This is a genomic window from Caulobacter sp. GW821-FHT10E02 (assembly GCF_059415225.1).
In genome coordinates, this window is the sequence record NZ_JBWKMV010000001.1 from 899,185 (window position 1) to 956,855 (window position 57,671).

Here is a 57,671-nt window from a genome sequence, read left to right on the forward strand (position 1 = left end):
GAACTTCAGCGACTTCGTCACCACGGGCGGGGTCGGCATCGGCGGCGGCGCGGGCGATGACCTGATCTATGGCTCGGAGAACGTCGACATCCTCAAAGGCGACGCCGGGAACGACACCCTCTGGGGCGGCGGCGGCAACGACTCGATCGACGGCGGCGCCGACGCCGACACGATCTACGGCGGCCTCGGTGACGACAACCTGCTGGGCAGCGCCGGTCTCGACACGATCTATGGCCAGGTCGGCAATGACACCATCGACGGCGGCGCCGACGCCGACACCATCGACGGTGGCGAGGGCAACGACATCATCATCGGCGGCGCCGCCAACGATATCCTCTTGGGCGATGCGGGCGACGACATCTTCCTGATGGGCGCCGGCGCCGGCTCGGACAACGTCTCCGGCAGCCTGGGCTACGACACCATCCAGGCCACGGCCAACAATGTCGTCCTCAGCGTCACGTCGGTGAGCGGCGTCGAGGCCTTCTCCAACGGCGGCTTCACGGGCGTCACGATCGGCGGATCCGCCGGCAACGACACCATCGACTTCGGCGACGTCCTGTCCACCGGCGGGATGATCATCAGCCTTGGCGCGGGGAACGACACGGCCTGGGGCACCCGGATCGCGGACACCCTCAAGGGCGACGCCGGCAACGACACGATCTACGGCGGCGGCGGCAACGACATCATCGATGGCGGCGCCGGCTACGACGCCCTGTACGGCGACGACGGCGACGACACCTTCCTGGTGGGCGCGGACCTCGCCACCGTCGCCGACAACTTCGACGGCGGCGCCGGGATCGACACCGTCCAGGCGACGGCGAACAACGTCCAGATCGGCGTGTCCGGGATGAACGGCATCGAAGTGTTCTCCAGCGGCGGTTTCACCGGCGTGACCATCGGCGGCAGCAGCGCCGCCGACACCATGGACTTCACCGACAAGACGCTGATCGGGGTGGTGGTCAACGGCCTTGCCGGCAACGACACCCTGATCGGCGGCTCCAGCCCCGACACCATGCGGGGCGGGGACGGCAACGACACGATCTACGGAAATGGCGGCAATGACCTGCTGTACGGGGACTACGGAACCGACACGCTGAACGGCGGTGACGGCAACGACATCCTCGAGGGTAACGGCGACGCCGACATCCTCAACGGCGACGCGGGTGACGACGTCCTGATCGTCAATGCGGGCGGCGGCTTCGACGCCTATGACGGCGGGGACGGGGTCGACGTGCTCCGCGCCAACGCCAACAACATGAGCATCCAGTGGTCGAGCATCACCGGGATCGAGAAGATCAGCAGCGGCGGCTTCACCGGCGTGGCCATCTCGCCGCAGTACGGCAGCCTGCCCTGGACCTTTGACTTCTCGACGTATCAGCTGGAGGGGATCGCGCTGATCTCCGGCGGCATCACCACCGACAACATCACCGGCAGCAACGGCAACGACAAGTTCTACGGCGCGGCCGGTGCGGACAGCCTCTATGGCGGCGCCGGCGATGACATCTTCATGTACCAGAACGTCAACGGGCACTACGACGTCATCGTCGACGGCGGCTCGGGCTGGGACGTGCTGGTCGCCAACGTGGCGGGCACCGCCATCGAAGTCGCCTCGATGGTCAATATCGAGGAGATCTCGGACGGCGGATATACGGGCGTCAGCTTCGTCAGCTCGACCCTGGCCAACACGATCGACCTTCGCGACGTGAAGGTGACGGGCAACGTCAAGTTCCACCTGAACAACGGCAACGACACGTTCTACGGCACCGCCGGCAACGACGTCGTCAACGGCGGCGGCGGCGACGACGTCATCTGGGCGGGCGACGGCGACGACATCATCCAGGTCGAGTTCGGCAACGGCCTGGACCTGGTCCACGGCGGCGCCGGCTACGACAAGATCGTCTATGCCGGGGGCGGCAACGTCTACATCCCGTTCAATTTCGACGGGATCGAGGAGGTCGTGGGCAGCACGGTGGCGCTCGTCGAGATCCACGGCACGGCCGGCAATGACGACATCGACCTGCGCGGGGTCGTCCTGAAGGACATCCGCTACATCAACAGCGAATACGGCGACGACACGATCCACGCCACGTACGGCAACGACATCATCATGGGGGATCGTGGCTTCGACACGATCTATGGCGAGAGCGGCGATGACCTGTTCTGGTTCACCGCCTATGGCGACACCGACATTGTCGATGGCGGCTCCGGCTACGACACCCTGGCGGCCTGGAACGTCGGCGTGATCATCGGCGTCAGCGCGATGACCAACATCGAGGCCATCACCGGCCATGGCTATGGCAATGTCGGCCTGGCCTTCACGGACGGGAACGACAACTTCAACCTGACCAACATCGCCGTCAGCGACATCGCCTATATCGACCTGAAGGGCGGGGACGACATCTTCGTTGGCTCGACGGGAGCAGACCGGATCATCGGCAACCTGGGCGCCGACACCATGACCGGCGGCGCCGGGGCCGACATCTTCGACTACAACACCGTGTCCGAAGGCGCCTGGGACGTCATCACCGACTTCGTTCGCGGCGTGGACAAGATCGATCTCTCGACGATCGACGCCATTCCGGTCGGCGGTGGTGGCGGCAACGAGGCCTTCATCTGGATCGGCACGGGGGCCTTCACCAACTCCCAGGGCCAGCTTCGCTACTCGGTCACCTCGGAGGGCGTCGTCTTCTCGGGCGACTGGAACGGTGACGGCGTGGCGGACTTCAATGTCACCTTGCAGGGCCTCACCACGCTGAGCGCCTCGGACTTCATCCTCTAGACCCTGTTCGGGCGGCCTTCCTCGAAGGCCGCCCGAGTTCTTTCATCAAGGCGCTACGCTGCTGGCCGGATTGGGCCGCACCAGCTTTCGTCAGAAGTTCGGATCGAAGTTGAAGTAGATCGGGTTCGACAGGCCGACCATGTTCCCGCTCAGCGCCATGGAGCCGGGGACCTCCGGATAGGCCGTCGGCGTACCCTCGACCTGGACGCGGTAGTAGGTGCGGCCGGTCGTGGCGGGGGTGTCGTCGAACTCGACCTTCGGCTCGGGGCCCTGCGCCGGATAACGGCCGAGCACCTCGCCGTCCTTGATCACCGTGACGGTGTAGGCGCCGTCGGCCGGGATCGCCTTGCCGGTCAGCTGGACGCGGAAGTGGACGGGCTTGCCGGTGGGCTTGGCGTTGTCGCCCATCATCATGTCCATCTTCCCGTCGGCGTCCACGTCTGCATAGAGCTCGACGCGCGGCGCGTAGGGATTGGCGCTGACCGCGACCCGGCCGTTGGTCAGGGCGTCGACCACGCCCTGCGGCGTGCGGGTCTTGGCGAAGACCCAGGTGGTCGGGGTGCCGACATAGTTGGCGGTGGCCTGGACGCTGTTGGGCTTGGCGTCGGCCGGGGTATCCGGGACGCCGTGGTGGGCGTCGCTGCCGCCGCGACCGGTCAGCTTGCGACCCGACTTCAGCATGTCGTCCCAGATCATGATGGCGTTGGCGTTCTTGGGCCACATCGCCGAGTTCCAGACCTCGATCGAGTCGACGATGTCGTAGGAGAAGCCGAAATTGTCCTTGCCGATCGGGTGGTTGGCCGACAGGTGAATGCCCAGGCTCTTCTTCACCGCCAGGATCTTGGCGTCACGCTCGTCGCGCACGTCGTACAGGCGCTGGTGCTCGTAGGGCTTGGCCGAGAAGACGTTGCCGTGGCCACGATGGGTGGTCCATTCGGCGCCGTAGAGCAGCAGCACCTTGTCCGACTTCAGCTCCGGATCGACCCAGGTGTTGTGGGCGACGTCGCCGTCGACATGGTTGTCGTGATCGGTGATGGCGATGAAGTCGAAGCCGACCTTCTCGGCGAAGGCGATGATCTTCTTCACCGGGTTGTTGGTGGATTCCTTGCTGTGGCGCGAGTGCAGGTGCAGGTCGCCCTTCAGCCAGGTCCCGTCCTGCAGGCTGGCGACGGGCGGGATCACCGGCGCCTTGGGTGCGGCGTGGGCGAGGGCGGGCGAGGCCGACAGCATCAGGGCGGCCAGAAGCGATCTTACGCGCATGTCCGTGCTTTCTTCGAAAAGGAAGGGGGATCCGGGCGACGAAGGGGAGCGCCGCCCGGATTTTCGGCGCGCTTAGAAGCGGGCGCGCACGCCGAACAGGAAGGTCCGGCCGTAGTTGGTGTAGCCAGCGAAGCGGTCCTTGCGGACGTAGTTCCACTGCACGGCGTCGGTCAGGTTGATGCCCTGGAACGAGACCGAGACCTTCGGCGTCAGGTCGTAGGAGATGTCGTAGTCGAGCGACCCGAACGCCTTGTCGTTGGTCGCCGCCAGACCCGCGCCGCCGACATCGCGCAACACGTTGCCGCGCCACGAATAGGTCAGGCGAATGGCTGCGCCGCCCTTCTCGTAGAACGCCGTGGCGCTGAAGCTGTCCTTGGCCACGTCGACCAGGTCGTCCTTGGTGACGACGCCGGCGGCGGTCGAATAGGTGCCCTGGCTTTCGGTGTGGGTGTAGTTGGCCAGGAAGCCCAGGCCGTCGAACGGCGCGGGCAGGAACTTGAAGGTTTGCTGGTAGGCCAGCTCGGCGCCGTAGACATAGGCCCCGCCGCCGTTCTGCGGCGCGGTCAGCTGATAGCTGACGCCGTCGATCAGGAAGGGCTTGGTCTGGGCGAAGACGAAGGTCGTGATGTCCTTGTAGAACACCCCACCGATCAGCGCGCTGGACGGCGCGAAGTACCATTCGGCGGTGGCGTCGTATTGCCAGGCCTCGAACGGCTTCAGGTCCGGATTGCCGCCCGCCGCGGTCAGCTGGGTGCTGGTGGCCGTGCTGAGGCGCGGGGCGATGTCGGCCAGGGCCGGGCGGGTGATCACCTTCGATGCGGCCAGGTGCATCTGGAAGTCGTTGGTGATTTCCGCCGCCAGGTTGAACGACGGCAGGAGGTTGCCGTAGCTGCGCACGAAGCTGACCGGACGCGCGAACGTGCCGTTGTCCAGATAGCCGTTCGAGGTCTGCCGGGTGTTGGCATAGCGCAGGCCCAGATCGCCACGCAGGGTCACGCCGCCGACCGGGATGCTGAACTCGGCCATGCCGTAACCCGCGCCGATCCGTTCCTTGACCTCGTAGGAGTTGCGCAGGTCGCCCCGGGCCAGGGGGGCGGCCAGTTGCTGCTGCAGGTCGGTCGAGGCGGCCAGGAACTTGTCCGGGCGCGGCTGCAGCCATTCACGCGGCAGGTCGCCGCCCACCGAGCCGAGGAAGCCCTTCACCGGGAAGGGATTGAAGAACTCGATCGGGAATTTGACGCCGACGATGCCGTTGAGCAGCGTCAGGTCGCGACGGTGATAGTCCCGGCCGCGATCCTGAATCTTGGCGCCGAAGCGCACGGCGGTGATGCCGGTGTCGCCGAACTCGCGCGTCACGTCCAGCTTGGCCGCGGCTTCATGGTCTAGGGAGTCGTTGACGCGATATTCGATCCGGCGGCCCGGCAGCAGGTTAGGATCGTTGAGGTTGGCCGCGAAATTCAGATTGGGCAGGCGCTCGCCGGCCAGGGCGTAGTCGAAGGTCACCAGACCGACCGGACCGATCAGGCGCGAACGGGTGATCGGCTTGGGCGTGTTGGAATAGGCGCGGCTATAGGTCAGGTCGGCGTCGACGGTCCATTTGTCCTTCGTCCAGGCGACGTTGCCGCCCAGGATCAGGCTCTGGTAGTCGAGCTTGGAGACCTCGCGGCCGATCTGGGTGTTGGTCTGGACCGTGGCGTGGGTCAGGACCCCGTCGGTGATCACGGCGCTGCCGGGCACGATGGCGCGCGGCGAGGCGGTCTGGAAGTCCGACGAGTAGGTCATCTCGTCATAGTCGATCTGCAGGCGGCTCCACAGCGCGTCCAGATTGACCTGCAGATTGTCGTTCGGCTTCCACTGCAGTCCGCCCGTGAGGCCGACGCGCTGGCGGTGTTCCTGCTCCAGGGTCGGACGGTTGGCCGTGGGGACCAGGATCGTGCCGGGGTCGAGGACGCCGTCGCCGTCCGCGTCGATCCGGCCGTCGATCCAGCCGGTCTGGATGATGCGGTCCTGCCGCACCGTGCGCTCGTCATAGACCGCCGAGGCCAGAAGGCCCAGCGTGCCGGCCTCGTTCTGCCAGGCGGCCAAGCCGGACAGGCGCGGATCGATGCCTTTGTCAGCTAGCTGCGAATAGCTGCCCGTCGCCGACATGGTCACGGTCGGCGCCTTGAAGTCCAGCGGCCGGAAGGTGCGCATGTTGACGATGCCGGCGATGCCGCCTTCGTCCAGCGAGGCCTTGGGGCTCTTGATCACCTCGACGGCCGAGACCAGTTCGGAGGCGAAGGTGTCGAAGCGGAACTGACGGCCGGTGGTGCCGCCGTCGCGGACGTTCTCGTTCACGGCGGCGGTGCGGCCGTTCAGGGTGACGATGTCGAACGAGGGGCCCAGGCCGCGCACGCGGACGAAGACGCCTTCACCGCGGTCACGGACGATCGACACGCCCGGCACGCGTTGCAGCGCCTCGGCGATGTTCTGGGCGGGGAACTTGCCGATGTCCTCGGCCTTGACCACGTCGATGACGTTGGTCGCCTTGCGCTTCTGGTCCAGGGCCTGGGCCAGGCTGTTGGCGATGCCGGTGACGACGATGTCCTCGACCTGGACGGGTTCTTCGGTCAGCGCCGAAGTCTGCTCCGGCGCATCGCTAGGGCGGCGGCGCCGCACGATCAGCGCGCCGGCGCTGTCTTGCGTGACGACCAGGGAAGTGCCCTGCAGCAGGTGGCGCACGGCGGTCTCGGCGTCGTAGTCGCCGCTCAGGCTGGGGGCGCGCAGGCCCTTTACCGCGTCCTGGGTGAACAGGATGTCGGCGCCGCTCTGCTTGGCCAGCTGTTCCAGCGCGCGGTCCATCGGCTGGGCCGGCAGCTGCACGTGCACCAGGCGCGACTGCGCCATGGCCACGCCGCTCCACAGAGCCGCGAGCGCGACGCCCACAGCCAAAGAACGGCGCACCCGCCGTTGTACAACGCTCATGATTATCCCCGAATGGCGCAGCTCCGGAAGTCGGAGCGCCCACTCGACGATCTCGCAGCCGTCTTCCTCACTTCCGAAATCGTGAAACTTTTTAGACGGCGTCGATGCGGATGGCGTCGGGGGTCTGGACCACCTTGACCGGCAGCAGCATGGCCACGGCGTTGGCGAAGGCGGCGGTGTCGCCCACGCGGTAGACGCCGCTCAATCGCAGCGCCGCCACGTTGGGATCGGCGACGACCAGCTTGCGCTCGGTGTAGCGGTTCATCTCCTCGCTGGCCGAGGCCAGGGTGGCGTCGCGGAAGACGGCCCGGCCGCTCTGCCAAGCCAGCAGGTCGTCCAGGTTGGGATGATCGACCGCATCGGCGCCGCCGTCCTGGCCGACCCGCAGCCGCTCGCCCACCGACAGCGCGCGCGGCGCGCCGCCGCCATCGACGTCGACCCGGCCGGCGGAGACGACGATCGCGGCCGCCCCCTTGTCGCAACGCACGTCCAACTGGCCGTTGTGAGCGGTGATCTGGCGCGTGTCGGTCTTGATGAGGAAGGGGCGCGGATCGGCCGCCAGCTCCAGGCAAACGCGGCCGGCATGGATGCGGATCTCGCGACTGTCGTCCTGCATTCGCACGCGCAGCTTGGTGGCGGTGTCCAGCAGCAGCCGGGAGCCATCGGCCAGGGTGACGCGGCGCTGCTCGCCGATCGCGGTCTCGTAGACGCCGGCCCGCGCGACCCGCCAGCTGGCCAAGCCGCCGCCGAACGCCGCCGCGGCCATCCCAGCCAGCACCGCGCGACGCGGCGGCGCGCGCTCGGGCGTGCGCTGGATGCGACCGGCGATGCCGCCGACCGAGGCCCAGACCGCCGAGGCGCGATCGAACGCCTGGGCGTTGGCTGGATCAGCGGCGATCCAGAACCGGAAGGCGGCCTCATCGGCGGCGGAGCGATCCTCGGCGTGCAGCCGCGCGACCCAGGCCGCGGCTTCGCGGACGGGTGTCGAGCGGTCGTCGGGAGCGGGCGCCGTCACCAATTTTCCATCCAATCGGTCAGAACCTCGACGGCCTTGGCCACGTGCTTTTCGACGGCGCTCTGGGTGATGCCCAACTGCGCGGCGATTTCGCGATGCTTACGGCCGTCCAGCCGGTGCATCAAGAACACCTCGCGGGTGCGTGGGCTGAGTTGATCGATACCGGCCAGCAGGCGCTCCAGCCGGTGGCGGGCGATCAGCGCCTCGTCCTGTAGCGGGAGGTCGTCGCGCACGCCGGCGATCTGCAGCTCGCTGACCTGGGAGGAGGGCGGTTGGAGCCGCTCGCGGCGATAGGCGTCGCGGCCGCCGTTCGAGGCGCTGCGGACCAGGAAGGCCTCGGCATTGTCCACGGCCGCCGCGCGCTCGGTCATCCGCACCCAGGCGTCGTGGAGCAAGTCTTCCGCGTCATCACGCCGGGTCACCCGGGAGACTTGCGCGCGCAGATAGCTCCAGCGCGAGCGGAGGTGAGCCAGACTCATCGAGGCGGTCCGAATCCGTGTCAGGAGCCGCCCCGCTAGAGCGGAACCGATACGGTTTCGTGACGGTGGAGCGTCACAGATTCGTAGCCGCACAGCCAAACCGCCGTCATGCGACCGTGACAGCTAGCCCAGCCATTGGTCTGGGGAAAAGTTCATGGCTTCGTATTCGAAATCCTGGTTGCTGGCGGCGACCAGCCTGATGGTGATGACCGCGCAATCGGCCAAGGCGGCCGAAACGGCGCCGGCGGCTGAGCCCGCGGCCGTGACCGAGGTTGACGCGGTTGTCGTCACCGGCACCCGTCAGGCCGGGCGCACCAAGTTCACGACCCTGGCGCCGGTCGACGTGCTGTCGCGTGAGTCGATCGAGGCCTCGGCCTCGCCGTCGCTGGCGGCCAACCTGGCCCAGCAGATTCCGACCTTCATCGTCCAGCGCCTGCCGACCTCGGACGGCCTGCAGTTCATCCGTCCGGCGACGCTGCGCAACCTGTCGCCCGACCAGACGCTGGTGCTGATCAACGGCAAGCGCTTCCACCGCTCGGCGTTCCTGGGCTCGCGCGGCGCGCAGGGCCCTGATCTGGCGCAGATCCCGGACTACGCGGTGGGCCGGATCGAAGTGCTGCGCGACGGCGCCTCGGCCCAGTACGGTTCGGACGCCATCGCCGGCGTCATCAACATCATGCTGGACGACAAGACCGGCTTCTCGACCTTCGGCCAGGCCGGCCAGTTCTATGAGGGCGATGGTACGGCCTATCGTCTGGGAGCCCACGCCGGCGTCGAGATCGGCGACGGCGGTCACCTGACGACCACGGTCCAATGGTCCAAGGCCGACGCCACCTCGCGCAGCCGCCAGCGGCCCGACGCCATCGCCTTCCAGCAGAGCAGCGGCATCAAGGTCGACAACCCGGTGCAGCGCTGGGGCGATCCGGACCTGAAGACCCTGCAGTTCGCCGCCGACGCGGCGCTGCCGTTGGGTCCGGTGGGCGAAGCCTACGCCTTCGGCAGCTACAGCAAGACCGACGGCATCAACGACATCAACTGGCGCAACCCGGCGGCCAACCCGGCGATCTACAAGATCGTCTCGGTGTTCCCTGGTTTCGACCTGAACAAGATCTACCCGGCCGGCTTCACGCCGCGCGAAGGCATCCACGCCCGTGACGGCCAGGCCGTGGCCGGTGTGCGCAACCGCACCAGCGACGTGTTCACCTGGGACCTCAGCGCCTCGTACGGCCAGAACGCGAGCCGCTTCTTCCTCAACAACTCGATCAACGCCTCGATGGGCCCGGCCAGCCCGTTCGACTTCGACCTGGGTCGTCTGGTCCAGCGCGAGATGAACCTGAACGCCGACGCGGTGTGGCGCCTGCCTGTGTCGGGCTTGGCCAACCCGCTGAACGTTGCGTTCGGCGCCGAGACCCGCAAGGAGACCTACCGCATCGAGGCCGGTGATCCGGCGTCCTACGCGGTCGGTCCCGGCGCGGCCCTGGGCCTGGCCCCCAACTCGAACGGCTTCCCGGGCTTCTCGCCCCAGCAGGCCGGCTCGTGGAGCCAGCGCAGCTACGCCGGCTATGTGGACGTCGCCGCCGACCTGACGGAAAAGCTGAACGTGGACGGCGCGCTCCGCTACGAGCACTTCTCCGACTTCGGCGAGACCTGGAACGGCAAGGTCGCCGGCCGCTACGAGTTCACCCCGAACGTGGCGATCCGCGCCTCGTACAACACCGGCTTCCGCGCCCCGACGCCGGGCCAGGTGAACAGCACCAGCACCTCGCAGGGCCTCGACACCGTCACCCTGCAGCTCTTCACGTCCGGTCGTCTGTCGCCGGTCAACCCGGTCGCCGCTTTCCTGGGCGCCAAGCCGCTGAAGCCCGAGAAGTCCAAGACCTTCGCCGGCGGTCTGGTGTGGCGCACGGACGTGGGCCTGTCGGGCTCGGTGGACGGCTACAGCATCGACGTCAACGACCGCTTCTCGAGCTCGCCGACGATCACAGTGACGCCGGCCATCCGGGCCCAGCTGGCCACCCTGGGCCTGCCCGGCGCGACGTCCTTCACCTCGATCAGCTGGTTCACCAACGACTTCGACACCCGCACCCGCGGCATCGACGTGGTGGTCAACTATGACCATGCGGTCGGCCCGGGCGTGCTCGGCCTGACCGGCGCCTACAACTACAATGAAACCAAGGTGACCTCGGGCTCGCTGACCGCCAGCGAGACCTCGCGCCGGACCTTCGAGGAATCCCGCCCGAAGAACAACTTCACCGGTTCGGCCAGCTACACGGTCGGCAAGCTGAAGCTGCTGGCGCGGGCCCGCTACTACGGCAAGTGGACGGACTCGACGGGCAACGCGACCGGCGACATCTTCCAGCAGTTCGGCGCGATCACCTTCATCGACGTCAACGCCGCCTGGAAGTTCAACGACAAGATGACCGTCCGCGTCGGCGCCGAGAACGTCTTCGACACCCACCCTGACGAGGCGGTGTTCCAGGCCAGCCGTGGTCTCGTCTATTCTCGTAACTCGCCGTACGACACCAACGGCGGCCAGTACTACGCGCGCATCGACGTGCGCTTCTAAGGGGTCTTCATGGTCGAGCTCTCGCGCCGTAGCCTTCTCGCAGCCGCGGCGGCCAGCCCGGGCGTCGCCGTCGCGGCGCCTGGACTAGGCCAGGGAGCCGGCCAACCCCAGGACGAGGCCTATTGGGCCAAGGTCGCGGCCCTGTACGACCCGCCGCCAGCCGGCGTGATCCAGCTGGAGAACGGCAACTTCGGCGCCATGGCGCGGTCGGTGCGGGCGGCCTATGCCGTCCACACCGACCGGGTCAACCGCGAGACCACCCTCTATACGCGCGGGACCATCGGCCAGGACCTGAAGGCCGTGCGCGTCAAGGTCGCCGCCCTGCTGGGCGTGGGCGTGGACGAGATCGCCTTCACCCGAGGCGGCACCGAGTCCATGCAGGCCCTGATCGGCGGCTACAACAAACTGAAGCCCGGCGACGGCGTGCTCTATGCCGACCTCGACTACGACAGCATGCAGGTGTCGATGGAGTCGCTGGCCCGGGTGCGGGGCGTGCGGGTCCATCGCATCGACCTGCCCGAGCCCGCCACCCGCGAGAACGTGGTCGTGGCCTATGACCAGGCGCTGGCCCAGCGGCCGGACGTGAAGCTGCTGCTGCTGACCCAGCTCAGCCACCGCACGGGCCTGGTGGTCCCGGTCGCCGAGATCACGGCGGCGGCGCGGGCGCGGGGCGTCGACGTCCTGCTCGATTCCGGCCACGCCCTGGGCCAGTTCGATTTCTCGCTGACGGCCATGGGCGTCGCGTTCGCCGGCCTGACCCTGCACAAGTGGATCGGCGCGCCGCTGGGCGTGGGGATCGTCTATATCCGCCGCGACCGGATCGCCGACATCGACCCGTCGCCTCTGGAAAAGCCGTCCGACCGCATCGACGCCCGCGTCCATACCGGCACGGTCAATTTCGCCGCCGTGCTAGCGGCGTCAGAGGCCATCGACGTGCATAGCGCGATCGGGGTCACGGCCAAGGCCGCCCGCCTGCGCTATCTGCGCGACCGCTGGGTGGGGCAGGTCCGGTCGCTGCCCGGCGTCCAGGTGCTGACCCCGGACGATCCGGATCTGCACGCCGGCATGACGTCCTTCCGCCTGACGGGACGTACCGGCTTCGCCGACAACGCCGACCTGCGGAAGGACCTCTTCGCGCGCGACAAGATCTTCACGATCGAGCGCGACGGTCCGGCGAAGGGCGCCTGCATCCGGGTGACCCCCAGCTTCTGGAACACGCCGGCCGACATGGACCGCCTCGCCGCCGCCATCCGGGCGCGGGCGGTCTAGTTTCCATAGAGGTCGAGCAGCGCGCGGGTGACGCCGTTGGTCCAGCCGAAGCCGTCCTGCAGCGGATACTCCCCGCCGCCGCCGGCCTTGGCCTCCTCGACGTCGTACTTCTCCAGCATCTTGCCGCTGGCCTGGTATTCGCGGTCCACGGTGGCCAGCCAGCGCTCGGCGACGGTCCGGGCCAGGGCGTCCTCGCCGTAGCGGCGCAGGCCCGAGACCGCCACCCATTGCAGCGGCGCCCAGCCGTTCGGCGCGTCCCACTGCTGGCCCGTGGCGACCGTGGTGGTGCGCAGGCCGCCGGGCGCCAAGAGCAGGGACCGGGTGGCGACGGCCACGGCCTTGGCCTGGTCCGCGCTCGCCGCGCCGACGAACAGCGGATAGAGCGTCGCGGCGCTGGCACGATCCAGCCGCGCGCGATCACGCCACTGGTAGTCAAGGTAGAGACCGCGTCCGGCGTCCCAGAGGAAGGCGTCCATAGCCGCCCTGCGAGCCTTGGCGCGGCCGCTGAAGTCATCGACACAGGCCTTGTCCGCCAGGGTCTCGCAGCCCTCGGCGATGGCGGTTTCCAGACCGTACATCAGGCTGTTGAGATCGACCGGGAGGATGGCCGTGGTCTGGATGGTCTTGAGCGTCTTGCCATCGGCCAGCCAGCGCGAGCTGTAGTCCCAGCCGCTCTCGGCCCCCGCGCGCAGGTCGCGAAACACCTCGGCGGCCGGACGGCCGGAGACCTCGCGGGCGGTCAGCACGTCCTCGCGCCAGGACTCGTCACGCGGCGTCGCCCGGTCGTCGAAATAACGGTTGAGGATCGCGCCGCCCGGCAGGGCGACCACGCGGCGATGGGCCTGTCCGAGCTTCAGGCCCGTCTCGCCGTCCATCCAGAAGGCGTGTTCGCGGCGCATCAGGTCGACGCGCCGCTTGAAGCGCGCCCGGTCGGTCCTGTCCGCGAGCCCGACCATGGCGAAGTAGAACGGCGGCTGCGAACGGCTGAGATAGTAGGTCCGCGCGCCGTTGGGAATGTGGCCGTGGGCGGCGATCAGGTCGCCGAAATCATCGACCATGCTCTCGACAGCCTGGTCCTGCCCGTCGGCCTTCAGGCCCAGCATCGTGAAGTAGCTGTCCCAGTAATAGATCTCGCGGAAGCGGCCGCCGGGCACGACGAACGGCTTGGCCATCGGCAGGGCCGAACCGCCCTCGACGGCGACGACCGGTGGGCGCGTCAGCACCGGCCAGAGCGCGGCGATGTGGGCCTTTAGGCTGGCGCGGGCGCTGGATGGCGGCGGGATCGGCGGGTCTTCAGGCAAGACGAAATTGGCGCGCACGAAGCGCTTCAGCTCCGCGTCGGTGAAACGGGCATGGGCGCGATAGCGGGCCATGATCGAGGCGGGCGGGCGCTTTGGCGTCGCATCGACGAAGGTCTTCCCGTCCGGGAACAGCCGCCGCATCTGCACCTGCTGGAACAGGTCGCCGAAGAGATCCGCCGGCGTGGCGACTTCGGCGGCGTGGGCGGGAAGGGCTGTCAGGAAGGCGGTCGCCAGCGCCGCGCGCCACAAGGTCTTCATCTGGGTCTTCTCGTGCGGAGGTCGAACCAAAAAGGAGGCGGGCGCCGGCGAACCGGCGACCCGCCTCGGGGGTGATCGAACCGATCGCCCGCCTTGCCGGTCGAAGGGGAGGCGCCGGCAAGAAACGCTGAGTTACTTCGACAGGTAGGGCCCGAACCGCTTGGTCACTTCGCGCCGAGCATCGGTGTCGTTGAGGACATAGACCTCGTACTGATCGCCGCCGGGCGCGACGCGGATGACGACGTGGCCGTTGTAGCTCTTGTAGAGGCTGTCCATGATCGGCCCGATTGCGGCCCGGGTCTCCGGGGCCATGCCGGTGGAGAAGACGTCGCGGGGGCCTGGGTAGAGACCCTTCGACGCCATGCGGGTGACGACTTCCTCGCCCGGCTGCGGCGAGAGCCAGTTCTCCTGCACCATGACGCGCGGGGCCAGGTTGCGCAGGATGTTCTCGTTGATCGTGTCGCGGTTGCCGTGGTGGTCCAGCAGCATGACGTCGACGGGGCCGACGACGGCCGACACTGGCGTCTCGATGTCGCGCCACCAGGGCTGGGTGTAGTTGGGCACGCCCGGGATATCGCCGCCGGAATAGTACTTGAACCGGCCGTAGGCGACCGTCAGCACGTTGCTGAACGGGTTCTCGTCGAAGCCGCAGTCGGTGACCGCGCCCTTGGGGATGTAGTCCTGTGTCTCATCGCGGGCGCCGGTCCAGATGACGCCGCTGGAGGCGATGTTGCGGACATGGAAGGTCGGATAGGCGTCGGCCTTGGCCAGCTTGATCTGGTCCAGCGCGCCGGGCTTGAGCCCAACCACGGTCTGGCCGTGCTTCATCCGGTAGTCGGCGAAGTCGAGATAGTTGGCCAGCGACAGGCCGTTGGAGCCCGGCAGGCCGCCCGGGCCGGCGCACTTCCGCAGGTCGACCGGATAGTCGTAGGCCGGCGCGGCGCGGTCGACCAGCTTGGCGATCGGCACGAGATCGGCTAGCTCGGTGATCCCCGCCAGGCGATAGGCGCCGGTCCTGGACATCGGCTTGTCAGGCGTGATCGTGCCCATGTGGTCGGTGTGGAAGTGCGTGATCAGCGCATAGTCCAGCTTCACCGGACGGGCGGCCGGCGCGAACTGGCGGATGTAGTCGGCGATCCAGTAGGCGGCCGAGTGTTCGCCGTCGGGCAGGGGCGGAAACGCCTTCAGCGGCTTGACGATCTCGGCGAACTTCGGATCGGCCTCACCGGCGTCGATCAGCATGGTCGTGCCGTCGGGCAGCACGAAATAGGTCGCGTTGCCGCGTCCGGTGCTGATGTGGTGGATGTAGAGATAGCCTTGCGACCAGGCCGGCAGCGCTGCCGGCGCGGCGAGGGCGGTCGTGGCCGGCGCCAGGACCACGGCGAGCGCCGCGAGCGCGGCGCGGAACGTCTTCATGATGGGGGATCCTTGGAAAAGGGACTGGCCCGAGCCGAGGCCCGAGCCAGTCGAGGGGCCTAGAACTTCATCCGCAGGCTGACCTGGTAGTTCGGTCCGAACAGCGGGCGACCCAGGAAGACGCCACCGGCGCCGACGCCGCTGCCGACCACGCGGGTGTTGCCCTCGGTGATCGCCAGCTTGTTGGTGACGTTGGTGCCGGTGACCGCCAGCTCCATGCCGTTCTTCAGGGCCAGCGAGGCGCCCAGGTCCAGCGTCGCGTACTTCGGCAATGGCTGCAGGTTCTGCAGGTCGGCGAAGCGCTGGGTCACGTAGGTCCCGGTGGCGTACAGCGTCAGGCCGCCGGCCGGGGTGTCCAGCGTGTAGCTGGGCGTGACGCGGGCCTGGAAGTCGGGGTTACGCAGCACCTGGTTGCCGGTGATGCCCGGGCCGCCGGCCACGTACTTGCCGTGCTGGTAGTCGCCCGACACCGTCAGCGAGAAGTTCTGGAACGGGCGGATGACGCCGTCGAACTCCAGGCCGTAGGTGTCCGAGCTGGTCAGGTAGCGGACCACCGTGCCGTCGGCCAGGATCTGCGAGCTCGGCTGGCCCCGGAACGTGTTGTAGAAGCCGGTCAGGTTGACAGCATACCAGGCGCCGCGCGTCTTGAGGCCGCCCTGCAGTTGATCGACCTTGGTGACGGCGGTCACGCCGTTGCGCAGGTCGTCGAAGACCGGCAGGGCGTAGCCCTTGTTGTAGCCGATGAAGGCGTTGACGCCCGAGGTGAGCTCGTAGTTGGCGTTGACGTTGAACGCGCCCTTCGAGCCGCTGTAGTGGACCGGCTTCGAACCCGGTAGCAGCACCGAAGCGCCGACGTCGTAGAGCGCCAGCGGGTCGGTGGAGATGTTTTGCTTGGCCGAGTTCTGGAAGCTGGCGTCGATCTCTTCCCACTCGTAGCGGACGCCGGCGTCGAACCGCAGGCGCTCGGTGACCTCCCAGTGGTCGTTCAGGAACAGCGCCGTGTTGCGGCCGCTATAGACGTTGTGCAGGGCCAGGGCGGTCGGCGTGTAGACGCCGCTGCCGTTGGTGATCTTCACGCCGTTGTCGAGCACCAGGTTGATCGGCTGGGCGTGGTTCTGGACCGTCATCAGCTGGTTGTGGCCGGTCAGCCAGGTGTCGTCCGAGCTGTAGTCGGCGTAGTAGACGCCGCCGGTCAGGGTGTTGCCGCTGAAGATCTCGCGCGACAGACGGGCCTCGTCCTGGAACGACTTGATCTTCTTGACGACGTAGAAGACGCCGACGCCGATCACGTTCTGGTTCATGTCGGTGAGGGCGGTCCCGGTCGCGATCGAGGTGGCGACGCCGCCCGTCGCGTTGCGGCCGGCGGCGGCGGTCGCCGCCGCATTAGCATTGGCCGTCGCCACCTGGGTGGCGATGAAGGAGCCCAAGGTCACCGGCGTGGCGCCGGTGAACTGCGCGATCGTCGGCGTCGTACCGGCCGAATAGGCCATCTTGTTGGTGAAGGTGAAGTCGCCGAACTTCCGGTCGAAATCGAACCCGACCAGATGAATGTCGACGCCCCGGCCGCGCGCCAGGTCCACCGTCTTGGACAGCGGCGTATTGGCGCCATTGGAGGCGACGTCGAACGTCACGATCCGCGTGGCGTTGCCCAGGAAGGTGTCGCGGGTCGGATCGAAGCCCGGGAACGGGTGCAGCTTGGCGTCATTGCCCGTGCCCGAGCGCAGCAGCGGGATCGGCGTGAAGAAGGCGTTGCGGTCGTAGGTCTGACGTCCGTAGAGCGTGGCCGAGCCGTTCTCGAACTCGCGCGTCAGGGTGCCGACGACCTGGTAGCCCTGGTCGGCCGGGAACTGGGTGTTCCGCACGCCCTTGGACGTCCGGTAGAAGCCGCCGAGGCTGCCGTACCAGCCATTGCCGAGGTCCGCGCCATAGTAACCATCGGCGCGCATCAGCTTGCCGGTGCCGTAGGTGAATTGGGCGAGGCCGCCCGGATCGGACTTGCCCGTCTTCTGCACCCAATTGACCGTGGCGCCGGGCTGGCCGTTGCCGAACAGCACGGCCTGGCCGCCGATCGTGGCCTCGACGCGCTTGACGGTCTCGTCGAGGCGGAACTGGGTCGAGTTGTCGAGGAACGACAGGCTGGGCACCGGATAGATCGGCAAGGAGTCGATCTGCATGGTCACGAACTTGGCGTCGCCGCCGGTCGGGAAGCCACGGACGGCGATGTTCGGGCCCGAGACGCCGCCGGTGGTTTCGGCCCAGATGCCGGGCACTTGTTTCAGGACGTCGGCGGCGCTGATCGGCGCGGCGGCCCGGATCGCTTCGCTGCTCAGCGAGGTGACCGCGTAGCCGGCTTCCAGCTTCTTCTGGCCGTTCGGATTGGCCGAGCCGACGACGACGATCTCGTCGACCGTGGCGGCGTTGGTGTCGGACTGGGTTTGCGCTGCAGCCGGAAACGCCACGGCGGCGACGCTGGCGAGCAGAGACATTCGTACGGTCAGGTTCATGGGCTATCCCCCTGGAAAGTCGGGCGGATCGCGCGCTTGATGACGTCTTGGGCGACGCGCGCATCCGCGGTTGGCGGAGGCGCGCCGGGTGACCCGCTTCCGAAAACTAGATGCGGCGGGCTCGGCAAATCCGGCTAAGGGCCGGAAACTTTTTTAGCGGCGTGTCAGAAACGGTAGCCGAACGACAGGCTCAGGTTCCGGCCGAACAGCGGCCTGGCGATGATCGGGCCGGACGACAGGACGTCGCCCAGCACGCGCGTGTTGCCTTCCGTGAGACCGAAGGTGTCGAGCAGGTTCTGCGCGACGAGATCGGCATAGAGGCCGTTGCCCCACTCTGCGTGCAGCCCGGCGTCGACCGTCGAATAGGCCGGCAGCCTCTGGAGGTTCTCGACGTCCGAATAGCGCTCGCCGACATAGGTGTAGGTGGCGCGCAGCTTCAGCGCGGTGCGGGCGACGCGGATGCTCCAGGCGGGCGAGACCGAGAACTGAACCTTCGGCTGGCGCACGACGCGGTTGCCGGTGTTGGCGCCGAACCCGCGATAGCGGCCGTCGCCGTAGGTGCCGCGCAGCTCGATGTTCCAGTGCGGAGCCGGGGTGACGTCGGCGTCGAGCTCGACGCCCGCCGCATGGGCCCCGCCGAGCAGGACGATCGATCCGACCGTGCCGTCCGGCTGGGCCAGCAGGCGGGTGAACTGAAGGCCTGAGAACCGATTGACGAAGACGTTCACCGACGAGCGGATCGGCCCGGCGATGAAGTCGGCGCCAGCCTCCAGCACATCTGCCGACTGGTCCCGCCGGCCGCCGATCCGCAGCTTCTCGAAGCTTTGCAGGTTGGAGCCGTGGTTGAAGCGGGCGTGCAGGGTCAGCCGGTCGGGGACCATCCGGTGAACGACTCCAGCCGTCCAGGACAGCTGATAGGCGTCGTTGCCCAGCCGCGTGGACGAGCCCAGCAGCAGCGCGCCGTTGTTGTCGTAGAGCGTGCGCGGATCGCCGTCGAAGTCGGTATTGGCCTGAGTGTTACGGACGCTGCCGCTTAGCGACTGGTGTTCGAGCCTGACCCCGGCGTTGAGGTTGGTCCGCTCCGAGACCGTCCACCTGTCGCTGAGGAAGAGCGCGACGTTGATGCTGTTGCTGCCGCCGACGATCTGGCTGGTGGCGGCGCTGACGAACCCGTCGCGGCTGGCCTGGACGCCGTTGTCGAGGCGCAGGTCGACCCGCCGGGCGTTCGGCTCGGCCAGCAGCAGCAGGTTGTTGCCCAGATAGCGGACGTCGTCGGACTTGTAGCCGGCGATGTAGAGGCCGCCGGTCAGCCTGTGGCCGTCGCCAAGGGTTCTGGAAACCCGAAGCTCGTCGGTGAACGACGCGATCGTCTTCTTCACCGACCACAGCCCGGCGGTCAGCACGTAGCGGTCGGGAGAGACGGATGCGCCGGTCGCGGCCAGGACCGCCTGGCCCGAGGACGCGCGTCCCGCCGCCATGACGACGCGAGGATCGGCGTTCGCGCGCGCCACGGTGTCGGCGATGTATTGGCTCAACGTGGTCGGCACCGGGCCTGTGAAGAGGCCCGTCGTATTGGCGTCGCCAGTGGTGACGTTGAAGCGGTTGGTCACCTGGGTCTGTTCGTCCGGGGACCATTCCAGACTCGAACCGGCCACGAAGAGGTCGAGACCTCGGCCCTGATCCAGATCGACGGGGAGGCGCTTGCCGGGGCCGATCTGGATCGACAGGTTGTGAGTGTCCGAGCCGATCAGGGTGTCCCGCAGCGGATCGAAGCCGGGCAGGGCGCTGAAGCCGCCGTCGCCGTCGGCGATCAGTGGCGCGCCCGTATAGAAGGCGTTGCTGTCGCGCGTGTAGCGGGCATAGGCGGTGACCGTGCCGTCGGTGAAGTCGTGGGTCAGGTTGGCGGTGATCTGGCCGCCCCGATCGGCCAGGAACTGCGTGTTCCGGATGCCGTCGGAGGTCCGGTAGAAGCCGCCGATCGCGAACACCGTGTCGGGCGTCAGCGGACCGGTCAGATAGCCGTCGGCGCGGCGCGTGCCGTAGTCGGTGGTGGTCAGCCGCAGCCCGCCCTTGAGCTCCGGCGTGCCGGTGCGCTGGATGAAGTTGATCACCGCGCCGGGCTGGCCGTTCGACAGGATCTGGCTGGCGCCGCCGCGCAGGATTTCGACGCGCTGGATCATGTCATCGACGCGGAAGAGCGTGGTGTTCTCGCTGAAGGCCAATTCGGTCGGCGGGAAGATCGGTGCGCCGTCCAGCTGGACAGTCAGGAAGGGCGCGTCGCCCGTGGTCGGGAAGCCGCGCACGAAGACGTTGGCGCCCGTGGCCCCGCCGGTGGTCTCGGCCCAGATGCCCGGCGCCAGCTTGAGCAGGTCGGCGGTGTTGTTCGGCGCCAGCTCATGGATCCGCTCGAGCGAGGCGGTGGTGATGGCTAGGCCCGCGTCCAGGCGACGCTCCGGCGATATCGTCCCGGTGACGACGATGTCGGAGACCATATCGGTCTCGGTCTTGGGCGGCGGCGCTGAAACCTTGCGGCTCGGCTCGGCCTTTCGCGGCCCTGTCGCCACGCGCGACCGGGCGGCGAGGCTGATGGCGTTGGCGGTGCGCGCGGCGACATAGAGGTCGGTTCCCGCCAGTAGCTTGCGTAGGCCGTCCTCGATGCTGAAGCGCCCCTTGACCGCCCGCGTCCTCAGGCCAACCAAGCCCGCCGGCGACACGATCTGGACCCGGGCCTGGCGCGCGAATTCCGGAATGGCGGTGACCGCCGGCTGTTCGGCGACGTCGAACCGGACCTGCTGGGCGAGCGCGGACATGGGCGCGGCCGCCAGCAACGGTGCGATGATCGCGCCTGTCAGCCGCGCGGGAAACACGTGTCGCCTCCTGACGAAGGGTGCGCGCCCGCGCGCGGAATGAAGGGCCCCGTTGGGTAGATGCGTGGGCGCGAAACTTTCCGGCTATGCCGAAGCGATTTTTTTCGAGGAAATCCGAATGACCTCGCCGTGGCTGTCGACGACGCCGCCAAAGCTGGCCGCGATGGCCGTCGCGAAGCCCTTGGGATCATTGGCTTTGAACAGGCCGGTGATCCGCTGCCGGGCCAGCTCGGGATCGGCCACGACGATCCGGACCGAGCCGTAGCGATCGAAGTCGCGGACCGCGTCGCCCAGCAGATCGCCGCCGAACGACAGCATGCCCTCGCGCCAGGCCAGGAGCTGTTCCTGCCGCGCGGCGGCCATGGATCGCACGCCGCTGGCTTGCAAAGGCGCGCCGGAAGCGAGGGTGAGGACATGATCCTTTTCGACCGTGACGGTTCGTTTCGGTCCGAACATGCCGCGCGATTGTGAAGCTCGCAGCGTTCCCCGAGTGACGAGCGCCATGATCGGCGCCTTCTCCAGGCTCTGGAGGCCGAAGGCGCCTTCGAGCGTCTCCAGCACAAGATCGCCGGCCCGCACGATCAGGGGCGGGTCCCGCGTCGTGGGCACGTCGAGGAACAGCTTGCCGCGCACCAGTTCGAGCCTTCGGTCGTCGGACGAGGCGGCGATGTCGACGCGGGTGTCGGTGTCGAGGGTCAGGGTCGCGCCGCCCTTCAGGGCGATATGGCGGATTTCGCCGACGCCGCTTTCCAGCGTGCGATGGCGGCCGGCGCCGACCACATAGGCGCCCGCGAACGATGCGGCGAGCGCGACCGCGCCGCCGCCCAGGGCCATCCGCCGGTTCAGCGTCCGGGGGCGAGGCGCGGGGAGGGGCGTTTCCTCCGGGGCGGGGTCTGTCTCGGGCATCTGGCCCAGCGCCACGGCGCGCTCGGCATGGATCCACGCGGCCTGGGCGCGGACGAAGGCGCCGAGGTGACGGCTGTCACCTTCCAGCCATCGGTCAAGCTCTGCCCGATCCTCCGCCGTCAGCCCGCGCTCAGCCTTGGTCGCCCAGATCGTGGCGACGTCCTCTATTTCACTGGCTGTTTCGCGTTCGGGCATTCGATGGTTTGACCTCTACAACCGTAGGGTCCTGTGTGGGGTCCTGTACCCTAGATGACTTGGCGGCGGCATTTCCGCCAACGCCAAATTGCGCCAGCAGGAATTTCAGCCCCTTCGCGCTGTACTTTTCGACCGTGTGCTCGGCCAGACCCAGCTTCTGCGCGGTCTCGCGCTGGGAGAGGCCATCGACGCGGCGAGCCCAGAAGACCTTGCGGACTTGCGCGGGCATCTCCTCGATAGCGGCCTCGACGCGGCGCAGTTCGCGCTTGCCGTGGGCGTGCTGCTCGGGGCTGGGTGCGTCGTCGATGTCCCCCAGCGCTGCCAGGTCGGCGATCGAGCCGATGGCGACGATCTTGCTGCGGCGCAGCCCCTGCAGGAACACCGACCGGGCGACTTGGAAGGCGTAGGTCTTCGGATCGCGGATCGAATCGACGCTCTCCAGCTTGGCCAGGATCGCGTAGGTCTCCTGCACGATGTCGTCGATATCGGCGTCGGAGATCTGCGTCGTGCGGCGAATCCAGGCGCGCATGGCGGGTTCGTGCGGGAGCACGTGCGCCGCTAACCACCGACTGCGAACGAGATAGGGCGCCTGCATAAGGTCCGCATCGCACGGGTTTGTAACAGCTGTGCGTAGGTCGCCGCGACGGACCTCTTCCGGGTCGTGGTCGATGGCATGCGCCCAGTTCGTGCCGCGAGATTGGTCAGGCCCGGAGACGCAGGTCAACGCCTTCGTGGTTGCGCCCTAGGCGAAATAGGCCGCGCGCAGGGGCAGCATGGCCGCGCCGATGGCGGCGGCGTGACCCGGCGTCTCGCTGGGCGTCAGGCGGGCGGTGGGGCGCGGGACCAGGCGGCGTTTCTGGTCGAACAGCTCGATGTGACTGATCATCCGCCGCGCCAGGTCGGGCGGCGTGCGGCCGCCGATCACGATCGCCTCGAGGTCCAGGATCGCCGTGGCGTTCGAGGCGATGATCGACAGCGAGTCGCGGACCCGGGCGATCCATTCGTCGATGGCCGGCCAGCTGGGGTCGTAGGCCTCGATCATCTCGTCGACGGTGTCGAAGCGCTGGCCGCCCTGGGCCACGATCAGACGCAGCAGCTCCAGATTGGGGAACGGATAGATGTTGCCCGGCAGGCCGCCCGCGAACTCGCCGGCGTTGCCGAACCGGCCGCGCCATAGCTCGCCGTCCAGCACGACGCCGCCGCCGACCCCGGCCCCGAGATAGAGATAGGCGAAGCTCCTGGCCCAGCGGCCGACGCCGATCATCGCCTCGGCCATGGCGGCGGCGCTGCCGTCGTTCTCGGCGAAGGCGGGCAGGGCGTAGCGTTCGGAGAACAGCTGGGCGATGTCGAGCCCGGCCCATTCCTCCAGGCTGTGGGGCGTGTTGAAGCCGGGCGCGTCGCCGATGAACGAGCCGGCGACGCTGATCCCCAGGCCCGCCAAGTTCTCCAGTGGCCGTCCCAGCGCGGCGGCTGCTTCGGCCAGGGCCGCGTCGGTCCAGGCCAGCACCTTGGCCACGGGCATCGCACCCATCCGCGTCTTGCGCTCGAAGCGGACATTGCCGGCGAAGTCGACCGCCGCCAGCGCCACCGCGTCGGCCATCACCGCCACGCCCAGGCCATAGGTGTGATCGGGCGCCAGGTGGATCAGGGTGGACGGGTAGCTGCGCTTGCCCAGGCTGGCCTTCTCGCCGAACACCACCATGCCCTGGGCGGTGAGGCCGCCCACGAGGCGCGAGACGGACTGCTGTGTCAGCTCCGTGGCCTCGATCAGCGCCGCCTGGGTCGTCCCGCCACGACGGAACAGCAGGCCCAGCAGCCGGCGCTCGCTGCGGGTTAGTTCCGGAGGGCGCGAAGGCGGGGCGGAAGCGTCCATGCGGCCCTCATAGCGCGACTCGATCACGGCGCAATCCATCTCACGCATGAAAAGTGAGATTCTCGATCTCGGCTCTGTACTTCGTCACATAATGTACGCATAAAAAGTGCAATAGCGCATCGAACAGTCTCGTTCCAGGTTGCATTGCACTTGTGGCGAGTGAATTTAAGCCGCGCCACGGCGCTTCGGGGATTTCGTCATGCGACTGCGCATCCGCCTTTGTTCGTCCGCCGCTCTCGCCATCGCCCTGACGAGCGTCGCCCTCGACGCCGCCCATGCTCAGGCTGGTGATGCGATCGCCGAGATCATCGTCACCGCGACGCGCCGACCGGAGAAGCTGCAGGACGTGCCGGTGGCGGTCACCGTCGTCGACGGCGAGCGGCTGGCGCGGTCGAACCTCAACACCCTGCGCGACATCGCCACGATCGTGCCGACCCTGAACTTCCGCACCGCGGCCTCGAACAAGGACCAGGCGCTGTTCATCCGCGGCCTGGGCACGGTCTCGACCTCGCCTGGCGTGGAGCCGACCGTCTCGACCGTGGTCGACGGCGTGGTGCTGGCGCGGCAGGGCCAGGCGACGCTGGACCTGCTGGACGTCGATCACATCGAGGTGCTGCGCGGGCCGCAGGGCACGCTGTTCGGCAAGAACGCCTCGGGCGGGGTGGTCAACATCGTCACCAAGGACCCCGGCCAGGAGCTCCACGCCTTTGGCGAGGCCTTCTACGGCACGGGCGGCGATGAGCGGCGGTTCAAGGCAGGCATCTCTGGCCCGATCGTGACCGGCAAGCTGGCCGGGTCGCTGAATCTCTTCACCGGAAAGTACGACGGCAACGTCACCAACGTCTTCAACGGCGAGACCGTCAACGGCTATCAGCGGACCGGCGCGCGCGGCAAGCTGGTCTATACGCCGAACGAGGACCTGACCCTGCGGCTGGTGGCCGACTACATGGCCTCGCGCGACACCGCCCCGACCGGCGTGGTGCGGCGCACCTACCTGACCGCCTATCCGACCGGCGTGGTCACTCAGTTCCCGGCCTTTGCCACCGCCTTGGGGCCGGTCGTGGCCGGCGACGACAACCGCCAGGTCAACAGCAACCTCGACACCCACGCCCGCGACTTCAACAGCGGTGTGTCGCTGCAGGCCGACTGGAGCATCGGCGGCCACACCCTGACCAGCGTCACCGCCTTCCGCCGTTGGGACAACATCCAGTTCCAGGACCAGGACCGCCTGCCGGGCGTGGTCGCCGGCTTCCCGCAGCAGCACGATCGCGGCGACCTGGGCTTCGAGCAGCTGTCGCAGGAGATCCGCCTGGCCTCGCCGAAGGGCGGCCTGATCGAATATGTGGTCGGGGCCTATTTCATGCGGTCGAGCGACGACGAGCTCTATCGCCGCGAGACCACCACCCTGGCCGGGACGACCCGCGCGGTGTTCAATGGCCTGGCGGACTACGGTGTCACCAATAACAACACCTCGCTGTTCGGCGAGGCGACGATCAACGCCTCCGAGCGTCTGCGCCTGATCGCCGGCCTGCGCGGCGTGCGCGACGAACTGAGCTACCGCTTCCAGCGCGTCTCCTCGTCGCCGACGCCGGTCACGGGCATCCAGACCAGCTTCGCCAGCGCCGGCTCGACCGACAAGGACGGCTACGCCGCCCGCCTGGGCGCGCAGTACGATCTGACGGGCTCGAGCATGGCCTATGCCACCTATTCGCGCGGCTACAAGGGCCCGGCCTACAACGTCGCCTTCAGCATGCTGCCGCAGGACACCGGGGTGCTGAAGCCCGAGACCAACGACGCCTACGAGGTGGGCCTGAAGTCGCGGCTGTTCGACGGCCGTCTGCAGGCCAACCTGGCCGGCTTCGTCACTAACTTCTCGAACTATCAGGTCAATTTCTACGACGTCTACAACGGCTCGCCCGTCACCCGCCTGATCAACGCCGGCAAGGTCTCGACGCGCGGGATCGAGGCCGACCTGGCCGCCAAGCCCGTCCGAGGCCTGACCCTGACCGGCGCCGCGGCCTATATCCACGCGCGCATCGACGACTTCAAATGCCCGACCGGGACCGCGGCCTCATGCCAGGTCAACGGCAAGCCGCTGCCGTTCTCGCCGGACTGGAAGCTGAACGCCCGCGCCGACTACCGCCTGCCGCTGGAAGGCGCCTTCGCCGTCGACCTGACGACCGAATACAGCTGGCAGAGCAAGACGCAGTACAGCATCAACCAGACCCCCGACACGGTGCAGGACGCCTACGGAATCTGGAACGCCGGCGTGACCGTCACCGCGCCGGGTGACTGGCGCTTCACCGTGCTGGCCAAGAACCTGGCCAACACTCACTATTCGTCGATGATGTCGACCTTCGGCAGCGGCGTGGTGCGGTTCGTGCCGCGCGATGACCGCCGCTACTTCGGCTTCGACCTGCGCAAGGACTTCTGATGCGGCGGGACGACCTCTTTTCGGAAGGCCGCCGCGCGCTATTGCGAGCGGCGGCGGGCGTGGCGGTGGTCGGGCCGGCGGCGGGGGCGGTCGCCGCCACCCGTCCGGCCTATCCGCCGGACGTGTTCAGCAAGTTCCATCCCGACGGGCGGCCCTATCCGTTCGCCGGCAACACGATCATCTGCCACCTGGACCAGCAGGGCGAGCGGTCGGCGGCGTTCGACGCCTTCCTGGACATCTATCGCGAGGTTCCGACCCTGCCGTTCGCCCGTAAGGTCGGATGGCTGCCGCCGTCCAGCTACCACACCACGATCTTCGGCGGCGCGAACGACCGGCCGCGCCAGAAGTCGAGCTGGCCGGCCGATCTGCCGCTGGACCTGCCACTGGCCGAGTGCAACCGGCTGCTGGGCGAGCGGCTGAAAGGCTTCGCGCTGGACTGCCCGCTGCCGATCCGTCTGAAGGTCGATCTGGATCAGGTTCCGGACCCGGCTCGGCCGCTGACCCTGTTGCTGCTGCCCGTCGACACCGCTGAGGACGCCAAGCTGCGCGACCTGCGCGACCGCTTGTCCCGTCTCCTGGCCATCCGCTCGCCAAACCACGACGCCTATCGGTTCCATGTCTCGCTGGGTTATCCGCTGGCTTGGTTCACGGACGCCGAGGCCAGCGCCTTCCAGGCCGCCTGGCGGCGCTGGACGCACGCGGTGGCCGCCAAGTCGCCGGTGATCGAACTGGGCGCGCCCGAATACTGCCTGTTCGACGACATGTTCGCGTTCCACCGGCAATTCTACCTGCGCTAGCGCCGCGGCATCCAGCTGGACGATGGACCAAGTCCGCTTCGCCCTAGGTCCAACTGGGCCGGTTCATGCCGGCGTTCTACCTCTTCGCCAGGACGCCGGCGCAACCGGCCTTATGGGCGAGCATCATGACCGGACGGATTGCGAAGACGCGGCTGGAGGCGTTCAGCGATGGCGTGATCGCCATCATCATCACCATCATGGTGCTGGAGCTGCGGCCGCCGCAGGGCGCGGATCTGGCGGCGCTGAAGCCGCTGCTGCCGACCTTCCTCGGCTACGGGCTGAGCTTCGTCTATGTCGGCATCTACTGGAACAGCCACCACCATCTGTTGCGCGCCGTCGGCGGCATCTGCGCCTCGGTGATGTGGGCCAACCACCACCTGCTGTTCTGGCTGTCGATGATCCCGTTCGCGACGGCCTGGATGGAGAAGAGCCACTTCGCGCACGGGCCGGTCGCGGTCTACGGGCTGGTGCTGCTGGCCACGGGTTTCGCGTTCAGGACGCTCACCAGTTGCCTGGTGCGCCATGAGGGACGGGAGTCCGCGTTCGCCACGGCGCTGAACGGGGACCGGGCCACGGATCTGTCGCTGGCCGTCTATGCGGCGGGCGTGGTCATCGCCTTCTTCGCGCCGCCGGTGTCGCTGGCGCTCTATGCCGGGGTCGCGGCGATCTGGCTGCTGCCCGACCGCCGCGTCGTTCACTTGGCCGACGGCGTGCGCCACGGCCAGGAGCGTTAGGCGCGGTTAGCGCGCGCCTGGCCGGCCGCCCACAGGGTGATGCACCAGCCGAGGATCGCCGGCAGGGTGACGGCCGGGAAATCGCGCGGCAGGACCGAGACCGAGCAGATGCCGACCGCCACTTCCCAGAAGTGGAACAGGGCGTGGCCCGACAACCAGATGGTCGGCGCGCCCCAGAAGAACAGCCGCAGATCCGGCCGTGCGACGCCGACCAGGAAGGCCGCGCCGATCAGTTCGAAGATCAGGCCGATGTCGCGGATGAAGTGCTGGTTGAATGGCCCGGTGGTCGTGACGCCAGGCACGGCGAAGTACCAGCCCTCGGGCGAGATCAGCATGAACAGGCCGTTGGCGACGGCGGCGACGCCCAGCACGGCGGCCAGGCTGAGGGAGATCGTCTTCAGCATTGGATTTCCTCGGGTTTTGGGTCGACGCGAACGGGAAGGGCCACGCTTCGGCTAGCGACCGGAGCGTGGCCCAGGAGGACGTCGGGTCCCGCGATAAAGGACCGTCAGTCCCGGCGCGCCGAACATGCGGGGGAGGGGATTCGGCGCGTCTCAGGCCGGCGACGGCCTGATGGCTTAGGCCGCGGCGGTCGCCGGCTGGGCCGGGTGCGAGGCGCGGGCGGCGATCTGCAGGCGGTTCCAGAGATTGATCTGGCCGACGATGATCGTCAGGGCCGCGATCTCGGTCTCGCTGAACTGGCTCTTGACCAGCTCATAGTCGGCGTCCGAGGCGTGGGTCTTGGCGATGCGGGTCAGCGACTCCGTCCAGGCCAGGGCGGCGCGCTCGCGGTCGGTGTAGAGCGGGGACTCGCGCCAGGCGTCCAGCATCTGGATGCGCAGGTCGGTCTCGCCGTGCTGGCGGGCGTCCTGGACGTGCATGTAGATGCAGACGGCGCAGCCGTTGATCTGCGAGGCGCGCAGGCGGACCAGTTCGCCCAGGCTGTGCTCGATGCCGCTGTCGTTCAGGGCGGTCTCGACGGCGAGCAGGGCCTTGGTGACGTCCGGGACGAGCTTGAAGGGGGCGAAGCGCGGGGTCAGGGTCATCGTCGTTTCCTCTGTGACGGTGAAGATGACGCAACAGTGCTCGGCGAGGCGGGATGCGGGCCATCGTGCGCCTAGCGCGCGGGTCTACGCCCTTGGCCGGTGGCAGGCCGACGCCTCCTTATCCCGCTAGGCGGTCAAGCTATCCGAAGGGCTAGGCCTGGTTCAGGTCGCCGCCATATCGCCACGTCCTTCGCAGGTCCCGCGTCCATCCAGGAGAGGGGCTGGGACGTCCTTCGCACCGGCGCCCTCTCGCGCGCGCAACGTCCATGCTGGTGGCTCATCAAATGAACCGAGGAGAGCTGCCGTGAAGATCGTCGTCATCGGAGGAACCGGGCTGATCGGTTCGAGCGTGGTCGCCAACCTGACCCGTCTGGGCCATCAGGCCATCGCCGCCGCGCCCAACACCGGCGTCAACACCCTGACCGGCGAGGGTCTGGCCGAGGTCCTGACCGGCGCCGACATCGTCGTCGACGTCGCCAACTCGCCGAAGTTCGACGCCGCCCCGGCGCTGGACTTCTTCATCACCTCGGGCCGCAACCTGCTGGCGGCCGCCGAGAAGGCCGGCGTGAAGCACCATGTCGCCCTGTCGGTGGTCGGGACCGAGCGGCTGCAGGACAGCGGCTACTTCCGGGCCAAGATCGCCCAGGAGGCGCTGATCCGCGCCTCATCGATCCCGCACTCGATCCTGCGTTCGACCCAGTTCTTCCCGTTCGTGACCGGGATCATCCAGGCCGGGACGGTGGGCGAGGAGATCCACGTCTCGCCCGCGCAGGTGCAACCGATCGCTGCCCCGGACGTCGCCGCCGCCCTGACCGACGTGGTGCTGGGCGCGCCGATCAACGGCCTGATCGAGGTTGGCGGACCGCAGGCCTTCGGTCTCGACAAGTTCGTCGCTCGCTACCTCGAAGCCAAGGGTGACGGCCGCACGGTCGTCTCGGACCACAAGGCGCTCTATTTCGGCGTCGAGCTGGAGGACCGTTCGCTGCTGCCGGGTGAGGATCACATCCACGGCCTGACGACGTTCGAGGATTGGTTGGCCAGCGCCTGACACTCGGCTTCAGGCGTCAAAAGAAAAAGCGGGCGGTCCAGAAGGGCCGCCCGCTTCGTTTGTGGAGATCGCTCGGGGTCTAGGCCGGAGCCAGGGCCGCGCGCCGCAGCCACTGATCGAACTCGGTGTGGCCGAAGCGCGGGGTGGCCCCGGCGATCAGAGTCTGGTCGTCGAGCGGGGCCCCGAAATAGAGCGCCGCCGGATCGGCCACGACGGGGCGCGCGTCGCGCCGAGCTTCCAGGAACCGCCGGACCAGGTCGTCCAGCTTGAACGGGTCGGGGCCGGCGACCTCGATGGTGTCGTTGGCCGGCGCGCGGGCGGCGATGTCGGCCAGGGCCGCGGCGACGTCGTCGGCGGCGATGAACTGCACACGGGCCGGGGCAAGGCGCACCACTTCGCCGTCCAGGCTGTCCTTCACGACCGCGTCGAGGAACTCGAAGAACTGCGTCGAGCGTAGGATCGAGAACGGAACGCCGCCGGCTCGGACCAGGGTTTCCTGGGCCAGCTTGGCGCGGAAATAGCCGCTGTCTTGAAGGCGTTCGCAGCCGACGATCGACAGGGCCAGATAGTGCTTCACGCCCTCGGCCGCGGCGGCTTCCAGGATGTTGCGGCTGGAGGTCTCGAAGAAGGCCATGGCCGGCGCGTCGTCGAACGACGGCGCGTTGAGGACGTCGATCACGACCTCGGCTCCGACCATGATCTCGTCCAGGCCCTGACGAGTGATGACGTCGACCCCGGCGGCGCGGGCGGCGATGCGGACCTCGTGGCCCTGACGGCGGAGGATGTCGGCGAGCTTGGCGCCGACGACGCCGGTTCCCCCGGCGATGACGATCTTCATGGTGTTCACCCCTGCCTGCGGTTGGTGTGACGAGTGTTCGGCGCGGCCTGCAGGCTGGCGGCCAGCCAGTCGTGGAAGCGGGTGGCGGCGAGGCGCGGGCTGGCGCCGGGCAGCAGGGACTCGTCATCGAGGCGCGCGCCGAAATAGGGCGCGTCGGGATCGGCCATGACCCGGCGGGGATCCTCGAAGGCGGTCAGCACCTCTGTGGCCAGTTCGTCGAGCCGGAAACGCTCGGGGCCGGCGACCTCGACCATGCCGTTCAGGGCTGGGCTCAGCGCCAGGTCGGCCAGGGTCTCGGCCAGGTCCTCGGCGGCGATAGGCTGCACGCGGGCTGGTGAGATGACCACGTCGTGGGTCGTGCCGTCCTGGACGACGCCGCTGATGAACTCGAAGAACTGGGTCGAGCGCAGGATGCTGTAGGGCAGGCCGGACGCCTTGATCAGGTCTTCCTGCAGCTTCTTGGCCTGGAAGTAGCCGCTGGCCTGCAAGCGGTCGGTGCCGACGATCGACAGGGCCACGTGATGGCGCACGCCGGCGGCCTTGGCGGCGGCCAGCAGGTTGCGGCCGGAGGTCTCGAAGAAGGCCAGGGCCGAAGGACCGTCGAGGCCCGGCGACTGGGTGACGTCGACGGTGACCGTCGCGCCCTCCAGGGCGTGATCCAGCCCCTCGCGGGTGATGGTGTTGACCCCGAACGTGGGCGAGGCCTCGAGGACGCGATAATCGTCCTGCCGAAGATTGTAGACGAGCTTCTCTCCGATCCGCCCGCTGCCGCCGACCACCACGATCTTCATCTCGAAACCCTCCATCTGACGGCCCATCGGCCTGTCAGAAGGCTAGGGCGCGGAGCGGGATGGGGTCGATTGGATGAAAGGGCGTGCGGGACCTATACCGGCGCATAGGTCCCGTAGGCGGTCAGACCTCCAGGCCTTCGCTGGCCAGGGCCGCCTGAACCGTGGGGCGGGCCTTCATCCGCTCGTAGTAGGCGGCCAGCGGCGGCGGCAGGACGACGCCGTTGGGCTTGGCCCAGGTCATGATCACGAACAGGTACGGATCGGCCACGGTCAGCTTCGGGCCCAGCAGGAAGTCGTCGGTCAGGCTGGCGGCCAGGTATTCCAGGCGCAGGCCGGCCAGGGCGCGGGCCTTCTCCTTCTCCTCTTCGGTGACGTCCGGGATGAAGAAGGTATGGAAGCTCTTGTGGACCTCGGTGGAGATGTAGGCCAGCGACTCCAGCAGGCGGAACCAGCCCAACGGGCCTTCGGGACGCAGGGACGGCGACTGCTCGGCGACCCACGACAGGATGGCGATGTTCTCGGTGATCATCTCGCCGCCGTCCAGCACCAGGGCCGGGACGTAGCCCTTGGGGTTGATGGCCGCGTAGTCGGCGCCGGTCTCGGTGATCCGGGTGTGCAGCTGGACCCGCTCGAAGTCGCAGGGGATGCCGGCCTCGGCCAGGGCGATCTTGTCGGCGAGGCTGCAGGCGCCGATGGCGTAGTAGAGTTTCATGGTGTCGATCTCCCGGCCGCTATTGGCCTGGCGACGCTAGGCCGGGGCTGGGTTTGGGGCGATCGGACCAAAGGGGCAGGGCGCCCCATACCGGCGTACAGGTCGCCTAGGCCTTCGTCGCGACCGGGACCGTGACGCGGAAGATCGCGCCGCCGTCGGGATGGTTGGCGGCGGTGATCCGACCGCCGTGGGAGCCGACGATCGACTGGCAGATGGCCAGGCCGATGCCCATGCCGCCTTCCTTGGTGCTGAAGAAGCCCTCGAACACGCGGTCGAGGTCGGCGGGCGGCACGCCGGGGCCGGTGTCGCGGACCGTCAGCTCCACCATGTCCGGTCCGTCGAGGGCGGTGACCATGCAGATTTCGCGGTGATCGCGCTCGGTCTCGCGCATGGCCTGCATGGCGTTGACCAGCAGGTTGACCACCACCTGCTGCAGCTGGACCCGGTCGCCCAGGATCGGCGGCAGGTCCTCGCCGGGCGTCAGGGTCATCTTGACCGACTTGTCCTGGCTGTCGTGACGGACGAACAGCAGGGCCTGGCGGACGACCTCGTTGAGGTCGAGCCGGGTGCGGACGGGCTCGCGCTTGCGGGCCGCATCCTGGATGCGCCCGATGATGTCGCTGGCCCGCCGGGCGCTGGCGCTGATCCGCTCTGTCAACTGCTGGACCTTGGGAAGGTTGGGCTCGTCACGCGCCAGCCAGCGCTGGCTGGTCTCGGCATTGGTCAGGATCGCCGACAGCGGCTGGCGGACCTCATGGGCGATCGAGGCGGTCAGCTCGCCCAGGGTCGACAGCCGCGCGGCGCGGTGGAAGTCGTTCTCGACCTGCCGCAGCTTGGCCTCGGCCTGCAGGCGGGCGGTGTGGTCGACCATCATCATCAGGATGGTGTCGTGCCGCTCGCCCGACACCGGGAAGGTCATCAGCAGCGACACGTCCAGCATCCGGCCATCGAGCGTGAGGATCTGGAAGTCCTCGACATAGTTCCGGATCCCCTGGAAGTGGGCGATGGTCACGCGGCGCGCCGAGCCGGGCGTGCCGGCGAACACGAACGGGATCGGGCCGATCAGCTCGGTGCGATCCTTCGCCCCGAACAGGGCCACGGCCTCCTTGTTGGCGTCGGTGACCAGGACGATGTCGCAGGCGATCTCGACCAGCTCGGGATGGTCGCGGGTATAGGCGGCGATGTCGGTGATGCCGTTGGCCCGCAGGCGCTCGAACATCCGCGCCGCCGCCCGCGCGTCGACCTGCAGCAGCGGCAGCGGCAGGGACGAGATCATGTTGCGGTAGCGGTCCTGGCTGGCCTCCAGTTCCAGCAGGGCGCTGGACGGGTTCAGGGTGCCGCTCAGCCGGACGAAGACGATGTCGGGGCAACGTGGATCGGCCGCCCGCCAGCCGGTCATGACCACGTCGACCAAGGGGCCCAGCACGCCGATCTCGCGGGTCTCGACTGCGTCCAGCCCGCCATTGGCCAACGCCCGCAGCAGGTCGGCCAGCACCGAGCGGCTCTGCTCGGGCCAGAGGATGGCGATGGGACGGGCCATCAGGCGCTCGCGGTCGCCGGTCAGGCCGAACAGTCGGATGGCCTCCTCGTTGACGTCGCGCACCCGCACCGCGGCCAGCGCCCGGTCCAGCTGGTCCTGGCGCCATTCGGGCAGGGCGGCCGGGTCGCTCTGGTCGCTGCGCTGGAGCAGGGCGTGGGCCCCGGAGACGTCCAGCTGCCAGCAGGCGTCGCGGGCCAGACGGCGGTGGACGGAAAGCTCGAAAGGGTCCGCGTCGCTGGGCATCAGCCCGCCGTCGGCGGCGGGAACCGGCTCAGCGCCGCGTCCAGGTGCCGGAACAGGACCTGGTCGTTGATGGGCTTGGTCAGGTAGGCCAGGGCCCCCGAGGCCAGGGCTCGGGCCCGGATGGCGGGATCGGACTGGGCCGAGATGACGATCACCGGCAGCCGTGGATCGACCAGCCGCATGTGCTGTTGCAACTGCTGACCGTTCATGCCCGGCAGGTTCAGATCGGTGACCAGGCCCGAGAAGCGCCCGTGGGCGTAGTCGGCCAGGAAGGCGTCGGCGTCCGCGAAAGTCATGCAGTCAAAGCCCGAGACTTCAAGCAGTTCTGCCAAGGCTTGGCGTAACGCCTCATCGTCATCGACAATCGCGAAGAGAGGCGCTGGAGACAAGTTTTCGGCCCTTACGCGGCGGGACTAGGTCGCGGTTTCCATTCATCGGCGTAATCCGCGTCCGCTCCTACCTATACGAAAGTCTAGCCGGGCTGGTCCTCGCGAACATTGTCGGGCAGCGACTGCCAGGCGCGGACCAGATGGGTCACGAACGGGGCGCGCATCTTCTTCATCACGCTGCTGCGGTGCAGCTTCACCGTGACCTCGGTGATGCCGAGCTCGTAGGCGATCTGCTTGTTCAGGGCGCCTTGCACCACGGCCCGCATCACCTGGCGCTCGCGCGGGGTCAGGGTCAGGAACAGCGTCGTGTTCTCGCGGGCGGTATTGGCGTCGCCGCGCTTGGCCAGATCGGCGGCGATGGCGCGGTTGACGGCGTCCAGCAGGGTCTGGTCGCGCGCGGGCTTGGTCAGGAACTCGACGGCCCCGGCCTTCATCGCCTGCACCGTCATCGGGATGTCGCCGTGGCCGGTCAGGAAGATGATCGAGGTCACGATGCCGTTGGCGGCCAGGTAGTTCTGGAAGTCCAGGCCGCTGAGGCCCGGCATCCGCACGTCCAGGATCATGCAGCCCGGCCGGTGCAGCACGTCGGCTTCGAGCAATTCGCGGGCGGAGGCGAAGCAGACGGCCTCGATGCCGACCGACTCCAGCAGCTCGCAGATCGACAGGCGAATGGCGTCGTCGTCATCGACGACGATGACCAGCGGCGTCAGGCCGACGACGGGCGTCGCGGCATCGGGGACGCGCCGGCTTTGCGCGTGCGGGACGAGTTCAGGCATCGGACGACCTCCTTCGCGCTCCGGCCCTCATGGCCGTGATCCGTGATTGCTCTCGAACCTCGACCCGATCGTCCAGCCAGCGGCCGGGTTCGGGGACGAAGTCCGCCGGGGCGGGAATGCCCTGGACGATGTCCAGCAGGCTGGTGCGTCCCATCTCGTCGCGCATGCTTTTCTGGGCGCGCAGCATGACCGCGTGGATGCCGCAGACGCGGCGGGTGGCCCAGTCCGGCGGCGCGCCGTCGAACAGCGCGCAGTTGCGGCGGACCTCGCGGCACTCGAACAGGGGCTTTCGGCCATCGACCGCGTCGGCGACGTCCAGCATTGAGATGTCCTGGGGCGGACGGGCCAGGCTGTAGCCGCCGTGGACGCCGCCCGAGGCGGTGACGATCCCGCCCTTTTCCAGCTTGGTCATGATCTTGGCCGCCATGGCGACCGGCACGCCTTGCAACTCGGCGAGATCGCGGCTGCTGGCGGGCCTGTCGCGCCCCACCAGCCAGGTCAGGCAGTGCATGCCGTATTCCAGCGCTGCGCCGTACAGGCCAGCGCCCGCGCGGGCAGGCGCCCGTTTCCGCGAACGGGGATCGGTCGGAGTGAGGTTCATAACACGGCCCTTTGTAGTCCGCGTTATAGGCTCCGCGCCGATCCCCGCCAATACCCCATTCGGGTATGTTGACCGCCCGACGTTCAGCCCGGCTCGAGGCCGTCCTCTTCGTCCTCGGTGTCGGCCGACGAGTGGCCGGCGACCTGGAATTCGACATGGGCGGGGTTGAAGGCGATGCGGCCGGCCAGGGCCGCGTAGGCGGGCTCGGGCGCCTCGTAGGTCCAGGCCACGTTCTCGACGATGTGCTGGTCGCGCAGGATGGTGAAGTAGTGCGCCTCGCCCTTGTCCGGGTTGTGGGTGACCTTGGTCGTCTGGTTCAGGAACATCATGAAGACGTCCTTGCGCGGGAAGTAGTAGGCGGGCGGATGACCCTCCTGATGCAGCACGACCGCGTCGCGGCTGTCGGCGAGGTCGTGGCCCTCGAACAGGGCGCGCGCGGCCACGCCCTCCTGGATGGTGTCGGAAATGCTCATCGGGATCCCTCCGGTCCTGGTCTGGCGCGAACGCCTTGAGTTGAGCCGGACAGGTGAAGCGCTCGCCTACCGTTTCGTTGGTCGCAGAATGAAATCGGAAAAAATCCTGCGTTCGCCATCGCTGTCGCGTCCGATTGACACGGCTCGATCGGAGTGTCGCGAACGCGGCCACACGCCGAAACTATGCGCTGGACGGGGCGGGCGGGGCGCGTGGGGCTAGGGTCCCTAGACCAAGGGATAGGTCCGCGGAGGGAAGCTCCGTCGGCCCCGGGCAAATGACGGTCTCGTCCTTCAAACCAAGCGCTCGCGGCCAAGCCGGGGAGGGCGGCGGCGGCCCTTAGTGCCCGACGCAACCCAGGCGCGGCGCTCCCGGATGGACGCCTCCGCCGCCAGCAAGAGAAGTCCCATGTCCATGACCTCGACCGTCGCCGCCGCCGCCACGCTGGCGGCCGTCGCCCTGACCGGATCCGCCAACGCCCAGGCCGCGCGCCCGGTGCTCGAACCCGCCGCCCAGGCCTTTGCAGACGCCGCGGCCACCGGCAAGCCGATCTACCAGATGACTCCGACCGAGGCCCGCGCGGCCCTGTCGGGCGCCCAGAACGTGCCGGTGACCAAGCTGCCGGTGTCGATCGAGGAGGAGACGTTCCCGGTCGGCCAGTACGGCAAGGTCCGTGTGCTGATCTATCGGCCGCAGGGCGCGACCGGCAAGCTGCCGATCATCGTCCACATCCATGGCGGCGGCTGGGTGCTGGGCGGTCCCGACACCCATGACCGCATGACCCGCGAGATCGCCGTCGGCGCCAAGGCCGCGGTGCTGTTCGTCGACTACGACCGCTCGCCCGAGGCCCAGTACCCGGTCGCCATCGAGCAGGCCTATGCGGCGATCGAGCACTTCACCGCCCACGCCAAGGAGTTCAATGTCGACCCCAGCCGCATCGCCATCGTCGGCGACAGCGTCGGCGGCAACATGGCCGCGGCCGTGACCCTGATGGCCAAGGAACGCAAGGGTCCGAAGTTCGCCCTGCAGGTGCTGTTCTACCCGGTCACCGACGCCAATTTCGAGACCGGCTCGTACAACCAGTTCGCCGAAGGCCCGTGGCTGACCAAGAAGGCCATGCAGTGGTTCTGGGACGCCTATGCGCCCAAGGCCGAGACCCGCAAGGAGATCACCGCCGCGCCGCTGCAGGCCAGCCTGGAGCAGCTGAAGGGCCTGCCCGAGGCGCTGGTCATCGTCGACGAGAACGACGTCCTGCGTGACGAGGGCGAGGCCTATGCCCGCAAGCTGACCCAGGCCGGGGTGCGAGTGACCTCGGCCCGCTACAACGGCGCGATCCACGACTTCGTCATGCTGAACGCGGTGGCCGACACCGCCGCCACGCGCGCGGCGATCCTGCAGGCCAATACGGCGCTGCACACGGCGCTCTACAAGTAGGACGCGGGAGCGGGGGCGGCGTCCGCGCCGTCCCCGTCTTGCCTAGAGGTCGATGACGCCGCGCCGCACGGCGACCGTGACCGCGTGGGTGCGATCGTTGACCTCCAGCTTCTCGAAGATGTTACGCAAATAGCCTTTGACGGTCTCGTCCGAGATCCCCAGCGCGCGGGCGATCTCCTTGTTGGCCTGGCCCTCGGCGATCCGCTTCAGCACGACGATCTCGCGCTCGCTGAGATCCTGATCGACCACATGCAGGGCGATCTCGCTGGCGACCTCGGGATGCAGGTGGCGCTTGCCATGGTGGACGTCGCGGATGGCCTGCACCATCTCGGTGCGGAGGCTGCTCTTGAGCAGGAAGCCCCGGGCCCCGGCCTTCAGCGCGCGCACCGCCTGGACGTCGCCGGCATAGGTAGTCAGCACCAGGATCCGCGCCTCGGGGAACTCGGCCCGGATCGCCGCGATCGCCGCCAGGCCGTTCATGCCTGACATCTGCAGGTCCATCAGCGTGACGTCCGGGCGCAGTTCTCGGAAGCGGGCGATGGCGGCCTCGCCGTCGCCGGCCTCGCCGACCATCTGCATGTCGGCGTGGTTCTCCAGGATCGCGGCCACGCCTTCGCGCAGGACCGGATGGTCATCGACGACCAGGATGCGAATGGGGCCTTCGGGCAAGCGATCGGTCTCCGCGCTTGGCGACTTCGATAGCCCGGCCGGCGGACGTCGGAAAGGGGCGCGAATGGGGGGCGTCCGCCACCCCCGGTCCGTGTACGGGCTCTGATCGCGCGCGGCGCTAGCCTGCCGCCATGTCGAAATTCCAAGCCCGATACCCCGATGGCGCGGCCGGCGTGGCTCTGCTGGGACTACGCATCGCCCAGGCCCTCACCGGCGTGGCCATTGCCGCCGGCCTCCCGGCCTGGGCGACGCATCTGGCTTGGCCCGGGGGCCTGGCCGTGATCGCCGCCGGTCTGCTGCTGGTCGGGTTCGGGGTCCGGCCGGCGGCGGTGGTGCTGACCTTGCTGAGCCTGGCGGCGGCGCTGTGCTGGCAGGGCGCGGCGCAAGGGCTGGTGCTGGGACATGCCGGCTCGGGCCTCTGCCTGGCGCTTCTGGGCGGCGGCGCCTATTCGCTGGACGCCAGGTTGTTCGGACGCCGGGTGATCGACCTGGCGACCCGCCGCGACGAGAAGCGGTCATGACGGTGCTCTTCCGCGCCCTGGGTCGCGACGAATGCGACGACCTCGTCGACCTGGCCGCCGAGGCCGTCGTCGTCTGCGATCCCGAAGGGCTGATCCGCTATTGGAACCCGGCGGCCGAGCGCCTCTACGGCTGGCCGGCCATGGCGGTGGTCGGGCTTCCGCTCGGCGACCTGGCCGGCGACCCGCTGCTGCATGACGAGGAATGGGCGCTGCTGATCCGCGAAGGCTTCTGGGAGGGCGAAGTTCGCCGCCGCTGCGCCGCCGGCCCTGCCGTCGCCGTTCGTGTCCGCAGAACCCTGCGCCGCAACGCCGATGGCTCGCCGCGCGACGCGGTGGAGTACGGCCAGGCAGCGCGTCCTCGCGTGGATCTCGACCGCCACGCAGAGCTGCGCCGCACGGTCGCCGCCTGCTGGGAGTTGGACGCCGCCGCCGTCAAAGGCTTGTCCGGTCGCGCCCTGCTGGAGACCTGCCGGATCATGGACGCCAACGCCCGGACGGTCCGGCTGTTCGGCGTCTCGGCCGACCGCGAGCAGATGATCGGTCGGCCGATCGCCGACTTCTGGCCGGCCGAGAGCCGTGACGACATCGCCGACCTGTTGGCCCAGGCCTTGGGACGCCCAATCGGCGCGCCCCTCACGCGGGTGCTGGGTCCCCATGGCCTGCTGGCCGGAGCCACGGCGACGGCCTGGCGGTCCGCCGAACCGGGACGCACCGACGTGCTCTTCCTGGCGGTCAATGGCGCGGTCAGCGACGACCGCTCGGCCTGGGAGCTGCAGGCCAGCGAAGACCGCTATCGCAAGCTGATCCACTTCACGCCCACGCCGCTGCTCTATGTCGACGCGCGGCGGTCGGGCGACGAACTGGAGCGTCTGCGCAGCCAGGGTGTCACCGACATCGCCGCCTATCTCGACGCCAATCCCGACCTCGTGGCGCTGGCCGAAGAGATCGTGGTGGTCACCGAGGTCAACCAGGCGGCGGTGTCGTTGTTCGGGGCCCGCAATTCGGCCGAGTTGATCCAGTCGGTCCGCTACCTGTTCTCGGCCACGCCGGGCATGGCCAACCGCGTGATGGTCGCCCATTTCGAAGGCCGCCGGAACTATGTCGAGAAGGCCAAGATGGCCACCTTCGATGGCCGCGTGCTGGATGTCGTGTTCTCGGTGACCTATCCGGCTCCGCCCGAATATCTGGACACCACCTTCATCACCGTCGAAGACATCAGCGAGCGGCTGCGGACCGAGGTCGAGCTGCGCCGCCTGCAGGCCAATTTCGCCCACGCCGCGCGGCTGTCGACCCTGGGCGAGCTGGCCGCTTCGATCGCCCACGAGGTCAACCAGCCGCTAGCGGCCATCGCCGCCAATGCCGACGCCAGCCTGCGCTGGCTGGCCCAGGGCGAACCGAACCTGACCAAGGTCCGGCTGCTGACCGAGCGCATCAGCGCCAGCGCCCGCCGGGCCAGCGAGATCATCCAGCGCATCCGCGGCATGGCCATGCGACGCGAGCCGCAACAGGCGCGGCTGGACCTGCGGGAGACGATCGAAGAGGCCCTGGTGATCGTGCGTCATGATGTCGAGGCCAAGTCTATCGCGCTGGACCTGGCGCTGGATCAGACCTTGCCACCGATCGCCGGCGACCGCGTCCAGTTGCAGCAGGTGATCGTCAACCTGCTGGTCAACAGCATCCAGGCCATCGATCACGGCGACGGGCGACGCCAGATCCGCCTCGGGGCCAAGGCCGTGGCCGAGGGCGTCAGCATCTGGATTCACGACAGCGGACCGGGCATCGCCCCGGCGCATCTGGCCAGCGTCTTCGACGGGTTCTTCACCACCAAGGACAGCGGTATCGGCATCGGCCTGGCCATCTGCCAGTCGATCATCACCGAGCACGGCGGCGAGATCTCCGCCGCCAATCATCCGGACGGCGGCGCGTTGTTCCGGATCGTCCTGCCGGCGCTGGCCTGAGGTTCAAGCCGTCCGGGCCAGATTCGAGCGGCCATGGGCGCGGCGCCAGGCGTTCGGGGGCGCGCCGTACTGGCGGTGGAACAGGCGTGTCAGGTGTGACTGGTCGGCCAGGCCGCAGGCCAGGGCGATCTCGCTGATCGGCCGGTCGGTGCCGGCCAGCATTCCCCGCGCGCGCTCCAGCCGCAGCACCATGACATAGCGTGAGAAGGGCTGGTCGAACGCCTTCTTGAAGGCGCGCGAGAAGTGGCTGCGGCTGACCCGCACCACGCCCGCCAGTTCCTCGACCCGAAGCTGGCCCTCCAGGCCGCCCTCGATGTGGGCCTCCAGCCGCTTGATCTGCCAGGGCGCGAAGCCGCCGGTGTGCATGGCCCGTTCCGGCGCGCCGCCGACCATTTGCAAGGCCGTGGCGATCTTGGTGCGGGTGGCGGTCTGGTCGAGCGAGAGCTCGTCGAGGGCTTCGGTCAGGAGCCCGGTCAGCACCCGCGTGCGGCCGGCCGTAGCCGAGGGGGTGAAGTCGGTTGCTGGCTGCATGGCGCAAGTTCCGTCGCTGTTCGATGAGGACGGTACGAGCGGCCGGGCCGGGGATCGATTTGGATGAAGGGCAGGGCGACCCTATACCTGCGGACAGGATCGGACCCGGCGAGGTCTAGCGCGCCAGCCCCTGGAACTGTTCGGCCACGAAGTCGGAGAACAGCCGCGCCCGCAGCGGTTGGAAGCGGCCGTAGGCGTGCAGGATCCGTAGCGGCACGACCGGCAGGGGCGCGTGGGGCATGACGATCTCCAGGCGGCCGGCCCGAATGTCCTCGTCCACCGTCCAGCGCAGCAACTGGGCGATGCCGACCCCGTTCACCGCCGCGGCCCGCAGCGCGAAGCCGGAGTCGCAGTCCAGCACGCCCTCCGGCGACAGCGACCTCCCGTCCGCAAAGGTGATGGGATAGGGACGGCCGCCCAGCCGATAGCGGACGTGCCGCGCCGTCGCGAGTTGCGCGATCGTCTCCGGGCGGCCGTGGCGATCCAGGTGCTCTGGCGAGGCGATCAGCACCAGCGGCGCGGAGCCCAGCGGCCGGGCGATCAGATCGGTGTCCTGCACCTCCCCGGCGCGGACGGCCAGGTCGTAGCCCTCGCGGACCACGTCGACGCGGCGGTCGGTCATGTCCAGTTCCAGCCGCACACCCGGATGCCGTTGCATGAAGATGCGGGTCAGCGGGTCCAGCAGCAGGCGGCCCAGGTCGGTGGGCAGCGAGACCCGCAGCCGGCCCTCGGCGGTCGATTGAACCACGTCCTGGGCCTCGGCCAGGGCGCGCAGCAGCGGCGTGACGCGCTCGAAATAGGCCGCCCCCTCGACGGTCAGGGTGAGGGTGCGCGTCGAGCGGGTGAACAGGCGCACTCCCAGCCGCCGCTCCAGCCGCGCCACGCTCTTGGACACCGACGACGGCGTCGTCCCGGCCAGGCGCGCGGCGGCGCTGAAGGAGCCGGTCTCGACCGTGTTGATGAAGGCGGCCAGGCCGGCGGCGTTGTCGAGGGGATCCAGCATCTGATCCATCGTGGAATAGGTGATGTGCCAACGGGCCGAGTTATAGGAGCTCGGATCAAAGGCCATCTGGGGTGTCGCAACACGAAGCAACAGCCCTGGAGGCCCTAAAATGAATATCCTGGACGGCAAGGTCGCCGTGATCACCGGCGGCGCCAGCGGCATTGGCCTAGCGTCGGCCAAGCTCTTCGCCGCCGAGGGCGCGAACGTGATCGTCACCGGCCGCCGCGCCGAGGTGGTAAAGGCGGCCGTCGCCGAGATCGGCCCGAAAGCCTCTGGCATGGTCGGCGACGTCGCCGACCTCGGTCACCACGAGGCGGTGGCCGATGCCGTGCGCTCGCGCTTCGGCGGGCTGGATATCTACATGGCCAATGCCGGGATCAACACGATCACGCCGTCGCCGCGGGTCTCAGAGGCCGAGTACGACGCCCAGTTCGCGGTCAACGCCCGTGGGGTGTTCTTCGGCGTGCAGAAGGTCGAGCCGTTGCTGCGCGACGGCGGGGCGATCATCCTGACCGGCTCGATCGCCAGCGAAAAGGCGCTGGACGGCCACGCCGCCTATGCCGGCTCCAAGGCCGCCTTGGCCGCCTTCGCCCGCATCTGGGCGCTGGAGCTGAAGGGGCGCGGCATCCGCGTGAACCTGCTCAGCCCCGGTCCGACCGACACCGAGATCCTGGAGAAGCTGGGCGTGGCCCCCGACCAGCGCGCGGCCTTCGAGGCAAGCATGGCCGAACGCATCCCGCTGGGACGCCTGGGCCGGCCGGAGGAGGTGGCGAAGGCGGCGCTGTTCCTGGCGTCGGAGGCGTCGAGCTTCATCACCGGCGTCAATCTGAAGGTCGATGGCGGCATGACCCTGCTCTAGGCGCACCGCAAAACCGGGCGCCAGGAGACAAGCGCGAACGCCGTTCTTGTGGAAGGATGGCGTTCGCCAGCGCTCGGCGGGGGCGCGCAGCGGGCAGGGGCGCTGCTTGAAATCGCAATCCGGATCGATCTGGGGACACCGCGTGGCGCTGGCCTTCGCGATCGCCTGTGCGCTATCGACGCCCGCCCTGGCGCTCGATCCCGCCCGCACCCTAGTCCAGCACAAGCACAGCGAATGGACCTTCGAGACCGGCGCCCCGGCCCCGGTGTTCCAGGTCGCCCAGGGCAAGGACGGCTTCCTGTGGGTCACCGCCTCGGTGAACCTCTACCGGTTCGACGGCGTCCGCTTCGAGAAGGTCCCTATCGAGGGCGCGACGTCCGAGGTCCATGGCTCGCCGACGACGCTGCTGGTAGCCGCCAATGGCGATGTCTGGACGGCGTTCTCGCGCTCGAACCGCTTCGCGGTCTATCGCCAGGGCGTCTTGAAGCTTGTCCCATCGCCCGAACCCAAGGGGATGGTCACGCGCCTGGCCCAGAGCCCTGACGGCGCGATCTGGGCGGCGATCGGCGGCGTAGGCGGCGGGCTGATGCGCTACGCCAAGGGCCAGTGGACCCTCTACGGCGACGAGGCCGGCCTGCCGCGCAGCCAGCTGGGCGGCATGGTGGCCACGCAGGACGGGGCGATCTGGGTTTCGTACCAGACCGCTGTCGTCCGCTTAGCGCCGGGGGCGAAGCGGTTCGAGACGGTGATCAGCAAGGCGGATGGCGCAGGCAAGGGGCTGGTCCTGGATGCCGCTGGCCGCGTCTGGCTGATGGACAAGAGCGGCGCTCGCGCCCTCACGGGGCCAAACGGCGTTGGGCCGTCTCCGATGACGGGACTGCCGTATGCGGTCCAGGGCGGCGCGACCGCCGGACGCGCCGCGTTCGATCGCGACGGCAATCTCTGGATCGCCAGCCGGAGCCTGGGCGTCCAGCGTGTGCCCGCGCCGGATCCGCGTGGTGCGCCGTCCAAGTCGGCGGCCGAACGCGTGGAGCGGTTCACCACGGCCGACGGCCTCAGCTCGAACATCACGGCCGGGGTCTTCGAGGACCGGGAGGGCAATGTCTGGGTCTCGACCTCGCGTGGGCTCGACAAGTTCCGGGCGGCCAACATCGTCGTCGAGCCGACCCTGACCCAGCCCGCCGCCTATGGCGACATCCTGCATGTGGCGTCCGACGGGGCGGTCTATGTCGCCGAGGCCAGCACGGTCTACCGCGTCGCGCCGGGCGGTCAGCCCCAGCCGATCCTGAAGAATACGCCCGAGCCCGAGGCGATGTGCGAGGCGCCGGACGGGACGCTGTGGATCGCCTTCACCGACCACGTCCTGACCTGGAAGAACGGCGTCACGGATCGCCGCATCCCGCATCCGCCCGCCGAAACCGGCTTCTACGACTGCGCCTTCGACCGTCACGGCGATGTCTGGTTCACGGCCGCCGAGAGCGGGCTCTATCGCTATCGTGCTGGACTTTGGGAGACGATGTATCGCGCGGAGAAAGGCCTGCATCCCCAGGCCATGAGCGTCGATCCGAAAGGCCGGCTGGTCATCCAGTGGTCGGAGGACGCGGTGGCCTGGCTCGACGCGCCTCGGCTGGAGCGAGCCAAGATCGACTACGGCGGCGCAAGACCGCAGACGCGGACCCTGGACGCCGGCGGGCCGCGCACCTTGGCCGCCGGGACGTTCGGCCTGGCCCGCATCGCGCCGGGTTCGTTCGAGGCGCTGTCGATCAAGCGCTTCCCGGCCATCCGCGGCGTCAACGGCATCGTCCAGATGCCCAGCGGTGAGATCTGGACGGCCGCCCAGACCGCCATCACCCGTTTCTCGGCCAAGGACTTCGACCGGGCCTTCGCCGACAAGAGCTTCACGCCGCCGACCCTGAAGCTGGACTTCGACGACGGCCTGCCCGACCGGGTCGCCAACCAGGGCTGGAAGACCATCGTGCGCGGCGGCGACGGCCGTCTCTGGATCAGCACCGACGCCGGGACCGTCTGGCTGGACCCGGCCCGTATCCGCCGCAACACTCTGGTCCCGCCGGTGGCGATCAGCGCGGTCAGCGCCGACGGCGTCCTGCACCGCGACCCGCGCCAGCTGACCCTGCCGGAGCGCGTCGCCAATATCCAGATCGACTATGCGGCCCTCAGCCTGGTGGTCCCCGAGCGGGTCCGCTTTCGCTATCGGTTGGAGGGCTTCGACAAGGACTGGGTCGAGGCCGGCGATCGTCGGCAGGCCTTCTATACGAACCTGCCGCCGGGCAAGTACCGCTTCCAGGTGGCGGCGGCCAACAACGACGGGGTGTGGAACAACACCGGCGCCAGCGTCTCCTTCGAGATCCCGCCGGCCTTCACCCAGTCGGCATGGTTCCTGGCGCTGTGCGCCGCTTTGGGCGCGGCGGTCCTGTGGCTGGTTTACAACCTGCGCATGGCCCAGGTGGCCCAGAACATCCGCCGTCTGCTGGAAGAGCGACTGGGCGAGCGCGAACGCATCGCCCGCGAGCTGCACGACACCCTGCTGCAGAGCGTCCAGGGCCTGATCCTGCGCTTCCAGTCGGCCGCCGAGCGCCTGCCCGAGCAGGATCCGACCCGCCAGCAGCTGGAGGCGACGCTCAAGCGCGCCGACGACGTGATGGTCGAGGGCCGCGACCGTGTACGCGACCTGCGCCTGTCGGAAGACGCCTCGGACCTGCACGGACTGATCGAGACGCTGGTGAAGGGCACGGGCTTCGATCCGCCCATTCCCGTGCGGATCGTCGTGGAGGGTCGGCCGCGCCCGGTCGACACCCTGGTCGGGGCCGAGGTCGGCCGCATCGTCGGCGAGGCGTTGTCGAACATTATCCGCCACGCGCGGGCCAGCGCGGTCGAGATCGAGATTTGCTTCGCGCCGGACGAGCTGCGGCTGCTGATCCACGACGATGGCGTGGGTCTCGACGAGGCGGTGCTGCGCGACGGCGAGAAGAAGGGCCACTTCGGGCTGGTCGGCATGCGCGAACGCGCGGCGCGGATCGGCGGGACCCTGACCATCGAGAGCCGGGTGGGGAAGGGCACGGACATCAGCCTGACGACGCCGGCCCGCCTGGCCTATCAGCCCGAAGCGCATCGCGGCTGGCGGCGGCTTTGGCCCTCGCGACCCACGCCATCGGAGGTCGGCGCCTAGACCTTGGGACAGGGCGCGCAGGTCCTTCCGCGAGATAGGCCGGGCCGGGGCGAAAACGCATCCTCCTGGGGACGGGCCGCTTCCGGCCCCCACGGAGACCCCGATGCGCAATGTCCTGAAGGCCCTGTCCCTGGCCGCCGTCCTCACCGCCTCGGCCGCCCAGGCTGAGACGTCCAAGCCGACCATCGTGCTGGTGCACGGCGCCTTCGCCGACGCCTCGGGCTGGAACGCCGTGGTCAGCAAGCTCAGCCGCGACGGCTATCCGGTCGTCGCCGCCGCCAACCCGCTGCGCAGCCTGAGCGGCGACGCCGCCGCCCTGTCGGCCCTGGTCAATTCGATCCAGGGCCCGGTCGTGTTGGTCGGTCACTCGTACGGCGGCGAGGTCATCAACGAGGCCGCCGCCGGCAAGGCCAATGTCTCGGCCCTGGTCTTCGTCGCCGCCTTCCTGCCGGAAGCCGGGGAGTCGGCCTTCACCCTGTCGGGCAAGTTCCCGGGCAGCACCCTGGGCGGCGCGCTGAAGTCGGTGGCCCTGCCGGATGGCGGCGAGGACTTCTACATCCAGTCGGCCAAGTTCCACGCCCAGTTCGCCGCCGACGTCTCGCCAGCCGCCGGGGTCCTGATGGCCGCCACCCAGCGCCCGGTGACCAAGGCCGCCCTGTCCGAAGCGGCGACCACAGCCTCGTGGAAGCGCCTGCCGTCCTACGTGATCTACGGCACGGCCGACCGCAACATCCCGGCCGAGGCCGAGCGCTTCATGGCCGACCGCGCCAAGGCCCGGAAGGCCATCGCCGTCGAGGGCGGCTCGCACGCCTTGATGGTCTCGCACCCCGACAAGATCGCCGCCCTGATCGAAGACGCCGCGACGGCGCGCTGAGGCCGGTGTCCGGCCAGGAGGAGGGGTCCATGCCCACGGATCAAACGCCGCAGCGCGAGACGATGGTCTATGACGTGGTCATCGTCGGGGCCGGGCCATCGGGCCTCTCCGCCGCCATCCGCCTGAAACAGCTGGCCAAGGCCGCCGGGACCGAGGTGTCGGTGGCGGTGCTGGAGAAGGGCTCGGAGGTCGGCGCCCACATCCTGTCGGGCGCCATCGTCGACCCGGTCAGCCTCAACGAACTGTTCCCCGACTGGAAGACGATCGGCGCGCCGCTGGAGACGCCCGTCGCTTCCGACCGCTTCCTGTTGCTGGGCCGAAAGCTGTCGTTCCAGATCCCGATGTGGCTGATGCCGCCCTACGTCCACAACGACGGCAATTACATCGCCTCGCTGGGCAACCTCTGTCGCTGGCTGGCGGGACAGGCCGAAGCCCTGGGCGTCGAGATCTATCCCGGCATGGCCGCTTCGGAGCTGGTTCTCGACGCCAACGGCGGCGTGAGGGGCGTGGTCGCGGGGGTCTTCGGCCTGGAGCGCGACGGGACGCCGGGACCCGCCTACCAGCCGGGCGTCGAGCTGCACGGTAAGTACGTGATGATCGGCGAGGGCGCGCGCGGCTCGCTGGCCAAGCAAATCATCGAGCGTTTCGACCTGGCCCGGAACAGCCAGCCACAGAAGTACGGCATCGGCCTGAAGGAGCTGTGGCAGGTGCCCGAGGAGGTCTTCAGGCCGGGCTTCGTGCAGCACACCCTGGGCTGGCCGCTGGACGACAAGACCGGCGGCGGCAGTTTCATGTACCACTTCGGTGATCGTTACGTGTCGTTCGGCTTCATCGTCCATCTGGACTACGCGAACCCCTGGCTGTCGCCGTTCGACGAGTTCCAGCGGGTCAAGCACCATCCGACCATCGCCAGGCACCTGAAGGGCGGCAAGCGCATCGCCTACGGCGCGCGCGCGGTCATCGAGGGCGGCTTCCAGTCGACGCCCAAGCTCTATTTTCCGGGCGGGGTGCTGCTGGGCGACGCGGCCGGTTTCCTGAACTTCCCCAGGATCAAGGGCAGCCACAACGCCATGAAGAGCGGCATGCTGGCCGCCGAGGCCGCCTTCGCCGCGATCGGGGCAGGACGCGCCGGCGATGCGCTGGTCGAGTACGAGGAGGCCTATGAGCGCTCCCGCGTCTGGCGCGAGCTGCACACGGTCAGAAACGTCAAGCCGCTGTGGTCGAAGTACGGCACGATCTTCGGCAACGCCCTGGGACTGATCGAGATGTTCACCACCCGCTTCAGCGGCTTCTCGTTCTTCGGCACGATGAAGCACCGCAAGAACGACGCCCAGGAGACGGGCCTGGCCGCCGACCACCGGCCGATCGCCTATCCCAAGCCGGACGGGGTCCTGTCGTTCGACAAGCCGTCCAGCGTTTTCCTGTCGGCCACCCACCACGAGGACGACCAGCCGGTCCATCTAAGGCTGACCGACCAGTCGATCCCGATCGCGGTCAACCTGCCCAAGTACGGCGAGCCGGCCCAGCGCTACTGCCCGGCGGGTGTCTACGAAGTGCTCTATGACGCGGAAGGCCGGAACCCCAGGTTCCAGGTCAACTTCCAGAACTGCGTCCACTGCAAGACCTGCGATATCAAGGATCCGTCGCAGAACATCACCTGGACCCCGCCGCAGGGCGGCGACGGGCCCAACTATCCGAACATGTGACCATGCGGCGGGGGCGACCCGCCGCGATGACGAAGGGACGCGTCGATGAACACCGGGCCTGTGCGGGTTCTCCTGCAGACCACCATTCCGCCGGCGGACGACGACTGGTCAATTGCCCGCTTCAGCCTGCTGCGCGACCTGCTGGCCGGCGCGGTCGGTGACGACGGCCGGCCGCTCTACGCTGTCGAGGCGCGGGACCGGGGACCGCTGGGCGCGCCCGATCCGGTGCTGTCGCGCCTGGACGAGAGCGACTTCGACCAACTGTGGCTGATGGCGGTGGATGTCGGCGACGGCCTGACCGACGAGGACTGCGAGGCGATCTCGCGTTTCCGCGAGCGCGGCGGCGGCCTGGTGGTCGCGCGCGACCACATGGACCTGGGTTCGTCGGTCTGCACCCTGGGCGGGGTCGGGGCGGCGCACTGCTTCCACAGCAAGAACCAGGAGCCCGACGCCAGCCGCCACGTCCGCGACGACGAGGAGACACAGGCGATCTCCTGGCCCAACTACCGTTCCGGGGCCAATGGCGACTACCAGGCGATCCATCCGCTGGAGCCGCTGCATCCGGTGCTAGCCGACCCGACCTCGCCGACCGGCGCGCTGCGCTACCTGCCGGCCCACCCGCACGAAGGTGCGGTGATCGCGCCGCCGGACGCTCGAGTCATCGCCACGGGCCAGAGCCACACCACCGGCCGGGGCTTCAACCTCGCTGTCGCCTTCGAGCGGGAGGGAGCGACCGGCCGGGCCATCGCCCAGAGCACCTTCCACCACTTCGTCGACTACAACTGGGACTTGGCCATGGGCTCGCCGAGCTTCGTGTCCGAAGTTCCCGGCGACGGCATGGCGCACGAGCCCCAGGCTCTGGCCGACACGCACCGCTACGTGCTGAATGTCGCGAGGTGGCTGGGCCGACGCCAGTGACGTCGGCCCTCTGGGCCTAGGCCGTGCCCATCACCTGCTTGGCGAAGCGTTCCATCTCCTCGGCCTGCGGGCTCATCTGCAGGAGGAGGAGGTCCAGGCCCGCGGCCTCGTACTCGGCGATGCGTTCCTTCAGCTGTTCGGGCGTGCCGACCAGGTTAGGGCGCAGGCCGCGGTTGGAGACCGAATATTCCTGGAGCTTCATCTCGCGTTCGAGCTGGGTGCCCGAGAGCCATTGGTCGAAGTTGGCGTAGCCGGCCGGCAGCTCGCTCACCGTGGTGATCCGCTCCAGCTCGCGCTTGGCTTCGGCCTCGCTGTCGCGGACGATGGCGTAGGCTGCCATGCCGAACTGCATCGGCGGGCCGCCGACGGCCTCGCGGCGGGCCTTCATGTCGGCGATCTTGGGCGCGATGACCTCGACCGGATCGCCGTGCATGACATAGGCGTCGCACTGGGTGGCGATCATGGTCTTGGCCGCCTCGCTCTCGCCGCCGGCATAGATCGTCGGATGCTTGACGGGCTTGGGCGAGCAGATCGCGTCTTCGGTCTTGTAGAACTTGCCCTCGAAGCTGAAGCGCTCCTCGGTCCACAGGCCATCGACGACCTTCAGCCACTCGCTGGTGCGGGCGTAGCGATCGTCGTGCTGGTCGAACTGCAGGCCGTACTGCTTGGCCTCGTCGGCCCACCAACTGGACACGACGTTCAGCGCCAGGCGCCCGCCGGAAATCTGGTCGATATTGGCCGCGGCCTTGGCGAACAGGGCCGGCTGGTGGAAGTTGGGCCGCACCGCGACCATGAACTCGATACTCTCGGTGACCGCCGCCAGGGCCGCCGCCGTCGACCAAGCGTCCAGGGCCGGCTGCTCGACACCCTTGATGTCGTTGAGATTCAGCTCGGCGATCAGGGTGAGGTCATAACCCCACTTCTCCGAGTTCTGGGTCAGGCGCTTGGCGTAGTCCCAGGTCGCCGACATATTCTCGTCGGGCACGTTGCGCAGCCAGCCGCCGAAGACGGGCATCCAATAGCCATAGCGCATCAGCGCACCTCCTCGAGCCAGGTGACGATCTTGTCGACCAGCCGCTCGTGCGGGTCCCAGCCCAGCACCCCCAGCGGATTGGCGACGAAGTTGGACAGTCCGTTGATATCGTAGAACCGCGCCGAGCCGTCGCGATCGTCGATCATCACCTCGACACCGCCGACGTCGAGATTGGCGCCGCGAGCGATGGCCTCGGCGGCGTCGCGCAGTTCGGGGCCGAGATCGACCGAGGTCATCGGGATCGGCTGGCCGGGGATCTGGCAGGCGTCGGCGGGGCACAGGTCGAACGCGCCGGCGCCCTCGACGCGGATGGCGTAGAGATATTCGCGGTCCAGGGTCTCGATCCGGGTGATCGCGCCGTCGCGGGCAGGGATGTATTCCTGGACCAGCAGGACGCTGTCGACGCTGGTCGGCAGCAGGCCGTCGGCCTTGGCGGCGCGCAGTTCGTCGCGGCTGTCGAAGCGGCTGATGCCGGCGCCGGCGCCGCCGATGTTGGCCTTGACCAGCAGCGGATAGCCGATGTTCTCGGCGGCGGCTTCCAGGTCGGCGGCGCGGCGCACGACGCGGGTCTTGGGCGCGCCCAGGCCCAGCGAGGCGATCAGGGCCAGCTGCCGGGCCTTGGAGGTGTCGTAGGCGAGGGCGGACGTGCCGTTCAGCACCCGCGCGCCGGCCTGCTCCCACTGGGCGAACAGCGACTGGGCCCAGAAGATCGGATGCTCGGCGTCGCGCAGGAACGACGACATGGCGATGCGGTTGAAGATCAGCTTGGCCGGCGGGGCGGGGACCTGCGGATCGAAATCGCCATCCGGCTTCAGGGCCTGGAAGTCGATACCCCGGGCGCTCAGCACGCTGAACAGGGGCTCGAACCACTTGGGGTGTTCGTAGAGGACGGCTAGGTCGGTCACGATACGCTCGCGTTTGATTTACTGGGCCTTGTTCCCGGCGTCCTACCTTCGCTCAAAAGAAAGCCCGGCGCGATGCCGGGCGAGCAAGCTAGGAAATGCCCGGATGGGGCAGAAGCGGGGCCGCTTCACACCTTGACCTTAGGGGCGCCCGGAATTCGGCTTAAGCCAGAAATCCTGTGGGCGGGATCGGGCGTCAAAAAATCTCAATCCCTACTAAATCTATCTGATTTGATATCGCGGGCCGGATGTCGGTCGCGAGGGGATCGGCGCGGAGTCGACGCCGGGCGTTCGACGGCGTCGGATGGTTTAAAGTATACCGAAATACTAGAAATATATAAACTAATCCGACCGGAGCTCGGCTCTGGGGTGGCGCGATATGGGAAATCGTAGTCAAGAAAGGGTGTTCGTGAGGAAATCCGCCGACTGGATCGCCTCTCAACGAGCCCAGAAAAACTAAGGCGTGAATGCGGCGGGTGAGCCCCTAAGGCAGCTCCAGTGATTTTCTAGCTGGGGTTCTTGGTCCATGTCGCATTCCAAACTCGCGCTCCTGGCGCTGCTCGCCTCGACGGCCGCGCCGGTCATCGTCCAGGCGCAGGTCGCCGCGCCCTCCGACACGGCCCAGACTGTGGTCGAGGACCTGGTCGTCACGGGCACCAACATCCGCACCGCCGCGGCCAAGGGCTTCAACCCCGTCCAGGTGATCGGCCAGGAGGAGGTCAAGACCTCGGGCAAGGTGACGGTCGCCGACCTGCTGCGCTCGATCTCGGCCAACACCGGCAACGCGGCCAACGAGACCAGCAACAGCGGCTGGGCGTCGGGCTCAGCCGGCATCGGCCTGCGGGGCCTGTCGCAGAAGAACACCCTGGTGCTGCTGAACGGCCGCCGCGTCGCCAACTACGGCTTCCCGGCCAACGGCCTGTCGGACACCTTCGTCAACCTGAACGCCCTGCCGCTGGTGGCCGTGCAGCGGATGGAAGTGCTGAAGGACGGCGCCTCGGCCATCTACGGCTCGGACGCCGTCGCCGGCGTGGTCAACATCATCACCCGCCAGAACTTCCAGGGCCTGGAGGGCGGCGCCAGCTACGGCACGTCGGACGAGGGCGGCCTGACCACCTGGCGCGGCAAGCTGGTCGGCGGCTTCGGCGACATCGACAAGGACCGCTACAACGTCCTCTTCAGCGCCGAGGTCTACACCCGCGACCGTCTTGACCAGGACCAGCGCGACCTGACCAAGTCGGGCATCTATAGCGGCCTGCCGGGCGGGCGCTGGAACGGCTGGAGCGCCAAGGGCGCGCGCTATCTGGTCAACGGCGTCTCGGTGCCGATCCTCGACTCGGCCGGCAACTGCCCCAAGGGCATGGTCCGCACCGCCAGCGCGCCGATCGACGGCCTGTCGGGCGAGACCTGCGCCATCAACCTGGCGCCCTATACGACTCTGATCCCCTCGACCGATCGCTACCAGGGCTATGTCAGTGGCACGGCCCGGGTCGGCGACAATGTCGAGCTCTTCGGCGAGGCGGTCTACAGCTACATCAAGGGCGTCTCGATCTTCGGCTCCAGCCCGTACTTCACGCTGGAGGGGGGCCGCTTCGCGCTCAACGCCACGACGGGCCTGGCCGAGCCGGTCTCCAACGTCCTGGCGGCCAACAGCCCTTACAACCCGTACGGCGTGGCCACGCCGATCGAGTACACCTTCTTCGACCTGGGCCAGTCGCTGAAGACCAACATCTCCAAGGCCTATCGCGTGCTGGGCGGCGTGCGCGGCAAGACCGAGCACTTCGACTGGGAGGCCACGGCCTACGCTTCGGCCAGCAACGAGAAGGAGACCGTCGCGGCCGGCTTCGCCAACCGCTGGGCGCTGGCCACGGCCCTGGCCGACGGCTCGCTGAACCTGCGCGACCCCGGCGCCACGCCCAAGGCCGTGCTGGACGCGATCCGGCTCAGCACCGTGCGTCCCGCCGAGTCCAAGCTGCACGGCGCCGACTTCAAGATCTCGGGCGAGCTGTTCAACCTGCCGGCCGGTCCCGTGGGCTACGCGGCGGGCGTCGAGTACCGCAAGGAGTCTCTGGTCTCGCGCAATCCGGTGCAGATCGACCAGGGCCTGCAGATCCGTCCTGCCATCGCCGCCGTCGACGGCGAGCGCGAGGTGGTCGCCGGCTATGTTGAGGCCAATATCCCGCTGCTTTCGACCCTGGACCTGCAGGTGGCCGGTCGCGGCGACCACTACAGCGACTTCGGCAGCGCCTTCTCGCCCAAGGCCGGCCTGCGCTGGCGCCCGAACGAGATCGTGACCCTGCGGGCCTCGGCGTCGCGCGGCTTCCGCGCACCGTCGCTGTCGGAGAACGCGTCCTCGACCAACATCTCGTACGGCACGGTGGTCGACCCGTTCGATCCGGACCTGCCCAACTCGCGCCAGAGCCCGACCTTCTTCACGGTCGGCAATACGGCCCTGAAGCCGGAGCGCACGCGCTCGTTCAATGTCGGCCTGGTCCTGACCCCGCGTCGCGGCAGCCTGATCAGCTTCGACTGGTACAAGATCAAGCTCGACAACCTGATCGGCACCGGCAACTCGACCTCGATCGTGCAGGGCAACAACCCCGCCGACGTGATCCGCGACGCGCGCGGCAAGCTGGTGGCGGTCTACAACCGCTATCAGAACCTGACCGAGCTCTCGACGTCAGGCCTGGACATCGAGATCAGCCAGAAGCTGCCGACCGAGCGCTTCGGCGACTTCACCGTCTCGACCGCCTACACCCACGTCTACGACTATCGCCGGCCGGTCACGCCGGGCGGGGCGCTGGTCAACTATGCGGGCAACAACCGCGGCGCGGTGCTGCCGGCCGACAAGGCCACCACGCGCCTGGGCTGGAACATCGCCGACTTCGACGCCAACCTGACCTGGTACCACACCAGTGGTTACGACCTAATCCCGACCGTGGCCAACCAGAGCCGCGTCGACGCCTATGACCAGGTCGACGCCTACCTTGGCTATTCCGGCTTCAAGCGGTTCACGATCTACGCCAAGGTCGAGAACCTGTTCAACGAGGCCCCGCCGCATGACGCCAACTTCCCCGGCATCCGCGCGCCCTACGACTTCAGCCAGTACGACCTGCGTGGTCGCTACTTCCAGGTCGGTTTCGACTTCAGCCTCTGATCTCGGTTCTTGAGAAAGTAAGCATCATGTCCATCAAAACCTGGATCCGCAGCGCCGCGCCGGCGGCGTTGCTCGCCGCGAGCCTGTCTGTCAGCGTCCTGGCCGCGCCGGTCACCGCGTCGGCCGAGCCAGTCAGCTATTACTTCCCCAAGGCGGGAGCGGCCGATTTCGACCCGGCCATCCCGACGCCGGAAGCCTTCCTCGGCTACGCCATCGGAACGCAGTACACCCGTCACGATCAGGTCGTGGCCTACTTCAAGGAACTGGATCGGTTGTCCGACCGGATCACCGTCCAGGAGATCGGCAAGACCTATGAGGGCAGGGCGCTGCTGGCCGTGCTGGTGACCTCGCCGACCAACCAGGCGCGGATCGACGACATCCAGAAGGCGCACGCGGCCCTGGCCGATCCCAACGCCGCCGCGCCCGATCCGGCCAAAACGCCAGTCGTGGTCGGCCTCTATTACGGCGTCCACGGCAACGAGACGTCCAGCGGCGAGGCCGCGCTGCTGACGGCCTACTACCTGGTCGCCAACCGCTCGGCGGAGGTCCAGGACTGGCTCGACAAGTCGGTCATCCTGATCGACCCGGCCCAGAACCCGGACGGTCGCGACCGCGCCGCCAACTGGCACAATGCCTGGAAGAGCAACCCGCCGGTGGCCGATCCGCTCGACAAGGAACATGTCGAGCCGTTCCCGATGGGGCGCACCAACCACTACTTCACCGACCTGAACCGCGACTGGCTGGCGATCACCCAGAACGAGACGCGCGCCAAGCTGGCGGTGTTTCAGCGCTGGCGGCCCAACGTCCAGATCGACTTCCACGAGATGGGATCGGGCAGCACCTACTACTTCGAGCCCTCTCCCGAGAGCATGGAAAGCCCGCTGCTGCCCAAGGCCTCGTACGCCTTCAACAAGGTGCTGGCCAAGTACCACGCCAAGGCCCTGGATGACCTGGGCTCGCTCTACTACACGGGCGAGAACTACGACAATTTCTCGGCCGTCTATGGTTCGACCTATCCCGACTTCCACGGCGGCGTCGGCGTCACGGTCGAGCAGGCCAGCTCGCGCGGCCTCGTCCAGGACACGGCCAGCGGTCCGGTGACCTTCGGGTTCACGATCCGCAACCAGGTCGCCACGGGCCTGGCCTCGGTGCGTGGCGCGGTGACCGAGCGCGAGGGCCTGTTCAAGCTCCAGCGCGACACCTTCCGGTCGGCGGTCGAGGACGGTCGCCGCTACAAGGTCGGGGCGTTCGTGTTCGGCGACCCGGCCAATGTCGGCCTGTCGCGCCAGACCCTGGACCTGCTGCTGCAGCACCATATCGAGGTCCACGCCCTGGCCGCGCCGGTGACCATCGACGGCAAGACCTACGCGCCGGGCAGCGCGTGGATCGTGCCGTCGGCCCAGCCGCAATTCCGGCTTGTCCACTCGATCTTCGAGCCGACGCCGCCGACCAAGGGCGGGGTCTATGGCAGCACCTCCTACGCCATCGCGCCGGCCTATGACCTGAGCGTCGGACGACTGGCCAAGGCGCCGGCGCTGGGCGCGGTGGTGACGGCGCCGCCCGTGGCCGCCGGCGGCGTGGTTGGGCCTGAGACGGCCTATGCCTACGCCATCGACTGGCGCGACCTGAACGCGCCCAAGGCGCTGGCGGCGCTGCTGGGCGACGACGTCAAGGTGCGGGTCGCGTTCGAACCGTTCTCGGCCGGCGTCCAGGGCGGCCAGACGAACTTTGCGCGCGGGACCCTGATCGTGACCACGGCCGGTCAGAGCGTCTCCGCCGCCGACCTGCGGGCCGATGTCGGCAAGGCCGCGCGGGCGGCCGGCGTGCCGGCCTACGCCCTGACCTCGGGCAAGAGCCTGTCGGGCGTCGACCTGGGCAGCGAGAGCGTGAGGCCCATCCGCAAGCCCAAGATCGCCTTGGTGATGGGCGAGGGGATCAACGCCACCGAAATCGGTTCGACCTGGTATTCGCTCAGCGAACGCCTGGGCTGGCCGGCGACCAAGCTCGATCCGGCCCAGCTGCGCCGCGTCCCGCTGGGCGACTACACCAGCATCGTCCTGGCCGGCGGCCGCTATGATGACTGGAGCGACGAGACGGTCGCGGCCCTGCGTCGCTGGGTCCAGGCCGGCGGCTCGCTGGTCACCTTCGGGACGGCTTCCAAGTGGGCGGTGTCCAAGAACCTGACCGGTCCCGCGCCCAAGGCGGCCGAGGCCGACACCGCCAAGGCCGATGCGGCCAAGCCGGACGAACGTCAGGACTTCTCGGCCAGACGTGACGCCCTGGCCGAAAAGCGCAGCTCCGGCAACGCCTTGTCGGCGGATGCTGACATCACCCACCCGCTGGCCTTCGGCCTCAGCGAGCGGGCGCTGTTCGTGAACAAGGAGACGGACGTCACTCTCAAGCCGGTGGCCGACGCCTTCTCGAACGTGGTGCGCATCGACGCCCAGCCGGTGGTCAACGGCTACCTGCCTGAGGCCCTGCGCAAGCAGGCGGCGGGCACGGTCTGGGCTCAGGTGGCGCGCGTGGGCGAGGGTAACCTCGTGCTGTTCGCCGACGATCCGGCTCACCGCAAGTACTGGCTGGGCACCGAGCGGCTGCTGATCAACAGCCTGTTCTTCGCCAACCAGCTGACACCGAGCGCCCGCTAGCCACTATGGGGAGCGCATCCGGTCGCGCCGGATGCGCTCCCTACGCTGGTCCGAACTGTCGCCGATATTGGCTCGGTGACAGGCCAAGGCGGCGCTCGAACACCAGGCGCATGCGGTCGGGCGTCCCGAAGCCGCAGTCATAGGCGATGGCCTTCAGGGGCTGGTCGCCGGCTTCCAACAGATTCCGGGCCCGGTCGAT

The 57,671-nt window shown here is 68.4% G+C and carries 44 protein-coding genes (2 of these 44 only partly in view); 17 read left to right on the forward strand and 27 right to left on the reverse strand.

Annotated features, from left to right (window positions below; genetic code table 11):
- On the forward strand, positions 1-2,779 hold the 3' end of the coding sequence (locus AC07NI_RS04115; protein ID WP_494616400.1) for a beta strand repeat-containing protein. 5,159 nt of this gene lie to the left of the window's left edge; the window shows 2,779 of its 7,938 coding nt (coding positions 5,160-7,938); the start codon falls outside the window, past its left edge; its stop codon occupies positions 2,777-2,779.
- A gap of 90 nt (positions 2,780-2,869) precedes the next feature.
- On the opposite strand, the gene AC07NI_RS04120 is transcribed toward AC07NI_RS04115, so the two are convergent.
- From AC07NI_RS04120 to AC07NI_RS04135, 4 genes are all read right to left on the reverse strand, one after another.
- Positions 2,870-4,039, reverse strand: coding sequence for a CehA/McbA family metallohydrolase (locus tag AC07NI_RS04120; RefSeq protein WP_494616401.1), 1,170 nt, complete (start codon positions 4,037-4,039; stop codon positions 2,870-2,872).
- A 72-nt stretch (positions 4,040-4,111) separates the two neighbouring features.
- Entirely contained in the window at positions 4,112-7,003 is a 2,892-nt protein-coding gene (locus AC07NI_RS04125; protein ID WP_494616402.1) for a TonB-dependent receptor, read from the reverse strand.
- A 91-nt stretch (positions 7,004-7,094) separates the two neighbouring features.
- The gene (locus tag AC07NI_RS04130) at positions 7,095-8,018 is read right to left on the reverse strand and encodes a FecR family protein (protein WP_494616403.1); all 924 of its coding nucleotides are present in this window, start codon (positions 8,016-8,018) and stop codon (positions 7,095-7,097) included.
- Positions 8,015-8,497, reverse strand: coding sequence for an RNA polymerase sigma factor (locus tag AC07NI_RS04135; protein ID WP_494616404.1), 483 nt, complete (start codon positions 8,495-8,497; stop codon positions 8,015-8,017). The genes AC07NI_RS04130 and AC07NI_RS04135 overlap by 4 nt, the downstream gene beginning before the upstream one ends.
- Positions 8,498-8,651: 154 nt before the next feature.
- Between AC07NI_RS04135 and AC07NI_RS04140 the strand changes: the two genes are divergently transcribed.
- Positions 8,652-11,063 carry a TonB-dependent receptor plug domain-containing protein gene (locus AC07NI_RS04140; protein ID WP_494616405.1) on the forward strand — a complete coding sequence of 804 codons (2,412 nt, stop codon included), beginning with the start codon at positions 8,652-8,654 and terminating at the stop codon, positions 11,061-11,063.
- 9 nt (positions 11,064-11,072) lie between these two features.
- Complete coding sequence (locus tag AC07NI_RS04145; RefSeq protein WP_494616406.1) at positions 11,073-12,332, forward strand: aminotransferase class V-fold PLP-dependent enzyme; 1,260 nt, start codon at positions 11,073-11,075, stop codon at positions 12,330-12,332.
- Here AC07NI_RS04145 and treF read toward each other — a convergent pair.
- The 7 genes from treF to AC07NI_RS04180 form a co-directional block, all read right to left on the reverse strand.
- Positions 12,329-13,891, reverse strand: a complete 1,563-nt coding sequence (gene treF / locus AC07NI_RS04150) for an alpha,alpha-trehalase TreF (protein WP_494616407.1) — start codon at positions 13,889-13,891, stop codon at positions 12,329-12,331. The genes AC07NI_RS04145 and treF overlap by 4 nt on opposite strands.
- A gap of 132 nt (positions 13,892-14,023) precedes the next feature.
- On the reverse strand, positions 14,024-15,307 hold the full coding sequence (locus tag AC07NI_RS04155) for a ComEC/Rec2 family competence protein (RefSeq protein WP_494616408.1): 1,284 nt from the start codon (positions 15,305-15,307) through the stop codon (positions 14,024-14,026).
- Positions 15,308-15,366: 59 nt separating this feature from the next.
- A complete protein-coding gene (locus AC07NI_RS04160; protein ID WP_494616409.1) occupies positions 15,367-17,811 on the reverse strand; it encodes a TonB-dependent receptor in 2,445 nt (814 codons plus the stop codon).
- 164 nt (positions 17,812-17,975) lie between these two features.
- On the reverse strand, positions 17,976-20,621 hold the full coding sequence (locus tag AC07NI_RS04165; RefSeq protein ID WP_494616410.1) for a TonB-dependent receptor: 2,646 nt from the start codon (positions 20,619-20,621) through the stop codon (positions 17,976-17,978).
- A gap of 141 nt (positions 20,622-20,762) precedes the next feature.
- Positions 20,763-21,779 carry a FecR domain-containing protein gene (locus tag AC07NI_RS04170; protein ID WP_494616411.1) on the reverse strand — a complete coding sequence of 339 codons (1,017 nt, stop codon included), beginning with the start codon at positions 21,777-21,779 and terminating at the stop codon, positions 20,763-20,765.
- Positions 21,754-22,374: an RNA polymerase sigma factor gene (locus AC07NI_RS04175; RefSeq protein WP_494616412.1), complete on the reverse strand. Its 621-nt coding sequence runs from the start codon at positions 22,372-22,374 to the stop codon at positions 21,754-21,756. The genes AC07NI_RS04170 and AC07NI_RS04175 overlap by 26 nt, the downstream gene beginning before the upstream one ends.
- Before the next feature lie 147 nt (positions 22,375-22,521).
- Positions 22,522-23,700: an ROK family transcriptional regulator gene (locus tag AC07NI_RS04180; protein ID WP_494616413.1), complete on the reverse strand. Its 1,179-nt coding sequence runs from the start codon at positions 23,698-23,700 to the stop codon at positions 22,522-22,524.
- Between the two features lie 151 nt (positions 23,701-23,851).
- On the opposite strand from AC07NI_RS04180, the gene AC07NI_RS04185 reads away from it, so the two are divergent.
- From AC07NI_RS04185 to AC07NI_RS04195, 3 genes are all read left to right on the forward strand, one after another.
- A complete protein-coding gene (locus AC07NI_RS04185) occupies positions 23,852-26,086 on the forward strand; it encodes a TonB-dependent receptor (RefSeq protein WP_494616414.1) in 2,235 nt (744 codons plus the stop codon).
- Positions 26,086-26,883, forward strand: a complete 798-nt coding sequence (locus AC07NI_RS04190; RefSeq protein WP_494616415.1) for a DUF1868 domain-containing protein — start codon at positions 26,086-26,088, stop codon at positions 26,881-26,883. The genes AC07NI_RS04185 and AC07NI_RS04190 overlap by 1 nt, the downstream gene beginning before the upstream one ends.
- 125 nt (positions 26,884-27,008) lie before the next feature.
- A complete protein-coding gene (locus AC07NI_RS04195; RefSeq protein ID WP_494616416.1) occupies positions 27,009-27,617 on the forward strand; it encodes a TMEM175 family protein in 609 nt (202 codons plus the stop codon).
- On the opposite strand, the gene AC07NI_RS04200 is transcribed toward AC07NI_RS04195, so the two are convergent.
- Positions 27,614-28,021: a hypothetical protein gene (locus tag AC07NI_RS04200; RefSeq protein ID WP_494616417.1), complete on the reverse strand. Its 408-nt coding sequence runs from the start codon at positions 28,019-28,021 to the stop codon at positions 27,614-27,616. The genes AC07NI_RS04195 and AC07NI_RS04200 overlap by 4 nt on opposite strands.
- A 174-nt stretch (positions 28,022-28,195) precedes the next feature.
- Positions 28,196-28,663, reverse strand: coding sequence for a carboxymuconolactone decarboxylase family protein (locus AC07NI_RS04205; protein ID WP_494616418.1), 468 nt, complete (start codon positions 28,661-28,663; stop codon positions 28,196-28,198).
- A 304-nt stretch (positions 28,664-28,967) separates the two neighbouring features.
- Between AC07NI_RS04205 and AC07NI_RS04210 the strand changes: the two genes are divergently transcribed.
- Positions 28,968-29,711, forward strand: a complete 744-nt coding sequence (locus AC07NI_RS04210; RefSeq protein WP_494616419.1) for an SDR family oxidoreductase — start codon at positions 28,968-28,970, stop codon at positions 29,709-29,711.
- Between the two features lie 79 nt (positions 29,712-29,790).
- Here AC07NI_RS04210 and AC07NI_RS04215 read toward each other — a convergent pair whose 3' ends face one another.
- The 8 genes from AC07NI_RS04215 to AC07NI_RS04250 form a co-directional block, all read right to left on the reverse strand.
- Complete coding sequence (locus AC07NI_RS04215) at positions 29,791-30,549, reverse strand: SDR family oxidoreductase (RefSeq protein ID WP_494616420.1); 759 nt, start codon at positions 30,547-30,549, stop codon at positions 29,791-29,793.
- Between the two features lie 5 nt (positions 30,550-30,554).
- The gene (locus AC07NI_RS04220) at positions 30,555-31,367 is read right to left on the reverse strand and encodes an SDR family oxidoreductase (RefSeq protein ID WP_494616421.1); all 813 of its coding nucleotides are present in this window, start codon (positions 31,365-31,367) and stop codon (positions 30,555-30,557) included.
- Between the two features lie 94 nt (positions 31,368-31,461).
- On the reverse strand, positions 31,462-32,052 hold the full coding sequence (locus AC07NI_RS04225; RefSeq protein WP_494616422.1) for a glutathione binding-like protein: 591 nt from the start codon (positions 32,050-32,052) through the stop codon (positions 31,462-31,464).
- Positions 32,053-32,158: 106 nt separating this feature from the next.
- Positions 32,159-33,835: a PAS domain-containing sensor histidine kinase gene (locus AC07NI_RS04230; RefSeq protein WP_494616424.1), complete on the reverse strand. Its 1,677-nt coding sequence runs from the start codon at positions 33,833-33,835 to the stop codon at positions 32,159-32,161.
- Positions 33,835-34,224 carry a response regulator transcription factor gene (locus tag AC07NI_RS04235; RefSeq protein ID WP_494616425.1) on the reverse strand — a complete coding sequence of 130 codons (390 nt, stop codon included), beginning with the start codon at positions 34,222-34,224 and terminating at the stop codon, positions 33,835-33,837. Before AC07NI_RS04235 ends, AC07NI_RS04230 begins: the two co-directional genes overlap by 1 nt.
- A gap of 83 nt (positions 34,225-34,307) precedes the next feature.
- The gene (locus tag AC07NI_RS04240; protein WP_494616426.1) at positions 34,308-35,000 is read right to left on the reverse strand and encodes a response regulator transcription factor; all 693 of its coding nucleotides are present in this window, start codon (positions 34,998-35,000) and stop codon (positions 34,308-34,310) included.
- Entirely contained in the window at positions 34,993-35,601 is a 609-nt protein-coding gene (locus tag AC07NI_RS04245; RefSeq protein WP_494616427.1) for an RrF2 family transcriptional regulator, read from the reverse strand. Before AC07NI_RS04245 ends, AC07NI_RS04240 begins: the two co-directional genes overlap by 8 nt.
- 83 nt (positions 35,602-35,684) lie before the next feature.
- Positions 35,685-36,074, reverse strand: a complete 390-nt coding sequence (locus AC07NI_RS04250; RefSeq protein WP_494616428.1) for a DUF427 domain-containing protein — start codon at positions 36,072-36,074, stop codon at positions 35,685-35,687.
- 406 nt (positions 36,075-36,480) lie between these two features.
- Between AC07NI_RS04250 and AC07NI_RS04255 the strand changes: the two genes are divergently transcribed.
- Complete coding sequence (locus AC07NI_RS04255; RefSeq protein WP_494616430.1) at positions 36,481-37,506, forward strand: alpha/beta hydrolase; 1,026 nt, start codon at positions 36,481-36,483, stop codon at positions 37,504-37,506.
- Positions 37,507-37,548: 42 nt separating this feature from the next.
- Here AC07NI_RS04255 and AC07NI_RS04260 read toward each other — a convergent pair whose 3' ends face one another.
- Complete coding sequence (locus tag AC07NI_RS04260) at positions 37,549-38,175, reverse strand: response regulator (protein ID WP_494616431.1); 627 nt, start codon at positions 38,173-38,175, stop codon at positions 37,549-37,551.
- A 131-nt stretch (positions 38,176-38,306) separates the two neighbouring features.
- On the opposite strand from AC07NI_RS04260, the gene AC07NI_RS04265 reads away from it, so the two are divergent.
- On the forward strand, positions 38,307-38,696 hold the full coding sequence (locus AC07NI_RS04265) for a hypothetical protein (RefSeq protein WP_494616433.1): 390 nt from the start codon (positions 38,307-38,309) through the stop codon (positions 38,694-38,696).
- A complete protein-coding gene (locus AC07NI_RS04270; protein ID WP_494616434.1) occupies positions 38,693-40,654 on the forward strand; it encodes a PAS domain-containing sensor histidine kinase in 1,962 nt (653 codons plus the stop codon). The genes AC07NI_RS04265 and AC07NI_RS04270 overlap by 4 nt, the downstream gene beginning before the upstream one ends.
- Before the next feature lie 3 nt (positions 40,655-40,657).
- Here the strand turns inward: AC07NI_RS04270 and AC07NI_RS04275 are convergent, their stop codons facing one another.
- Positions 40,658-41,185 (reverse strand): helix-turn-helix domain-containing protein, encoded by a 528-nt coding sequence (locus AC07NI_RS04275; RefSeq protein WP_494616435.1) that lies wholly within the window; start codon positions 41,183-41,185, stop codon positions 40,658-40,660.
- Positions 41,186-41,300: 115 nt separating this feature from the next.
- On the reverse strand, positions 41,301-42,254 hold the full coding sequence (locus AC07NI_RS04280) for a LysR family transcriptional regulator (protein ID WP_494616436.1): 954 nt from the start codon (positions 42,252-42,254) through the stop codon (positions 41,301-41,303).
- 43 nt (positions 42,255-42,297) lie between these two features.
- Here AC07NI_RS04280 and AC07NI_RS04285 point away from each other — a divergent pair, with 43 nt between their 5' ends.
- From AC07NI_RS04285 to AC07NI_RS04305, 5 genes are all read left to right on the forward strand, one after another.
- Positions 42,298-43,047: an SDR family NAD(P)-dependent oxidoreductase gene (locus AC07NI_RS04285; RefSeq protein WP_494616437.1), complete on the forward strand. Its 750-nt coding sequence runs from the start codon at positions 42,298-42,300 to the stop codon at positions 43,045-43,047.
- Positions 43,048-43,189: 142 nt separating this feature from the next.
- Positions 43,190-46,234, forward strand: a complete 3,045-nt coding sequence (locus AC07NI_RS04290; protein WP_494616438.1) for a sensor histidine kinase — start codon at positions 43,190-43,192, stop codon at positions 46,232-46,234.
- 103 nt (positions 46,235-46,337) lie between these two features.
- On the forward strand, positions 46,338-47,108 hold the full coding sequence (locus tag AC07NI_RS04295; protein ID WP_494616439.1) for an alpha/beta fold hydrolase: 771 nt from the start codon (positions 46,338-46,340) through the stop codon (positions 47,106-47,108).
- Positions 47,109-47,137: 29 nt separating this feature from the next.
- The gene (locus AC07NI_RS04300; protein WP_494616440.1) at positions 47,138-48,814 is read left to right on the forward strand and encodes an electron transfer flavoprotein-ubiquinone oxidoreductase; all 1,677 of its coding nucleotides are present in this window, start codon (positions 47,138-47,140) and stop codon (positions 48,812-48,814) included.
- A 45-nt stretch (positions 48,815-48,859) separates the two neighbouring features.
- Positions 48,860-49,732 carry a hypothetical protein gene (locus tag AC07NI_RS04305; RefSeq protein ID WP_494616442.1) on the forward strand — a complete coding sequence of 291 codons (873 nt, stop codon included), beginning with the start codon at positions 48,860-48,862 and terminating at the stop codon, positions 49,730-49,732.
- A gap of 16 nt (positions 49,733-49,748) precedes the next feature.
- On the opposite strand, the gene AC07NI_RS04310 is transcribed toward AC07NI_RS04305, so the two are convergent.
- A complete protein-coding gene (locus AC07NI_RS04310; protein WP_494616443.1) occupies positions 49,749-50,765 on the reverse strand; it encodes an LLM class flavin-dependent oxidoreductase in 1,017 nt (338 codons plus the stop codon).
- On the reverse strand, positions 50,765-51,670 hold the full coding sequence (locus AC07NI_RS04315) for an ATP-grasp domain-containing protein (RefSeq protein ID WP_494616444.1): 906 nt from the start codon (positions 51,668-51,670) through the stop codon (positions 50,765-50,767). The genes AC07NI_RS04310 and AC07NI_RS04315 overlap by 1 nt, the downstream gene beginning before the upstream one ends.
- Before the next feature lie 523 nt (positions 51,671-52,193).
- Here AC07NI_RS04315 and AC07NI_RS04320 point away from each other — a divergent pair.
- Together AC07NI_RS04320 and AC07NI_RS04325 are read left to right on the forward strand one after the other, a co-directional pair.
- On the forward strand, positions 52,194-54,824 hold the full coding sequence (locus AC07NI_RS04320; protein ID WP_494616445.1) for a TonB-dependent receptor plug domain-containing protein: 2,631 nt from the start codon (positions 52,194-52,196) through the stop codon (positions 54,822-54,824).
- Positions 54,825-54,850: 26 nt separating this feature from the next.
- Positions 54,851-57,472, forward strand: a complete 2,622-nt coding sequence (locus tag AC07NI_RS04325) for a M14 family zinc carboxypeptidase (protein ID WP_494616446.1) — start codon at positions 54,851-54,853, stop codon at positions 57,470-57,472.
- Positions 57,473-57,512: 40 nt separating this feature from the next.
- Here the strand turns inward: AC07NI_RS04325 and AC07NI_RS04330 are convergent, their stop codons facing one another.
- Positions 57,513-57,671 carry the final stretch of a GlxA family transcriptional regulator gene (locus tag AC07NI_RS04330; RefSeq protein WP_494616447.1) on the reverse strand. Its footprint extends 810 nt past the window's final position, so only the last 159 of its 969 coding nucleotides appear in the window; the start codon falls outside the window, past its right edge; its stop codon occupies positions 57,513-57,515.

Bases quoted from the DNA above. Each gene is read 5' to 3' on its own strand.
- AC07NI_RS04120 (WP_494616401.1), bottom strand. From the start codon at position 4,039: ATGCGCGTAAGATCGCTTCTGGCCGCCCTGATGCTGTCGGCCTCGCCC.
- AC07NI_RS04125 (WP_494616402.1), bottom strand. From the start codon at position 7,003: ATGAGCGTTGTACAACGGCGGGTGCGCCGTTCTTTGGCTGTGGGCGTC.
- AC07NI_RS04135 (WP_494616404.1), bottom strand. From the start codon at position 8,497: ATGAGTCTGGCTCACCTCCGCTCGCGCTGGAGCTATCTGCGCGCGCAA.
- AC07NI_RS04140 (WP_494616405.1), top strand. From the start codon at position 8,652: ATGGCTTCGTATTCGAAATCCTGGTTGCTGGCGGCGACCAGCCTGATG.
- AC07NI_RS04145 (WP_494616406.1), top strand. From the start codon at position 11,073: ATGGTCGAGCTCTCGCGCCGTAGCCTTCTCGCAGCCGCGGCGGCCAGC.
- treF (WP_494616407.1), bottom strand. From the start codon at position 13,891: ATGAAGACCTTGTGGCGCGCGGCGCTGGCGACCGCCTTCCTGACAGCC.
- AC07NI_RS04155 (WP_494616408.1), bottom strand. From the start codon at position 15,307: ATGAAGACGTTCCGCGCCGCGCTCGCGGCGCTCGCCGTGGTCCTGGCG.
- AC07NI_RS04160 (WP_494616409.1), bottom strand. From the start codon at position 17,811: ATGAACCTGACCGTACGAATGTCTCTGCTCGCCAGCGTCGCCGCCGTG.
- AC07NI_RS04165 (WP_494616410.1), bottom strand. From the start codon at position 20,621: ATGTCCGCGCTCGCCCAGCAGGTCCGGTTCGACGTCGCCGAACAGCCG.
- AC07NI_RS04170 (WP_494616411.1), bottom strand. From the start codon at position 21,779: ATGCCCGAACGCGAAACAGCCAGTGAAATAGAGGACGTCGCCACGATC.
- AC07NI_RS04175 (WP_494616412.1), bottom strand. From the start codon at position 22,374: ATGCAGGCGCCCTATCTCGTTCGCAGTCGGTGGTTAGCGGCGCACGTG.
- AC07NI_RS04180 (WP_494616413.1), bottom strand. From the start codon at position 23,700: ATGCGTGAGATGGATTGCGCCGTGATCGAGTCGCGCTATGAGGGCCGC.
- AC07NI_RS04185 (WP_494616414.1), top strand. From the start codon at position 23,852: ATGCGACTGCGCATCCGCCTTTGTTCGTCCGCCGCTCTCGCCATCGCC.
- AC07NI_RS04190 (WP_494616415.1), top strand. From the start codon at position 26,086: ATGCGGCGGGACGACCTCTTTTCGGAAGGCCGCCGCGCGCTATTGCGA.
- AC07NI_RS04195 (WP_494616416.1), top strand. From the start codon at position 27,009: ATGACCGGACGGATTGCGAAGACGCGGCTGGAGGCGTTCAGCGATGGC.
- AC07NI_RS04200 (WP_494616417.1), bottom strand. From the start codon at position 28,021: ATGCTGAAGACGATCTCCCTCAGCCTGGCCGCCGTGCTGGGCGTCGCC.
- AC07NI_RS04205 (WP_494616418.1), bottom strand. From the start codon at position 28,663: ATGACCCTGACCCCGCGCTTCGCCCCCTTCAAGCTCGTCCCGGACGTC.
- AC07NI_RS04215 (WP_494616420.1), bottom strand. From the start codon at position 30,549: ATGAAGATCGTCATCGCCGGGGGAACCGGCGTCGTCGGCGCCAAGCTC.
- AC07NI_RS04220 (WP_494616421.1), bottom strand. From the start codon at position 31,367: ATGGGCCGTCAGATGGAGGGTTTCGAGATGAAGATCGTGGTGGTCGGC.
- AC07NI_RS04225 (WP_494616422.1), bottom strand. From the start codon at position 32,052: ATGAAACTCTACTACGCCATCGGCGCCTGCAGCCTCGCCGACAAGATC.
- AC07NI_RS04230 (WP_494616424.1), bottom strand. From the start codon at position 33,835: ATGCCCAGCGACGCGGACCCTTTCGAGCTTTCCGTCCACCGCCGTCTG.
- AC07NI_RS04240 (WP_494616426.1), bottom strand. From the start codon at position 35,000: ATGCCTGAACTCGTCCCGCACGCGCAAAGCCGGCGCGTCCCCGATGCC.
- AC07NI_RS04245 (WP_494616427.1), bottom strand. From the start codon at position 35,601: ATGAACCTCACTCCGACCGATCCCCGTTCGCGGAAACGGGCGCCTGCC.
- AC07NI_RS04250 (WP_494616428.1), bottom strand. From the start codon at position 36,074: ATGAGCATTTCCGACACCATCCAGGAGGGCGTGGCCGCGCGCGCCCTG.
- AC07NI_RS04255 (WP_494616430.1), top strand. From the start codon at position 36,481: ATGTCCATGACCTCGACCGTCGCCGCCGCCGCCACGCTGGCGGCCGTC.
- AC07NI_RS04265 (WP_494616433.1), top strand. From the start codon at position 38,307: ATGTCGAAATTCCAAGCCCGATACCCCGATGGCGCGGCCGGCGTGGCT.
- AC07NI_RS04270 (WP_494616434.1), top strand. From the start codon at position 38,693: ATGACGGTGCTCTTCCGCGCCCTGGGTCGCGACGAATGCGACGACCTC.
- AC07NI_RS04275 (WP_494616435.1), bottom strand. From the start codon at position 41,185: ATGCAGCCAGCAACCGACTTCACCCCCTCGGCTACGGCCGGCCGCACG.
- AC07NI_RS04280 (WP_494616436.1), bottom strand. From the start codon at position 42,254: ATGGCCTTTGATCCGAGCTCCTATAACTCGGCCCGTTGGCACATCACC.
- AC07NI_RS04285 (WP_494616437.1), top strand. From the start codon at position 42,298: ATGAATATCCTGGACGGCAAGGTCGCCGTGATCACCGGCGGCGCCAGC.
- AC07NI_RS04295 (WP_494616439.1), top strand. From the start codon at position 46,338: ATGCGCAATGTCCTGAAGGCCCTGTCCCTGGCCGCCGTCCTCACCGCC.
- AC07NI_RS04300 (WP_494616440.1), top strand. From the start codon at position 47,138: ATGCCCACGGATCAAACGCCGCAGCGCGAGACGATGGTCTATGACGTG.
- AC07NI_RS04305 (WP_494616442.1), top strand. From the start codon at position 48,860: ATGAACACCGGGCCTGTGCGGGTTCTCCTGCAGACCACCATTCCGCCG.
- AC07NI_RS04310 (WP_494616443.1), bottom strand. From the start codon at position 50,765: ATGCGCTATGGCTATTGGATGCCCGTCTTCGGCGGCTGGCTGCGCAAC.
- AC07NI_RS04320 (WP_494616445.1), top strand. From the start codon at position 52,194: ATGTCGCATTCCAAACTCGCGCTCCTGGCGCTGCTCGCCTCGACGGCC.
- AC07NI_RS04325 (WP_494616446.1), top strand. From the start codon at position 54,851: ATGTCCATCAAAACCTGGATCCGCAGCGCCGCGCCGGCGGCGTTGCTC.